Genomic DNA, 56,269 nt, shown 5'->3' with positions numbered 1-56,269 from the left:
TCTGTTGGCTGCAAGTTTATTAACAGGATTGGTCATACCAATATCAACACCCCCCCAAATAACCAATCTTCCCAAAGATTCTCTATCTTTATTGGATTTAGCCGAGGGTTTCCAGGTTTACGAGGGCAAAAGAAATTCTCCACGTCAAATTGCTGTACCTGAATTTAGTAATCAAATTGAAAAGTCCTCACCAGCAAATAAGAGTCTTGTCAAGACTGATAAATCATTACCAGAATTTAGTAGACAAACACCGACGACCGTTGAACAGTCATCAGTAATCAGGAAAAACCTCCCCACCTTAGAGATTCTCTTATCAGAATTTAGACAGCATGGGTTATCAATACCTGTTAAATCATCCTTTAACTTAAATTCCCCAACGACACCAACTAAATCACCTATTTCTGGTAGTCAACTCTACCAGCAAAGATTAGCATCACTTATATCTGGTCAGATTTATACGCGCACTGATAATGATGAAAATTTAGCATTGTCTGGGGAATCAAATAAGGCAGATAAACTGACTTATCAAGACTGGAAAAGCTTATTAGCTTTGGAAGCTAAAGCTATGGCTAAAGGTCAAGGTGCGAATCGGTTGAGTATTTTAGTAGGTGATTCTTTAAGTTTGTGGTTTCCCAAGGACAAACTACCTACGGGTAAATTATGGCTAAATCAAGGTATATCTGGAGATACTTCTGAGGGCGTTTCTAAAAGATTGTCGGCATTTTCTGGCACTAGACCTGATGTAATTTATGTGATGACTGGGATTAACGATTTACGTAAGGGTGCTACTGACAAGTCAATTTTGGTCAATTCCTCGCGGATTATTCATAGCTTACGTCAGAGTCATTCCAGCAGTCAGATTATTGTCCAATCTATTTTACCTGTGCGATCGCAGAAAATCCCTAATAGTCGAATTCGTCATATTAACGCCCAACTGGCTATAATTGCCCAAAAGCAAGGGGCTAATTACCTCAACATTCACAATTGGTTTACGGATATTGATGGCAATTTGCGTCCCGAATTAACTACAGATGGATTACATTTATCTTTAGCAGGATATCAAGTGTGGCAATTTGCACTTGAGCAAATAGAATATAGAGTTGCTCAAATTTACAATTGATATATGCAAATTGAATGTATATTAACGTAAGTTGCTAGTTGAAAATGGGTAAGAGACTTCCAAATAAAAAAATGTCCCAAAACTGATGCAAAAATTCTCTCTCTGTGTACTCTGTGCCTCTGTGGTTCGTTTCTTGGGATAATTTATTTCTTGGAAGTCTCTAAGAGGCAAGAGGGAACAGGCAAGGGGCAAGGGGCAAGGGGCAAGAGGCAGGAGTAGTTGACCAATGACCAATGACCAATCACCTTTTTCCCTGCCTAAATTTAGATAATTAGTAACTTAAGTTATATTATTTCACAGATCAGGGTGTGAGAGCTATCACTAAATATCAAATGGTAGATCGGATAAATGATATCGCTTGGCAAGCTCACCAGGGCAGCGTGGCGGCAATTATTCAAGTTTTGAATGAAAGGCTAGTTGTGTCTGGTGTCAGAACTAGAGCAGTTTTTGCGACTGGTATATTACAACTCTTGTGTGAAGCGGCTACAGTAGAGCAACTAGAGCAATCTGTCCTAGTGCCAAAAATTCAAGAAATTTTGGACTCACTTGCACCACGTCATATTCGCCGAGTTAATATTAATAGTCGAATTGTTCGAGAAGAGCAATTATTATGGTTGGAGGAAATTAACCGCGATACTGATGGTCAGTTACTGTGGTCACGGGAAATTACTGTATACCAACCAAATTTGTTGAAGCGGTTAATTCCAGAGTTAACTGAAGTTTATACCAAATCAAGAAAACCTATTTTAACAAAACCCCAATCTTTGCTGAAGAATCGAAGTCAGGGCAAAATTTCTGTCAAAACTTTATTTGTATGGGTTGCTGGTTTATCTTCAATAATTTTACTGGCTTGGTTGCTAGATTTTCGGTTAAGTAATCCATTAAAGAAGCTGTTGCCATTAGTGGGTTCTCAATCTTCTCAAACGGTCAACCAAAGACCGCCAGAATCATCGAATCGTCCTGTGCGCCGAAGTTTTTCTATCCCATTGGATGATCCGTTTGCCGCATCTGTGAGACTGGCTAACCAGGCGACTGTGACTGGTAAAACGGCTATAACTTCAACTCAGTGGTTGGAATTAGCTGCTACTTGGCAACGGGCTTCTGATTTAATGGGTCAGGTTGCACCTAGCCACAGCCGTTATCAGGAAGCACAGATTAGAACTAAGTTGTATAAAAAGTTTAGTGAGGCTGCCCAGAAAGAAGCTCAGAAGAGTAGATATTAACAATGTCTGATAGCGAAGCGTGGCGTAAGCCATATCAGGATGTGCAGGATTTAAGGATGAACAAGATGTATTTTTCCTGTTCTCGACTCGGAAAAATCTTGATCATGTCTGAATCAGGATGTCCAGGATTTAAGGATGAACAGGATGTATTTTTCCTATTCCTCCTGACTCCTTGGGCGCAGTCCCTGCGCCCCTACCTCCTGACTCCTAGCACTCACGAAAAGACTTTTTGGTGCAACCCCTATTTATCGGCTCATTTCTAACATTCTTTGCATGGGTCGGAGTGCGGCTATGCGGATTTCTTCTGGTAGGGTAATTTCTGGGGTGCGGTTTTTCATGGCTAGATACAGTTTTTCTAGGGTGTTTAGCCGCATAAATGGACATTCGTTACAGTTACAATCACTTTGGGGGGGTGCGGGAATAAAGTGTTTGTCAGGTGCTAGTTTTTGCATCTGGTGAATGATTCCTGGCTCTGTAGCCACGATGAATTCTTGACTAGGGCTGGTTTGACAATAATTGAGTAAGGCGGCTGTAGAGCCAATATAACTGGCATGGCGGAGAACGCTGGTTTCACATTCGGGGTGAGCGATCGCTTCTGCATGAGGATGTGTAATTTTTAACTGGACTAGTTTCTTTTCGGAAAAGGTTTCATGAACAATACAGCTACCTTGCCATAACAGCATTTCCCGTCCTGTTTGTGACCTTACATACCGTCCCAAGTTGCGATCTGGGGCGAAAATAATTGGCTGTTCCTGGGGTATTTGCTGGACAATTTTCACAGCGTTGGAACTGGTACAAATGATATCGCTCATGGCTTTAATTTCCGCCGAGCAGTTAATATAGGAAATTACCAAATGGTCTGGGTGTGAGGCTTTGAAAGCTGCAAATTCCTGGGGAGGACAACTATCTGCTAAAGAACATCCTGCATTAATATCTGGTAATAACACCAATTTATCAGGGTTGAGGATTTTGGCTGTTTCCGCCATGAAGTGAACACCAGCAAAGACAATGACATCGGCTTTGGTATTGGCTGCGGCTTTGGCTAATTGTAAGGAATCGCCAATGAAATCGGCAATATCTTGAATATCAGGATCTTGATAGTAGTGGGCTAATATCACTGCATTTAGTTCTGTTTTTAGATCCGCAATGGCGGCAAATAAATCTAAGGGTAAAATGCCTGATTTTGGTTGAGTAAGTGTAGTTGTAAACACAATTAAAAACTGCTTTTAATTACAAATTATTACGTTGTGAATTTAATTATAGTAGTTTTTACCAAAAAGAGTGAGGGATTGATTCTAGCAATTTATGTCCAAATCCGGTGGAGTTTCATATCCTGGAGATATACGGCTTTTTAAAGTGGCATGACCAGTCAGAAAAATCAATCAAAACCTATCAAAATTGCTGTAATTGGCGATGTTCACGACCAATGGGAAGTAGAGGACGGCATAGCACTCCAGCATCTCGGTGTTGACTTGGCGCTATTTGTCGGTGATTTCGGGAATGAGTCGGTGGAAGTGGTAAAAGCGATCGCCTCCCTAGACCTTCCCAAAGCGGCGGTAATGGGCAACCACGATGCCTGGTACTCGGCGACTGAATGGGGACGCAAAAAATGTCCTTATGACCGCACCAAGGAAGACTGGGTACAGGAACAGCTAGATTTATTAGGATCTGCCCAAGTCGGTTATGGTAAGTTAGATTTTCCGCAGTGGAATTTAACTGTGGTAGGTGGTCGTCCTTTTACCTGGGGAGGACCTGAATGGCGATTTGCCCAAATGTGTCAAGAACGCTATGGTGTCTCTAGTTTGGAGGAATCCGCAGATAAAATTGTTAAGGTAGTAAAAAGTGTTACTTATGATCATATTATTTTTCTAGGACACAATGGACCGAGCGGTTTAGGCGATCGCGCTGAGGACCCTTGTGGCAAAGATTGGCATCCTATCGGTGGTGATTTTGGTGATCCTGATTTAGCGGAAGCAATTTCTCAAAGTCTCAACCTCAAGAAAACTGTTTCCCTAGTCGCTTTTGGTCATATGCACCGCACACTGCGCCATACTAAGAAACTGCAAAGAAAGGCTGTGTTTAGAAGTCCAGAAGGAACTATTTACCTAAACGCTGCCACTGTCCCCCGGATCATTCAACAAGACGGGATGAAGTTACGGAATTTTTCTCTGGTTTCTTTGGAGGATGGTTTGGTAACAAAAGCTTCTCTGGTTTGGGTGGATCAAGACTACCACATCGCTACTGAGGAAGTTTTTTATAATTCTTCAGTTTCAGTAGTGCCAATTCTGTAATTATATGTTATGATATTATTTGTCAGTTTTTGTGTTACACATTTCTGGCAAATAATCTGGAGAGGTGGCAGAGTGGTCGAATGCGTCCGACTTGAAATCGGATGAGGTGAAAGCTTCCGGGAGTTCGAATCTCCCCCTCTCCATTTTTTTAATTTTTATCTCACGCAGAGGCGCAGAGTCACAGAGAAGGGCGCAGGTGTTTGATTTACTATTATTTCAGATACAATTGTTTTGATATATAATTTGCTAATATGTATGATTGGTTGAGTTTACAATTCATGATAGTTTGTATTCTATTGTACATACTTAAACTTAATTAAAATTAAATTTGCCATGAAAATAGAAATTGCTAATTTAGGTTTTATTCAAAAGGCAGAAATTGATTTAAAGCCTTTAACTGTGTTTATTGGTGGTAATGGAACTGGGAAAACTTGGACAGCTTATACTTTAGCATCTATTTTAGGTGAATATGGACGTGAACGGTATCTGCAAGCTTATCTGGATAAAAAGACTCAACAGAGATATCCAATTATAGATAATGCAATTGAGGAATTTTTACAAGAAGGAAATGTTCGGATTAATTTAATAGATTTTGCTGAGGAGTTTCTTGAAACATACATTAATGATGTTTCTGCTTTAGCATATACCTGGATAAATAAATTTCTAGCCACAGAGCGTGTTGATTTTAAAAAGATGAAAGTCAATTTTGATTTACTAGACGCTAAACAAGAAATATTTAATAATATCAAAAATCATATTTCAACATTACCATTTTATTTTAGTTCTCAAAATATAAGTAAAAACACTCTCTATAAACTTAAGGAGTTGGGTGAACCCAGTATTTATTTTTATATAGTTTCAATTTCTGAAGGAAGTATTTTAAAAAAATTGCCTGGAAAAGTATTTGAACGAATATTAATTCAAGAGATTTTTACCATAATCAACGAAGCTTTTTATTCATTTATTTATATATTTCCCACAGAAAGAACTGGTGTTTTACCATTCTTTTCTTCAGCTATAAAAATTCAAGATTATGAAGATGATTTTGATGATGAGAATGGAATCAATATACCTAGAATATTAAGTAGTCCAGTAAAACATTTACAATCTAAACTACAAGAAATATATAGAAAACCATTTTCCGATAGAGAAGAAGAAATACAAATTCATCCACAAATTTCGGAATATATTGGATTAGCAGAAATTTTAGAAAATGATATTTTGGGAGGAAAAGTAAATATTGATAACTCTGATTTTGATCAAGAAATTCTCTATCAACCATCAGAAAATATTAAATTAGAAATGACTGTTTCTTCTTCAATGGTAAAAGAATTAGCTCCTTTAGTTTTGTACTTGCGTCATTTAGCTTTACCAAATGAATTACTGATTATTGATGAACCAGAAATGAATTTACACCCAGCCGCACAAGTAGAAATTACGGAATTTTTAGCAATGTTAGTTCAAGCAGGTTTAAAAGTATTAATTACAACTCATAGCCCTTACATTGTTGATCATCTTTCTAATTTAATGAAAGCCGCTAAATATGAAGATAAAGAAAGTCTCAAAGAACGATTTTATTTAGAGCGAACAGAAGCTTTTATTCCTCAAGAGGAAGTTTCTGTCTATCTATTTGAAGATGGTACAGCTAAAAATATATTACATGAAGACGGTAGGATAGATTGGGGAACATTTGGGAATGTTTCAGATGACATTTCCCATATTTTTCCATAATCACTCTTATAATCTTAAATTCAGGAGTGATTTTAAAATGCCTTTCGATCATTTATTGTTATCATGTTGTTTACTACCAGGGAAAACAAGTCATAAAGAAGATGGTGTGGAGGTAAGTTTACAACCAGCAAGTGGTGAAACAGTTTTATTTTTTCATATAGACGAGAAATCAAACCCTAATTGTAAATTTCGTAAATTATTAGAATTAGATAAAGAAGGAATGAAAATCTGTGATTTAATCGTATTTTATGCAAAAGACAATGAAAGGATTATCTGCTTTGTAGAATTGAAGGGTAAGGATATAAACACAGCAAAAGAGCAGGTTATAAATACATATACATACTTTAATAAATTCTTGAAAAAAACTGATTCATCATTAAGTTTTACTGCAAAAACATATATTTTATCTAAAAGTTCTGTACCTCAAGAACTTGATAAATATAAAAAAGAATTAAAGGATAAGTTTGATGAAGGTAACTATGACATTAGCAAAAATTCAGATTTAGGTGATTTTCTGAGAGGTGCGAAGTATCAACCTAAAGGAAAACGAAAGAAATGATTAGAGAAGATCGAGACAGTTAATTAATACTTTTAAATGCGTATTATATGTAAGTATATGTATTTTCAAAGGTAAAAATCAAAAATTTTCGTGATTATTTACTATAATAGGTATAATCAAAATTATCTCTATTATTTATGACTAATATCACCATCTCCAACATTGATGATGACATCAAATATCAGTTGCAAAAACGAGCCGAAAAACATGGACGTTCCCTAGAAGAAGAAGTGAGAGAAATTCTCCGTCTTGTTCTCATCGAAAATACTAAACATCCCTTAAATCTAGCAACTTTAATTGAACAACGGTTTGCAAATTTGGGCGATTTGGAATTACCAGAAATAGCTAGAGAACCTATCCGCACTGTATCAATATTTGAAGAATGATTATTTTGGATACAAATGTTATCTCAGAATTAATGAAGACTCAAAAGTCGGAAATAGTTCGTGAATGGGTAGCTGAAAAACCTTTGATGAGTATGTTTACCACAACCATTACTCAAGCAGAAATTCTCTATGGTATTGCTTTACTTCCTGAAGGAAAACGACGAAAAGAACTTAGTCAAGCAGCACAACTGATGTTTTCTGAAGATTTCGCTGGACGTGTTCTTGCTTTTGATCAAAATGCTGCTGTAGCATTTGCTCATATTGCATCCCAACGACGACAAAATGGGACTCCTATTTCTCAAGCTGATGCTCAAATTGCTGCTATTTGTTACACTCATAAAGCAACCATAGCAACACGCAATGTTTCTGATTTTGAAGGATGTGGTATTTCTATTATTAATCCTTGGAAATATGAATCAGTATAGATAACTACCTTAATAAGTCGCTTAACTTCTGACTCCTGCTATTTTATTCTTAAAGATGTTTGCTAAGTCTTAACTAATATTAATTAACCCCCAGACTTAAATTATGAATTAGTCTGAGGGCAATTTACAAACAAGAGATGCTCCTAAATCAGTGTATTAACCACAGAAGAAGATGCTATCCCATTTTGGGAATCATTGTTAATTGATTGCTGAGGCTGAATTTCTTCCTGTACACCCCGCATTTTAATTAACTTAATTGCCCGGTTGACGCTTTCTGGCAAAACTACTACCAAACTACCATCAGCAGCCATATCTAAGGCTTTGTTAATAGCTGTGGTTTCATCCAAAATTGATTCAAAGCGGTAATTAGGCTTAACTTGGGTAATACCTTCAACAATCAAATCTGAAGCTGAACCACGAGGTCTACCTCTAGTATCATCATCTTCTTTAACAATGATGTAGTCAAAGATATCTGCTGATAATCTACCTAGAGTAACAAAATCTTCGTCACGGCGATCGCCAGGACCACCAATTACACCAATGCGCTGTCCCGTTGTCCAATTACGGACAAATGACCCCAAAGCCTCGTAACTAGCGGCATTGTGGGCATAATCTACCAAAGCATGGTATTTACCCAAATTAAACAAATTCATCCGTCCTGGGGTCTGACTTACAGAAGCACGAAAGCCTCTTAAACCAGCGCGAATTTGCTCAATGGTGACATCTTGAACAAAAGCTGCCAAACTAGCGGCTAAAGCATTAGCAATCATAAATGGCGCTCTTGCACCCATTGTCAAGGGGATATTTTCTGCCCTTTCGATGCGGTGCGTCCAATCACCTTTGACAATGGACAGATAACCATGTTCATAGACTGCGGCTACTCCACCCTGTTGGATATGTTTCCGTACCAGATCCGAGTCTGGATTCATGGTAAAGTAGGCAATGTTCGCCTTAGTTTTTTCTGCCATAGCAGCAACCCGGTAATCATCGGCATTGAGTACCGCATAACCATCAGGGAAAACAGCTTCAGCAACTACGCTTTTAAGATGGGCTAATTGCTCAATAGTATCTATATCGCCGATGCCTAAATGGTCAGCAGACACATTTAATACTACACCTACATTAGCATTTTCAAAACCCAACCCAGAGCGGAGAATACCACCGCGAGCCGATTCCAATACGGCTACTTCTACGGTCGGGTCTTGAAGGATAACATGGGCGCTTTGAGGTCCTGTATTATCTCCCGATTCTACTAAGAAATCACCGATATAAGTACCATCTGTAGTTGTGTAGCCGACAACCTTACCAGTTTGCTTATAAATATGGGCTAACAGGCGAGTTGTGGTGGTTTTGCCATTCGTACCTGTAACTGAAAGTATAGGAATGCGGCTAGATTGTTCGTTGGGGAACAGCATATCCATGACTGCGCCGGCGACATTGCGGGGGATGCCAATACTAGGGGCAACGTGCATTCGGAAACCAGGGGCAGCATTGACTTCAACAATTACACCGTCTAATTCTCTCAAGGGACGGCTAATATCTGAAGTTACGATATCTATACCAGCCACATCTAAGCCGATAATTCTGACTATCCGTTGTGCTAACCAGCGATTTTCTGGGTGAATTTCGTCTGTGCGATCTACAGCACTACCACCTGTACTTAAGTTGGCTGTAGCTCTTAAGTAACAAATTGCTCCCTGGGGTGGCACACTGTTGATGGTGTACCCTTGTCTATCTAGGAGTTGGTAGCTGGTACGGTCTAGTTCGATTTTAGTCAAGACGTTATCATGTCCGTCACCACGTTTAGGGTCAAGGTTTGTTTCTTCAATTAGTTCTGTAATTGTAGATTTGCCATTACCCACCACATGAGCAGGAATTCTCTCTGCTACAGCAACTACTTTGCCATTAACTACTAATACTCGATGATCTCGTCCTACATAATATCTTTCCACAATCACTGAACGAGAAACTTGTCTAGCCATTTCATAAGCGGCTTCTGCGTCTTCCCAGTTGCGGATATCAATGGTGATCCCTCGTCCATGATTACCGTCTAAAGGCTTAATCACGATGGGATAACCACCAACATATTCAATGGCTTCTTCTAAATCATCAAAGAAATTAATGACTGTACCTCTGGGGACTGGTACGCCGTTGGCATCGAGAATCCGTTTAGTAGCTTCTTTATCACCAGCTAGTTCTACACCAAGAATGCCTGTGTTATTGGTCATTGTGGCTTGAATCCGTTTTTGGTGGATGCCATAGCCCAATTGAATTAAGAATCTAGCTGGTAAAGGCATCCAAGGAATACCTTTTTTCTCCGCTTCTTTAATAATGGCTTCTGTGGAAGGGCCTAGTGAAGCATCACGCCAAAAGTCTTTGAGGTCTTGAACGTCTTGCTCTAGTTCGGCTTTGGGATAACGTCCCCGGTCAATAATACTTTGACATAGCCTGACTGCTGCCCGGGCTGCATAGCGACCCGCTTCTTCATTTAGGTACTCAATCACTACCTGGTAAATTCCAGGTGTGACGGTTTCACGGGTGCGACCGAAACCTACGTGCATTCCCGCTAATTCCTGGAGTTCTAAGGCTACGTGTTCCACTATATGACCCATCATGGTGCCTTCTCGCACCCGCATTAGAAAACCACCACGACAGCCTGGGGAGCAGTAGTGACCCTCTAGACTTGGCAGTGCCTCCACTAGTCCTTCATAAAAGCCAGGTATTTCATTTGAGGGGGTTTCGGCAAGTTTGTCTAAGTCTAGGCGCATAACGATCAGTTTGTGCCGTCGAATGCTCCAGTAATTTGGGCCGCGTAAGGTCTGGATCTTGAGGATTCTCATGGGAATAGGTAGATGGAGATTCGTAACCAAAATTCTAGTTTTTTGCTGGAATTGACCGCTAAATTTGGCATTTGAAGCAGTTTTTCCTTCTTAGATGGAATTGATCTAAACTCTAGAAGAAGAAATCAAGATGCGGTCAAATCAGTGTGACCTGATATGCTCTATATCTTCTATATCGTCAGCTAGAGATGCGATGCACAGCAGGTAAAACAGTACGTTGGTAAAGATGGAAGCGATCTCCGTAACTGAGGATATGTAGTCTTAAATTATGTACTGTCAGGGGTTGGTTAGCACTAACGTTGGGTTCATTAGTGTGGGTAAGTTCGGTAGGATCAACAATAGTGACACTGCCTTTGCCCATAACTTGTAGCCAACCATCGCGTTCAAATACGGCACAGGTATCTTCGTCTATACCAATGCCTAATCTATCTGGGTGAGCGGCGATCGCACTAACAAGTCGTCCCATCCGATTCCGGTTATGGAAATGTTGGTCAACGACAACTTCAGGAATGAATCCTAAGCCTGTTGCCATGTCAACTAGGGAACGATTAGGTGTTTCACCACTACCACCACCTGCGATCATGTGATGTCCCATCACGGCTGCTCCAGCACTTGTTCCTGCCAAAGTCAGTTGTCCGGCTCTCACCCGCTGGCGGATAATTTCCATTGCCGGTGTGTCGGACAGGACTCCACAAAGGCGCAGTTGGTCTCCTCCGGTTAAGAAGACACCACTACAGGCTTCGAGGGATGCTTTAATCTCAGGATTTTCGCATTGTTCCCGTTCCCGAATGTCTAATATTTCAACCTTTTCCGCACCCATTTCTTCAAAAATGCGAACGTACCTACCAGCGATAATGGCAGGCTCACGGGAGGCTGATGGAATTATTGTAATATACGCCTTGTTACCGCCAGCACGAACAAAAAAAGTTCTTAGAATTTCACGTCCATGAACTTTATCTTCTGCGCCTCCGATAACTAGTACGGCGGTTTTAGTAGCTTGGGGTGTCCTCATTTCCAGCGATTTAACTTCTAACTGCGGCATTGTGTTTCTGCTTGAGGGAGTCAACAACTTCAGGTTAATTGAACAAGGTTTGTTGCTTGTTAATTTTCGCCTTTGGCTTTGATGAGAGGACACTGCTTGACGCACACGATGCCTCAATTTTCTCATGTCCGTCGTTCTCATAGCCAGCATCTTGTTTTTTACCTATCTACTTTTTCCAGATGGCTCTCATAGTGCTAAATTAACTATAATTCCCTTCTGGACTTAGGATTTAGTCGGTCTTGACACTCTTACTTCTGAGGCTGGTTGGATGTATCCCGGAAGTTGTTAACTTTGGTGGGATTATTAATTTAAATTTAGTAGTGACAATATTTAAACATAAATTAAGTAATTAGAAAAACTTTTGATCTCACTAGGAAATTAAGGATATTGGTATTTTTCGGCACTGTTGGTAGATTTTTAGTTTTTCTATGACTTACAAAAAAGGCAAGAGGGAACAGGGAACAGGGAACAGGGAACAGGGAACAGGGAACAGGGAACAGGGAACAGGGAACAGGGAACAGGGAACAGGGAACAGGGAACAGGGAACAGGGAACAGGGAACAGGGAACAGGGAACAGGGAACAAGGGAGAAATTTCATGCTCTATTCTTCAATTTCTTCCTCCAAACTCCGAACTCCGAACTCCGAACTCCGAACTCCTGAATCCATGCTAGGTTATCAGTTATGGTATTAGCTAAGTATCTACCCTTAAAATTAGTTCTATCGAATCCGAATTACTGTGCGTTTTGATATAGTTACACTTTTTCCTGACTGTTTTACGTCAATCCTCAATTCTGGTTTGTTGGCTAAGGCTTTAGCTAAACAGATTGCTCAAGTGCATTTAGTTAATCCTAGAGATTTTACTACGGATAAGCACCATAAGGTGGATGATCAACCCTATGGTGGTGGTGTGGGAATGTTGATGAAGCCAGAACCGATTTTTGCGGCTGTGGAGTCTTTGCCGATTCTACCCCGTCGAGATGTGATTTTGATGAGTCCGCAGGGACAACCAATGAACCAGCCCTTGCTGCGCGAATTAGCCACGAATTACGACCAGTTGGTTGTGATCTGTGGTCATTATGAAGGGGTAGATGACAGGGTGCTAAATTTGGTGACTCGGGAGATTTCTTTGGGGGATTTTATCCTGACGGGGGGAGAAATTCCTTCGATGGTTTTGATTAATGGTGTGGTGCGTCTACTTCCGGGAACTGTGGGTAAGGAGGAATCGCTGAAGACGGAAAGTTTTGAAGAATATTTGTTGGATTTTCCGCAGTACACTCGTCCGGCAAATTTTCGTGGTTGGCAAGTCCCAGATGTGCTACTAAGTGGTAATCATGCAGCGATCGCTCGTTGGCGTTTTCAACAACAAATTCAGCGCACAGCTTCCCGTCGTCCCGATTTGCTTAAACTTTGGGAAAAAGAGAGGGAACAGGGAACAGGGAACAGGGAACAGGGAACAGGGGGAGTAGGGGAAGTAGGGGAAGTGGGGGGAGTAGGGGAAGTAGGGGAAGTGGGGGAAGTGGGGGAAGTGGGGGAAGTGGGGGAAGTGGGGGAAGTGGGGGAAGTGGGGGAAGTGGGGGAAGTGGGGGAAGTGGGGGAAGTGGGGGAAGTGGGGGAAGTGGGGGAAGTGGGGGGAGAAAAATATTCTTTTACAACTGACAACTGACAAAGGACAACTAACTATGAACATCAGAATTGGTAATGGCTACGATATACACAGATTGGTGAGCGATCGCAATTTGATTTTAGGCGGTATTCACATTCCCCACGAACTCGGCTTGTTAGGACATAGTGACGCTGATGTGCTTACTCATGCCATCATGGATGCGATGCTGGGAGCCTTATCTTTGGGGGATATTGGTCATTATTTTCCCCCGACAGATCCCCAATGGGCTGGGGCTGATAGTTTAGTATTATTACATCAAGTCCATCAACTAATTCGTGAACAAGGTTGGAAAATTGGCAATATTGATTCTGTCGTTGTCGCTGAACGTCCGAAATTAAAACCGCATATTTCTAAAATGCGAGATAAATTAACAGCAGTTTTAGAAGTAGAACCAAATCAAATTGGTATCAAAGCTACAACTAATGAAAAACTTGGACCAACAGGCAGAGAGGAAGGTATTTGTGCTTATGCTGTAGTTTTGTTGGTAAGTGGTGATTAATCAATTTTTATTTACATCAAGGAGAAAAGAAGATGCAAGTTATCAACTTCCAGTCCCCTCAAAAATATCGTCCTGATATTATGTTTACAAATAAAGATGAAGAAATTATCTTATTAGTAGAGGTAAAAGCTCAAAAACCAGAGACAGAATTAAACAGGCAAAGTGCTATTTATCAATTAAAAACATATTTGCAGAATATCAAGCCAGATATTCCTTTTGGTATGTTAGTGGATTTAGAGGAAATTAATATTTTTGCATTGAATAATGATCAGGAAATAGAAAACCTAATTTCCTTGAGAACTAATGATATACTAAGTAATTATGATCCAGAATTCCCGCATAAAAGAATCTTTGATTTTTATTTAGAAACACTTATTAAATCTTGGCTCAGAGATTTATCATATCATTGGAATTCAGATACACCACCAGCGTATAATGAATTAGCAAAAATTGGTTTATTACCATTGCTAGAAGGTGGACATACTTATATTCAGGAAAATTTAGGTGCTGATACTTTACATTGAAACTAATTTTTTAATGGCAGTTGCAAAAGGAAGAGACCTAGAGGCAGGACAATTGCTGCGGAATCTCTCTCCCTTAATTCGTCTTGCTATACCAGCTATTTGTTATGTAGAAGTTATTAACACGTATAGAATAGATAAGCAAAATCAGTTAAAATTTCAAGCAGAAATGGAGAAACAAATTAATGAAGCAATGCGTGATAAAATTTCTGTTCATGCAGATTTATTTCAGGTGAGTTTAGAAAGAGCATCTATTGAAAATCTACTATTATTAAATGATGTGCAAGATAGGCTATCTGAAGTTATTGAATTGTTGACAGAAAATTCGGAAATGATTAACTTTGATAATAACATAATCAAGGATATTTCTAATAAAATTTTCATAGAAACGGAAACATTACTAATCAAGAATGATCTTATGGATAACTTAATATTACAGTGTATTGTATCTCATGCAAATCAGCATCCTAATAACCAAAAAGTATTTATTAGTGGCAATACAAAAGATTTCGGTAAAAAGGAAGTACAGGAAATTTTAAATAGTGCAACAATAAAATATTTTAGTAATACTAAAAACTTTCTAGGTTGGTTAGAGTCTCAATTATCCTAAAATTAATATCTGGTAAGCAACTATGACATTAACAGAAAAAATATTCAATTCCACAAAACGGTTTTTATTACTAATAACAATCATTGCTTTTACAGCAATAGGAATTACCGCTTGTAACCCAACTAAATTAAAAACCAATGCGGCTCAAGTACCTCAATTAGTAACTAGTATTCTCAGTGATCCGAAAACATTTAATGCTGCGCTGAGTTCCGAATCACCAAATATTTTTGGTTACACCTATGAAGGATTATTAACTCAGAATCCCATTGATGGCAAAATAGAAGGAGCATTAGCTGAATCATGGGAAATATCACCAGATAAAACCAAAATTACCTTTACCATGCGTGAAGGTTTAAAATGGTCAGATGGACAACCATTAACAGTTGATGATGTCGTATTTACCTATAATGATATTTATTTAAATGAAAACATCCCCACAGATACTAGAGATGTTTTAAGAGTCGGGAAAAATCGCAAATTACCAACTGTCAAAAAAATAGATAATAGAAGAGTGGAATTTAGTGTCCCTGAACCATTTAGACCTTTTTTACTGAATACAGGAGCATCTATTTTACCTGCTCATATTTTAGAGAAATCAGTCAAAACAAAAAACAAAGATGGTAAAGTTGAATTTCTGAATAAATGGGGTGTGGATACTCCTCCTGAAGAAATTATTGTTAATGGTCCTTATAAACTGGAAAGATATGATACGAGTCAACGGATAATTTTTCGCCGTAACCCCTATTATTGGCGTAAAGATGCTCAAGGTAAACCCCAACCTTATATTGAACGAATAATTTGGCAAATTGTGGAGTCAACAGATACTTCCTTACTCCAATTTCGTTCCGGTGATTTAGATTCTATTGGTGTTTCCCCTGATTATTTTTCTTTATTAAAAGTTCAGGAAAAACAAGGGAATTTTAAAATATATAATGGGGGTCCTAGTTCTAGCACTTCCTTTATTTCCTTTAACTTAAATAAGGGAAAAAGACAAAATCAACCATTAGTTGATCCAATTAAATCTAAATGGTTTAATAATGTGCAATTTCGCCAAGCGGTAGCCTATGCTATTGATAGACAAACCATGTTAAATAATACTTTTCGTGGTTTAGGTACACCCCAAAATTCTCCTATTTCTGTTCAAAGTCCTTATTTCTTATCACCGGAAAAAGGCTTGAAGGTTTATAACTATAATTCTGAAAAAGCCAAAAAATTGCTACTAAAAGCTGGATTTAAATATAATGAAAAAAATCTTTTAGTAGATGATCAAGGTAACGAGGTGAGATTTGCCTTACTCACTAATGCGGGTAATAAAATTCGGGAGTCAATGGGTTCGCAAATTAAACAAGATTTAAGTAAAATTGGGATTCAAGTAGATTTTACGCCATTGGCTTGGAATACTTTTATAGATAAACTTTCTAACACTTTAGATTGGGATGCTTGTTTAATAGGTTTGACAGGGGGGTTAGAACCAAATGATGGTGCTAATGTGTGGTCTCCTGAAGGGGGACTACATATGTTTAATCAAAAACCACAAGCTGGACAAAAACCGATTGAAGGTTGGGAAGTTGCTGACTGGGAAAAGAAAATTAATGAACTTTATATTCAAGGCGCACAGGAGTTTGATGAGGCTAAATTAAAGGAAATTTATGGCGAAAGTCAACAATTAACACAGGAATATTTACCTTTCATTTATTTGGTTAATTCTTATTCTCTATCAGCAATCAGAAATCGGTTTCAAGGTATCCAATATTCTGCTCTTGGTGGTGCTTTTTGGAATATTCATGAAATTAAAGTTACGAAATAGTTGACTGTTGACTGAATAAGGGAAATCTAAAATCCAAAATCCAAAATTGCATGACACAACCCGAAAATTTGCGATCGCTCTTAGAAGCCGTCGCCAATGGTAAAATAACCCCAGATATAGCCTTCGACTCCCTCAAAGACTTAGCCTATCAATCCGTAGGTGAGTTTGCTAAAATAGATCACCATCGTCAATTAAGAACTGGTTTCCCGGAAGTCATTTGGGGACCAGGTAAAACACCGGAACAAATTGCTCAAATCATGGAAGTCATGCGCCACCGTACTTCCGTAGTTATGGCTACCCGCATTGAACCACAAGTATATTCAGCATTACAACCAAAAGTTAGAGGTATCCAATACTACGAACAAGCCCGAATTTGTGCCATTGTTCCCCCTGTAATTGAAGTCAGATTTCCCGGTAAAATAGGCATTCTTTCCGCTGGTACTGCCGATTTAGCCGTTGCTGAAGAAGCCGCTGTCACTGCGGAACTTTCGGGTTTTTATGTACAGCGCCTCTGGGATGTAGGTGTGGCGGGAATTCATCGGTTATTAAGCAACCGTCATGTATTAGAATCAGCATCGGTATTAATCGTTGTCGCGGGCATGGAAGGGGCTTTGCCCAGTGTTGTAGCGGGTTTGGCAGATTGTCCCGTAATCGCTGTTCCTACCAGTATTGGTTATGGTGCAAGCTTTTCCGGTTTAGCACCTCTATTGACAATGCTTAACTCTTGTGCCGCTGGTATAGGTGTAGTTAATATAGATAATGGCTTTGGTGCAGCAGTCTTAGCTGGGCAAATTTTACGAACTTCAGAAAAATTACGTTTGGCGGCAGAAACATAGTAAAGTATGAAAGTAAAGATTGTGTATAATTGCGGTGGCTTTTGATTTGATTAGTTACTTCAACTCTTAATAATAGGTGATAAACCTTTTGGTGAAAGAATTATGGAACATTTGAATGATTCACTATTGCCACTGCTAGGAAATTTACACGAACATATTACTCTTCTGGCTGATATTGGTAATGTTAGAGACCCAGACCTTCTAGGTCAAGTACAAGCCTCTTGGAATCACTTTGTCAAAACTGGGCAAATTTGGGCATTGTTGATTGGTATAATTGTTGGTTATCTGTTCAAAGGTTTTACTAGTTACGGTTAAAGTGATTTTAGATTTTAGATTTTGGATTAATTATTTAGATACTGAAGACCTTGTAATTTCGCTTATGAAACAACAAGATTTTTAACTCACATCCGGCGTATGATTCAAAATCTAATATCTACAAATTTCTTCCTCTCCCTTCAGATTTATGACCGAAAAACAAACTTGGAGTCAGCGGTTTGAATCCGCGCTACATCCAGCGATCGCTCGTTTTAATGCTAGTATCAGTTTTGACATTGAACTTATCGAATATGATATTACAGGTTCTCAAGCCCATGCCAAAATGTTGGCTCATACAGGTATAATTTCCCACGAAGAAGGGGAAGCACTGTTTAACGGTTTAGAACAAGTGCGTCAAGAATATCGTCAAGGGCAATTCCAACCCGGTGTTGATGCCGAAGATGTCCATTTTGCCGTAGAAAAGCGCCTCACGGAAATTGTCGGAGATGTAGGTAAAAAACTCCACACAGCCCGTTCTCGCAATGACCAAGTAGGTACAGACACTCGATTATACCTCCGTGATCAAATTCAACAAATCCGCCAACAATTACGGAACTGGCAAACAGTCTTAGTTGATATAGCCGAAAAAAATGTTGAAACCTTGATTCCTGGTTATACCCACCTGCAACGCGCCCAACCAGTGAGTTTAGCGCACCATTTACTGGCATACTTTCAAATGGCACAACGGGACTGGGAACGCTTAGAAGACGTTTATAGCCGAGTGAATATCTCCCCCTTGGGTTGTGGTGCTTTAGCGGGAACAACTTTCCCCATTAACCGCCACTATACAGCCAATTTATTACACTTTGACAATGTTTATGCTAACAGCTTGGACGGAGTGAGCGATCGGGACTTCGCCATAGAATTTCTCTGTGCTGCTAGTATTATCATGGTTCACCTCAGCCGTCTTTCCGAAGAAATAATCCTGTGGGCATCAGAAGAATTTCGCTTCATCACCCTCAAAGATAGCTGTGCCACAGGTTCTAGCATTATGCCCCAAAAGAAAAACCCCGACGTACCCGAATTAGTGCGCGGCAAAACCGGGCGAGTATTTGGTCATCTGCAAGCCATGTTAGTAATTATGAAGGGTTTACCCCTGGCTTATAACAAAGACCTCCAGGAAGACAAAGAAGGCATATTTGACAGTGTAAACACAGTCAAAGCCTGTTTAGAAGCAATGACAATTTTACTGCAAGAAGGTTTAGAATTTCGTCATCAGCGATTGGCAACAGCAGTTACAGAAGACTTTGCTAACGCTACCGATGTCGCAGATTATCTCGCCGCCAGGGGTGTACCCTTTCGCGAAGCTTATAACATTGTCGGCAAAGTCGTCAAAACCAGTATTATCGCTGGTAAACTGCTCAAAGATTTACAACTAGAAGAATGGCAACAAATTCATCCCGCATTTGCCGCCGACATTTATGAAGCCATAACCCCACGTCAAGTAGTTGCAGCTCGCAACAGCTATGGAGGTACAGGATTTGAACAAGTCAGACAGGCTATTCTCAATGCCCGGACTCAACTCAGTGTGAAATAAAGGGAACAGGGAACAGGGAACAGGGAACAGGGAACAGGGGGAGAAATTCCATTCTTTCTTCCAACTGACAACTGACAACTGACAACTAACACAAGTAAGGGTGTACTGGTGTACACCCTAAAAATTCAAAATATGAAAGAGTCAAATTTAACCAGCTACATTAATCAGCAGCATCCATTGCTGCTGCGCCTGTTCCTTCTTCCTCTTCACTCTTGGGCGGTCTTTGTTGGAATCTTCTGCCCATTCTACCTGTGGTGGTCCGTTTACGAAACTTTCTGGCGTAGGCCTGGTTTCGTAGCGCCTTTTCTTTTTTCGGGTTACGGCGCTTTGCCATATTCACCTCATTAATAAACAACAAAAAATTGGCATCTAGGCATTACTTAGGCCATATTAGCTACCGATATTATTGATATACTTTTTTAGCCTAGTGCAGCAATCAATACACTTTAAATAGCATACCATTATATCGCACTAAAAAGTCTAATGTCAACTAGAATTTAGCGGCGGTAAACTCCAAATCAGTAGGGGCGCAGGGCCTGCGCCCATCAGTTGGCGCGAACAACCGGATTTATTCACAATTGAATTTTTTATCACTCCTAAGAGGTGCAGTCCCTACGCTAATTAGTTTGCACTAACGACCCTAGAGAATTTATTTTTTTATACTTAATCATAAATAATTCGACAGCGATGCCTACTAGCAAGGCATCGCGGATTTTAGATTTGCGATTGATCTGTAATCTAAAATCTAAAATCCAACCAGCGATTTAATGGTTTACCGCTGCTGCTTCTCGTGCTGCTGCTGCTTGATCTGGATGAATACCCAAGCGTGTTAGGTTAATTCGACCCTTATTGTCAATTTCTCGCACTTTGACAATCACCTCATCACCAACAGCTACCTCATCTTCAACCTTACCAACGCGATAGTCAGCGAGTTGAGAAATGTGAATCATGCCTTCTTTACCGGGCAAGAATTCCACAAAAGCACCAATGGGTATAACCCGTGTCACACGACCAATATAAACATCCCCTTCATGGAGTTTACGAGTCATGCCCTGAACGATGTTCCGCGCTCTCTTAGCTCGGTTTTCATCAACGGCGGAAATGGTGACAGTACCATCATCTTGAATGTCAATTTTTGCACCTGTTTCTTCAGTGATACCCTTAATGGTTTTACCACCAGGTCCAATCACCAGACCAATCATGTCAGGATCAATCTTAATTGTTAACAGACGTGGGGCAAAGGGTGAAGTTTCTTCCCTGGGGGTGTCAATAGTCTGGAGCATTTTTTCCAGAATGTGTAACCGGGCAGGTTTGGCTTGGTTGACAGCTTGGGCAATTACTTCTAAAGACAAACCAGATATTTTCATATCCATTTGCAAAGCTGTAATTCCAGTATCTGTACCAGCAACTTTGAAGTCCATGTCACCCAAAAAGTCTTCAATGCCTTGGATATCGGTGAGGATTCGTACTTCGTCCCCTTCCTTAATCAAGCCCATTGCCGCACCGCTCACAGGTTTGGTAATGGGTACACCTGCATCCATGAGGGATAAACTAGAACCACAAACTGAACCCATTGAAGTTGAACCGTTGGAAGAAAGCACTTCCGAAACTACGCGAATTACGTAGGGGAACTTGTCTTTTGGCGGTAATACAGGTAATAATGCCCGTTCTGCTAATGCACCATGTCCGATTTCCCGTCTACCAGGGGCGCGTAATGGTTTGGTTTCGCCGACGGAGAAGGGAGGGAAGTTATAGTGATGCAGGTAACGTTTAGTTTGTTCTAGTTGCAAGTCGTCGTTAAGATTTTGGGCATCTCCAGGAGTACCAAGGGTACACATTGATAGCACCTGAGTCAGTCCCCGGTTAAATAAACCGCTACCATGTACTCTTTTGGGTATAATCCCAACTCGACAAGAGATAGGACGAACTTCATCAAGCTTACGACCATCAACGCGCACGTTATCTTCGACAATTTGACGACGCATGAAGTATTTGGTAATGCTCTTGAATGTATTACCAAGGGCTTTGGAGTCGGCTGTAGCAGCGATGCGAATGGGGTCTTCTTCTGGTAAGGCTTTGATTTCAGCAGAGATATTATCTTTAACTGCATCTAAAGCAATATCACGATCAGTTTTAGTTAACTCAAATTGCGCCAAGATTTTTTTGATCTCATCACTAGCGCGATCGCGGATATAGTTTTCTAATGTCTTATCTACTTCTGGTGGGGCTTCTTGCACAAGTTTTAGACCTAGTTCATCCAGCAAATCTAACTGAGCTTGAATTAAATCCCGAACCGCTTCGTAGCCAAAATCAATCGCTTCAATAATATCTCGCTCTGGCAATTGATTTGCACCCGCTTCCACCATGATTACCCCATCTGGAGAACCGGCAACGATTAAATCCAAATCTCCCGCTTCAATTTCTGCATAGGTAGGGTTAATAATAAAATCATCACCAACCAAGCCTACTCGCACTGCGGCCATTGGTCCATTAAAAGGAATTTGGGCAATGAGAGTAGCAATTGAAGCGCCTGTGACTGCTAACACATCAGGGGGGACTTGCTCATCCATTGACATAGTTATTGCCACAACTTGCAAATCATCCCGCAACCATGAGGGGAATAAAGGACGAAGTGGACGGTCAATCAGACGACTGGCAAGAATTGCCTTTTCCGGTGGACGACCTTCCCGGCGCATAATCCCCCCTGGAATTCTTCCTGCTGCGTACAATCTTTCTTCGTAATCTACGGTCAGTGGCAAAAAATCAATGCCTTCCCGCGCTGCTGACCTTGTAGCCGTTACTAAAACAGTTGTATCTCCTGATTGTATCAAAACCGACCCACCTGCTTGGGGGGCTAGTAGGCCAACCGTCAGTCGAATATCCCGTCCATCAAAGGATATTGACTTTTCAAATTCTGCCATTCAGTTTTTTTTCCTTCTCTTACGCGATTCTCACTCTGTGGCAATCCTAACATTTATGCAGTCTAGACGGCTTCTGTAATGAACAAACATAAAACAAAATTTTCTCATTTAGCCGTACAACAGGCTTCATATCTGGGTTTGTGATCTCAGTTCTATTTTTGAGAACGATTTAATAATAGTTCATCATCCAATTAAACTGCAAATAACAGTATGATATTTACCTTGTCATTAAAAAGCACAGGAGCAAAAACGCAAAGCAATCCGTATAAATTCTACAAGAGGAACGCGGTAGCGTTGGGAGCTTCGCGTCTTCAGACCGAAGGGGAAAACGCACAGGGGCGAATTGATTGCCTTCAATATTCGTGATACAATCAAATTGTCACTAAAGACGTAAAAAGCTACCGGGGGACTCTCGGAGAGTTACGCTTGTCAGATATGATTTCGCCCGCCAGGGCAAAGGAAATCAGGGCAAGAACCCAAATATTTAAGGAGCCCTGCCTGAAACTGGGATAACTGAGGGATATAGACTGAAACTCTCTATAGAATCTCCGCGTCTTTAGACCGGAGAGTGTCAATTCATCCCCCAAATATCACTTCTAACTCAAGGAGAGCGATATTTATACCCAACACGGCTTAATTATTTGATTCTCCGGGTAGGGGTAAAGCAAAAGCTTAATGGTGTCAACTTAAGCTCAAATCCCTACCACACCTCGTTCCTAGTCTCTGACTAGGAATGCAGTTGATGAGGCTCTGCCTCTAATATCATTGAAGGCAGAGCCTTCTAGGATTCATTCCCGGTGAGAGACTGGGAATGAGATGAATTGAGTTCTTTGCGGGATAGATGTTTTACGTTAAGTTGACACCAATGAATGGGTACTTATTCAGCAAATCCTATGTATGAATTTAGACTTTTCAAACAACCTCTAAATAAATAAACTAGGAGACACTTTAAAATATTCTCCCAAGGCTTTTGCTTGTGCTTTACTAATTGAGCGTTTACCGTTGACAACTTCTGAAACTACACCGCTGCTAGAACCAAGAATGCGTACTAAGTCAGCTTGACGAATTCCGCTAGATTCCATGATATGTAGCAATATTTCATGAGGTGTAGATTCATCCATTGGATAATTTTCTTCCTCATAATCTTCAATTAGTCTGACAAGCAATTTGTGTAAAGCTCGCTCCTCTGGACTACGATTTTTTTTAAAAGTTAGATATTCTGCAACTTTTAAAAACCGTTCATAGTCTTCTTCTGTTTCAATTACTTGAGGAGCGATTTCTGCTAGTAATTGACTATAAGTATTTCTGTCAAAAGTAAGGGTCATTTTTCCATTTATTTTTACTATATTCGGCGTGAGTTAGTAAGTATTTGTAGTACACCGTTTTATCTTCATAATCCATTCCTACAATTAAACGATAATCATTACCTTTGATATTAAAAACAGTAAAATTACCAACAGTTTCAGCATCTCGGTAAAATTTTTGAACATCATTTAAACTTTGCCATTCTGCTTTTTTAACTGTTTTATGCCAATCTTCAATTTGTTTTTTGATATCAGGGTACTTTGCTGCTTCTTCGCGGAGGATGCGAATGTGAATTAAGTGCATAATATATTTTGGAGTTGAAATAATAGTGGTTGGTGTACATAGCTTAACTCCTAGTTAACGTTTGGTTATTCTTGTGTTTGTGGTTGGTTATTCTTGTGTTTGTGTTTGCTTATTTTTGTGCTTGTCACCTGTTTTATCATCTCAAAATGAGAGTAATTTGTCAAGCCCTTTTTAGAGCTTATGCAAAATCTCTCTAAAACCCTCTTTCCTTCGAGTCCTTCGTTCCTTCGTGGTTCATTTTTCTGTAATTAAAAACTCCACAAAGATAAAAAATCCTTGAGGAGATTGAGAGAGTATTAACAGCTTTTACCGAGCCATAAAGAATTAAGCCATAACACACCAAATAGTAAATTTACTAATTATCTGGAAGTTGTTTTTTCAAAGCATCTAATAAAGCCCAACGGCTATCCGTAGGTGGTTCAGAAACAGCAGCATCTAAAATACCTGGACAATTAACATTGCATAATTGACGCTGAGGTAATGCTAAACACATCTGCTGATAGAGCCATTCACCGGGATCAAAATGACCATCAGGTGCTAAAGTTTCCAGTAAATCCTCTACAGCAACTTCCATTTCTAGAGGAAAATCTTCCGTTTGATTAGCAGTTTCATCTAACCAAATAACTTCCTGAGTATCAAGAACCAAACGATGGTTATACTGCTGCAAACAGCGGTTGCAAGTACAGGTAACAATTGTTTCTGCCTGAGATGAAACTTCTAAATAATTACCCTGGTGTTTGACCTGGATAACTCCGCGAACCGGTGTCAATGTTTCTAGTCCAGGCAGAAACTCTTGAACTTGAATTTCCTCTGTCCGCTCCGGGGCTTTAGATAGCTGCGGAATAAAAATAGCGTCCATAGGATTTGTGAAATACCATCAAAATTGATCATTGGTAATGGGTAATGGGTAATGGGTAATTGGTAACTGGTAACTGGTAATTGGTAATATTTTTGTCTGTTCCCTGTTCCCTGTTCCCTGTTCCCCGTTCCCTATTACCTAATTATGGTGTGACTGCTTGACGAACAACTAAATGACGATAAGGTTCTTTGCCGCGACTGAAGGTTTCTAAATCCGAAAATTCCTGCAATAAAGTGTGGATTTGTCGGCGTTCTGAGGAACTGAGAGATTGAAGTTCTACCTCTCTTCCAGAAAAACGGACTTCTGCGGCAGCAGTTTCAGCTAAAGTGCGGATTTCGGCTTCTCGTCTTACCCGATAACCATTCAATTCAATTGTGTAAGCTGTCTGATTTTCTTCTGGTTGATTTAAGTTGAGAACGGAATTTGCTAGATACTGAATACTATCTAGCACCGAACCACCAGCACCAATTAAAATCCTAATTTGTTCTGATGTTAAGTTGGTTTGATCTATTGTTAACCAGTAGCTTTCTCCTGTTGGTGTATCTTGTCCTGAAGATGGCTTAGGTTCTAAATTAGCCCATACTTGAGTAGATACACCAGTTAAAAGTAGCAAATTTTGTAGCCATTGTTCACTACTCTGCATAGAAATGTCGCTCATAATCAACCGGTAGCCTTTTTCTTAGAACTTTTGGGTTCAAATGGCAACGCTTTTACTTCGATGGTTTGGGCTTCTTTTTCTTGTGAATCTACGATTTTCTGAATTTCTTCTGGTAGAGGTTCACGGGAGAGGATATATGTTTGGATAGTTTGGAAAACGTTACCAATTACCATATACATAAGTACCCCAGCCGGCAGAGGAAAGAATAGGAACATCCCAGAAAAGATGACAGGGGTAATTTTATTGACTGTATCTTGCTGAGGGTTGCCACCGCTGGAATTTTGCCCAGACAGCATTTGGCTGACATAAAGGCTGATACCAAAGAAGACAATCATCGCCACAATATCCCAATGGACTGTGTTATCGGGATCAATAGCACCTACTCGACCCAAAGCATCAATAAAGAGAAATCCTTTTTCTGCTGCTAGTCCGGGAATTGTGCCTTGAATGGTCACGTCTCCGGGTTCTAGAGCCTCTACATTGCCTTCGGCATCAATTTTCACCCTCTCTGCGCCTTTGGTGACTTTCCAGGTGGGTGTTAACTGAGCTTCTGGGTGTTCCTTGAGAAGCAAATCAAATGGTTTGCCTTCTACGGTTTGATATTGAATCTTAGTTTTTTCTCCCACTGTTAACTTATCGCCTCCCGGTAAGATCGCAGAAATGGGAGTGTGATCACCGTCAGCAATGTAGATATTTTGTGGAGGAGTGGCAAATGCTTGGGGTTGAATGCGCTCAATCTCTTCTTGGGGGAATATTTGCAGGTTAACGGAATAGTTAACACCAGAAAAAGGCGAACCCCGCAAAGTTGCAAACAGTGCTAGTAATACTGGCATTTGCAACAGTAAAGGTAGACATCCTGCTAAGGGATTACCAAATTCACTTTGGACCTTGAGCATTTCCTCTTGTTGCTTTTGCTGATCATCTTTATAGCGTTCTTTAATTTCTGCCATACGCTTTTGCATCACAGGTTGCACAACTCGCATCCGCCGCATACTGCGGATAGAGCCAGCACTCAGGGGATAGAGTGCAAAGCGGATAATCAATGTTAAGGCTACTATCGCCAACCCATAGCTAGGGACAAAACCATAGAAAAGGTCTATGATTGGCAACATCACGTTGTTCGAGAGAAACCCGATACCAAAATCCATTATTCTGAATTCAACCTGCGGTACTTTGACACTCCCACCCCGGTTGGGAGTGGGATACTCAGTTGATCCTATCCTCTGACTAGAGGCGGTTCTCTTCCAAGCTTTTGCTCTATATTGTAGAGGTTTTTGTTAAGCATTGCTGCGACTATCCACAAGCTATGGAAGTTAAGGATAGCCGCACATGATCTAAAAATGTGAATGTTAACGCTCTGGAAAAATGACCGGGAATTTTAGATTTTAGATTTTAGATTCAAAAAATTTGGTACAAGCCCCGTCCTGAAGGATGGAAAAATACTCGCTGCGCTGCGTACGCTTCGCTAACGTAAATCCCAAATCCAAAATTTTCCAGCTATACACTTTAGGGTGAACTCAATCCAAAATCTAAAATACTCGCTGCGCTGCGTACGCTTCGCTAACGTAAATCCAAAATCAAGTGACTCATTTAGGATTGCTATATTGGGGATTTTTAGCAGCAATTTTTTCATTAATGTAGTCATAGACTCCCCGAAAATTGGGAACAGCCCGCATTTCGATGAGAGTACCATTTTTGAGGGTGACTGCCATATCTCCCCATAGACCGATGGCACGGGGAACTTTGACGACTTTCACCACTTCTGAATAAATTACATCATAGCGATCGCGTCCCATCCAACCACCAGTTACACATATCCTTCGATCTGTGATGCGGAAGCGTAGCCACACTGCTCTGACTATTGCTCCCACAGCTAAGGGTATACCCACTACTGTTAGCCCAATTAGCAGGTTGAAAATCAAATCCCCAATGTGGGGACCACCCTCATAATAAACTTCTTCACGAATACCCATTTAATACCTCAGTTTGTGCCAACAACTGCTCTAATTCTTGCAGAAATTTCTGGGTTTCGCACTCAGATTCTGTTGTTGTTGGTTTCACAATTAATACTAGCCGCCATCCTGGGAGTAATTTAGGCAATAATTGGTGTAATGCTGCTGTTATTTGCCTTTTGATTTTGTTGCGAACAACGGCGCGTTTACTGACTTTTGTACTAATGGCAATACCAATTTTTGTGCTAGGGGGGGCAGTATCCAAAGAAGGTTCTGTCGCAAGAGTAGGTTTTAAAGCTCTCAGTGTGAAATGAGAACTATGTCGCCGAATTCCTTCTCGGAAAACTGCCTGAAAATCCTGACGGGATTTGAGCCGATATGCTTTGGGCAAAGCCACAACAGTTCTTAATTACTGAATTTTATTACCCTAAACGCTCAGACGATGCCGTCCTTTTCTTCTTCTGGCACTAATCACGTTTCTGCCGTCTGGTGTTCGCATTCTGGCGCGGAATCCAGATGTTCTTTTTCTCTTACGGCAAGTGCCGCCCAGTGTTCTTTGCATACGGTTCTCCTCTTAGGCGATTTTCATAAAAAGTCACAATCTGATATTTTACCACTTTACAGGCAATAAAAACATATTTCTGGATGGAGTTGTCAGTTGTCAGTTGTCAGTTGCCCCTTGCCTTTTTAGTTAATACTGATAATCCACGTACCAAGATAACGCAGTAATGGGACATCACCGGGGGAAAGAACTTGACATTTGAAATAGTAAACTCCCCCAAAAGCTGGATTCTGTACATTGGATAAGACTAACTCGACTTTGCGACCGGCGGGAACTGGTTCTTCAGGAAATATTTGAATCACACCACCTTCTTTATCCCATTTGACTTCAGATAGGGGGACTTTTTTACCTTTAACTATGACTTCAACACTTTTGGGATCGAAAGTTCCCTTGTAATAATCAGGATAAGTAATGGTAAATTGAGCTACTGCTAGTTTCATTTGTTTGGCAGGAACTCTGAGTATATAACGATCTGTGTTGCTGGTTTGTCCGCCAAAATCTAACCGAAAGGGTAACTGATTTTCACTTTTGACCCCACTAAAAAGTGTTAAACCATTCTGGGCTAAAGTTATCGCTTGTAAACCCGCTAATAAGCAGCTAGTCACAGCTAAGGCAGAAAGTAGGCGTTTCATAAATTAGGTTTCCTCTAGTTGGTAGTTTGTCACGAAGTATCAGTATTTGTAACTAAACTTTACTACTATATGTTTGACAATTGACGTTGGTGAAAGATAAAAGTGCCTTTTTAGTGAAAACTTCCATTCCTGAAACTAAGATTATAGGACTTACGCGCAGTACCAACCTGCGATGAGACGAATAAACGAAATTGTGTTGTTTTTGGCTTTGGGAATAAATTATTGAGTAGGTGTTTATCGAGTTTGACGCGGCCAACAAGAGATAAAATCTAGATTACACAGTTTTGTATTGCTAAAGGATAATTTTTATTGCTAATTATAAATATTTTAGTACACAAGTATATTTTAAATAAATAAAACTTTCAGGGTGAGATTTTTTCCAAATATAAAATAATCTGAAGAACAATATACAAAATGTAGATATCGGCATAGGATGTGCGATAACTAATTCTACTTATAGCTATTTTGCCAGGATGATATTTGCATATTGTCAAGTTGAGATTGTGAATAAAGCCCAAGGATAGGAAAAACAAAAAGGTTGAAAGTTCTATCTACAAAGGTAATTCATGGTTAATCATCCCGACAGCTTAATTAATAGTCAAGGGATTTATTTCTAGGAGATTTCATGAAAATAGCAGTTGCGAAAGAAATAGAAGTTTGTGAACGGCGTGTAGCTTTAATTCCCGACACCGTAGCCAAATTAGTCAAACAAGGTTTAGAAGTTTGGGTAGAAACAGGTGCGGGAGAAAAAGCATTTTTTAGTGATGCTGACTATGAAGCAGCAGGAGCAAAAATTAGTCATGATTCCGCCCAATTATGGAGTGAAGCAGATATTTTACTCAAAGTTAGCCCACCGCAAACCAGAGAAGACGGCCGAACAGAAATTGAATTACTTAAATCTGGCTCTGTATTAATTAGCTTTCTTAATCCCCTGGGAAATCCCGTAATTGCTCAACAATTAGCAAATCGGCAAATTACCGCTTTGAGTATGGAATTAATCCCCCGTACCACCAGGGCGCAAAGCATGGATGCTTTGTCTTCCCAGGCTTCACTGGCGGGCTATAAAGCCGTATTGATTGCGGCGGCGGCATTACCGAAATATTTCCCCATGTTAACCACCGCTGCGGGGACAATTGCTCCCGCCAAAGTATTTATTATGGGTGCAGGTGTGGCAGGATTGCAAGCGATCGCCACCGCAAGACGACTAGGAGCAGTAGTAGAAGCCTTTGACATCCGCCCAGCCGTTAAAGAAGAAGTGCAAAGCTTAGGAGCAAAATTCGTCGAAGTCAAACTCGAAGAAGAAACCGTTGCAGCCGGTGGTTACGCCAAAGAAATTTCAGAAGACAGTAAAAAGCGTACCCAAGAACTAGTAGCCAGCCACGTCAAAAACTCCGATATTGTCATTACCACCGCCCAAGTACCAGGAAGACAAGCCCCCAGACTGGTGACAGAAGAAATGGTGGCACAAATGAAACCCGGTTCAGTAATAGTAGACTTAGCCGCAGAACAAGGTGGAAACTGCGCTTGTACAGAAGCAGGTAAAGATATTATTTGGAACGGGGTAACAATTATCGGACCAATTAATTTACCCTCATCCATGCCAGTACACGCCAGCCAACTGTATGCAAAGAACGTTACTTCATTAATGCAACTGTTGATTAAAGACAAAGCCTTAGAAATCAACTTCGGTGACGATATCGTTGACGCTGCTTGTGTTACTCATGATGGAGAAATTAGAAACCAACGAGTAAATGACGCTTTGCAAACGGTAGCGGTTTAGTTTACATCAATAAAAATCACGGAATAACGAACCACAGAGGCACAGAGTTCACAGAGAAATACGAGTTTGAGAGAGTTCTTGCGTATCCTATCTTTCTTTCCTTTGCGCCTTTGCGCCTTTGCGTGAGCCTTATTCTTTAATCCAAAAATCACATGACACAAGCATTACTTCCAGCCTTATTTGTCCTCGTCTTAGCCTCTTTTATCGGCTTTGAAGTCATCAACAAAATTCCCCCCACGTTACACACTCCGTTAATGTCCGGTTCAAATGCCATTTCCGGGATTTCCGTAATTGGTGCAATTCTGGCTGCGGGGGAGAAAAACACGAATTTATCGGTAATTCTCGGTTTAATTGCCGTAATTTTGGCAATGGTGAACGTTGTCGGTGGTTTTTTAGTCACTGACAGAATGCTACAAATGTTTAAAAAGAAGGAAGTTAAAGCATGAGCGACTTTTTACCAACTGGGATTCAGCTAACTTACTTAGTCGCTGCATCATTATTTATCCTGGGTTTGAAAAAGCTGGGTTCTCCTGCTAGTGCAAGAAACGGTAATCTTGTCGCTGCGGTGGGAATGCTATTAGCCATTGTCGCCACAATGCTAGATCAGCACGTATTAAATTACGAGATGATTTTGGTAGGCTTGGCTATTGGTTCGGTAATAGGCACTGTTATTGCTTACAAAGTGCAAATGACGGAAATGCCCCAAATGGTGGGGTTACTAAATGGTTTAGGTGGTGCATCTTCCGCACTTATCGCTGTGGCTGAATTTTGGCGGTTATTAGATAGTTCACAACCTATCCCCCTCGATGTCAACATTTCCATGTTATTGGATGTGTTAATTGGTGGTGTGACGTTAACAGGTAGTTTTCTCGCTTTTGCGAAATTGCAAGGTTTAATTAGCGGTACTCCCATTACCTTTCCTTTACAGCAACCTTTTAACCTCTTGCTTTTGGGTTCTTATTTAGCTGGAAGTGCCTATTTAATCAGGACACCAGATAGCCTCCCCGTATTTTTAGCAGTTGTGGCTGTTTCCTTGGTGTTGGGTGTGATGTTCGTCCTCCCCATTGGTGGGGGTGATATGCCGGTGGTAATCTCTCTGTTAAACTCCCTCTCCGGTGTGGCTGCGGCTGCGGCTGGGTTTGTGGTGATGAACAATATGTTAATCATCGCCGGTGCTTTGGTGGGGGCTTCTGGTTTAATCCTGACGGAAATTATGTGTAAGGCTATGAACCGTTCTTTGTTCAGTGTCTTATTTAGTGCTTTTGGTTCTGTCTCTACTGCTAGTGGTGGTGCGGCTGCTGGTGCTAGTGATCAACCTGTTCGCAGTATTGATGCGGAAGAAGGGGCGATGATGTTGGGTTATGCCCGTTCTGTGGTGATTGTCCCAGGTTACGGTATGGCGGTTGCTCAGGCACAGCATAGCGTCCGGGAGTTGGCTGATCAACTGGAACGCATGGGTGTGGATGTGAAATATGCGATACATCCGGTGGCGGGGAGAATGCCGGGACACATGAATGTATTATTGGCGGAAGCTAATGTGGCCTATACGCAGTTGTATGATATGGAGGATATTAATCCCCAGTTTGAACAGGCTGATGTGGCGTTGGTGATTGGTGCTAATGATGTGGTCAATCCGGCGGCGCGTAGTGATAAGAATAGTCCTATTTATGGGATGCCGATTTTGGAGGTTGATCGCGCAAAGCAAACTATTGTGATTAAGCGGGGTATGAGTGCTGGTTTTGCTGGTGTTGATAATGAGTTGTTTTATAAGGCTAAAACGACGATGTTGTTTGGTAGTGCTAAGGATATGGTCGCTAAGTTGGTTAGTGAGGTGAAGCAGCTTTAAGAGAAACGAACCACGAAGACACGAAGAACACGAAGAACACGAAGAAAGAAATAAAGAAGATTAGCTTGCTTTAGAGTTTAAAAAACTGAGGGCAAGCTTTTTTTCTGAAAATTTATAAATAATTAAAGATGTTATATTAAACTTCATCAGAAGAACTAGGGAACAAACTATAATTTAGCTGCTCATCACTTAAATCTTTTTTACAAAGCACGTCCCATGATTTTTTTATTTCAATTGACGCAGAAATTTTTGAGCTAATTCCAGAACTTATCCTATTAATCATTTTTTTAGCCTCTTCTTCAGCCTCTTTTTCATCCAGATTTTTCATTTTTTTTACTTCTTGCAACGCAGAAGTATATATATTCATCGTTGTAGATAATTGTTCATCGAAAGGCATATCCCATTTTTGGATATAAAAACTAATTATTGATCGTAGACATAAAAGTACACCAGCAACTTTTTTTTCTCTTTATCTTTGTAGCTCTCTAGCCAGGTTTTGAAATCATGATAAATCTGAGAAGGATCAGAGATTGAAACTGTATGGAAAGAATTTTCTTCATTTACAAGATTTGGTACATAAGTTATAACTGCTAGTGCAAATTGATTTTGAATATCGAGAGGAAGATTTGTATACCAATTAATGAATGTTTCTAAAGGAGTTGTTTGAGTCATAATATACTTACCAGTGGAATATGCTGTATGAAGTGTTTAAGTAGCAGTGTAGGACAAAGCTGATAAGAGAAACGCAAAATATGAAAATGAAAACCCATTAAAAAATGTAAGTATATTCTATGATGTTGAGCCATCACTACTAATTAACTGTTCTTCATATATTTTAATCACAGAAGATACAGATTCACTTCCTAGTTTTATTAGAGCATGAGTAGCTTGAATTTTAACATCAGGTTCGGCAAGTACATGAATCAGAAATGGTATCGCTTCTTGTGCATTAGATCCCAGGTCTCCTAAAGTATTTATAGCCATAATTCGTCTATTTATATTTTTTGGATTTGAAGAATCTTTAAGTAATTTAATTAATTCTGAAACTACTGCTGATCCAAACTCCTTCAAAAATTTAATAATCTCATTTTTCAGATGTTTAAATTTGTCATTATGATATATTTCTATTAAAATAGGTACTATTTTTTCAATTTTTGCATTCTCTTTTGCAAGGCTTATCGCTGCATAATAATTTAATAACTCATTTTCATCATCCAACATTTTATCCAGAGACTCTAACTCTGAATCACTTAAAGTATTTACGTTAACCTCATCTCCTGATTCTTGAGATTGGTTTTTTTGAATTTTTTTATTATTTTTAAGTTTTTCAAATTTATATTGAAAATCTAAACAGTATTCAATTAAAGCATAGGTAAAATCTAAAATGTGTCGAGCTTCATCTCGATTAAATATTTTGAACTGATGTACTGCATTATTGCCAAATTGATTTAAAGTGGTTGCCCAATCGTATAACATTTGATCTATATATTTTTCATCTAACATTCTTTGAATTTTATCTGATAGGTTGTAAGGTTCTCTAATACGTAAATCTATTACACAGGTTGAGTCGAGGGGGAATATTATTTCCCGCCCCTCTCTGTTAGATCCGTGCGTACCCGTTTCCGTGTACACGGCTCCCGATGTTCTTAGCTTTCGCGTTTGCTCATGTGAATATAATCGTGGCAGCTTTCGTGAATGGCTAGAAGGTTTTTAGTTTTCCAGTTTTGGTGGTTTCCATCAACATGATGTAAATGTACCTTCTCATCACTGAGCATCTTTAGACCACAATGACCACATTTATGGTTTTGCCGTTTAAGGGCTTTAGAGGTATCGTTGTTATAGAGCTTGCTGTTACGTTCGCTCCAATAACTTAAATCTCCGTCGTAGGGTGATTTCTCACCTTTGACATTGATGTGTTTGTTTTCGGAGTAAGGAACTGCTGGGAATGCCTTGTCTAGTAACTGCTTACTGGTATGGCGATTCTGTTTGGTTTCCTTGTTGAATACCCTGAAAGCTCTGTTTTGAATGTGGTATAGCGAGTTGCGCGACCCGTCCATTTTGCAGAAGCGGTGGTAGTTCCTCCAACCTCTAACTACAGGGGCTAATTTTTCAGCCTTTGTGGTAGCACCATAATTCGAGTTGTTGACGATAAATTTTACTTTCTTGCGGAAAGATTTATAATTGCCCCCTGATGGGACGCATCTAAACTTCCCGTTTTTCTGGACTTTAAAATTCCAGCCGAGGAAATCAAATCCATCTGTCGCGGCGGTTAGCTTTGTCTTTTTCTCGCTGACTTTCATTCCCCGCTCTGCTAAAAACTGACTGATTCGGTCAAGTATTTCTGGTGCGTTATCTTTGGGTTTGAGTATGATTACCATATCATCGGCGTACCGTACTGATTGGTGAATTGACTCTATACCGTCTAACGCAATATTGGCTAACAGTGGACTTACCACCCCACCTTGAGGTGTTCCTTGTTCGGGAAATTCTGGATTGACCCCGGCTTTGAGACATCGGAAGATTCCTTGTCTTATGCTTCTAGGAGCTATGAGTCTCTCCATGATGGCGGTGTGGTTTATCCTATCAAAGCATTTTTCAATATCGAGTTCTATGACTCGTTTATCTATTCCATTTACTCGTGAGTTTAGATTGTCGAATAGGTGTTTCTGCGCGTTATGCGCTGACCGTCCCGTTCTAAACCCGTAGCTCCTGGCGTGGAAAGTTGCCTCGTGTGCTGGTTCTAATGCGTATTTTGCTAGGCATTGCCAAGCTCGGTCTGCAATAGTGGGGATTTTCAGCATCCTGATAGTACCGTCCTTTTTGGGGATGGGTATTTCTCTTAGCCCTTGGTGTTTCCAGTTGCTACTTGATGCTTTTAGCAGTTCATTAAGCTCGAAGCGTTCCTTAAAGTTAAGGGACTTTTTGCTGTCAATTCCTGCGGTCTTTTTCCCAGCGTTTAGCTGTGATACTTGACGGATAGCCAGTAATCTCGCTGCGGTTGATTTCAGAATCAGCTTTTGTAGGGACTTAGCTTTGCGCTTGTCGCCAACTTGAACCGCTTTGTACACTCGTTTTTGTAGGCGGAATAAGTTACGGCGAAATTTCTTCCAAGGTAACGTCTTCCAGGATTCACTAGAGTTGTCTCTGTGTCTAATCATGCTCTGCTCCAATTTGTGTATTCTGAACACCTCAAACCAATTACGGTTTGTCCTACCCGAATTGAAGGAGTTCCGCTGCTCGTCCAGCCTACTTATAGGGTTCGACCGCCCTTAGACCCTCAACCCGTTTTTATTCGTTCCCTCGGTTGATTAGTAGTTCCGTTAGGTGTAGCCATTTCAACCATTGGAATCCCTGGACTCTTGCCACTATTAGTTTGAGAATGTGACGGGATTTAACTCCAATGAGGTCAGGTTTTTAAGTTGTGTCCTGCCTATCAATAGGTTGCTTTTTGAGGCTCGATTTCACCGTAGGAACTCCCCGTTAACGCCAAGTGTCACCCCACAACGGATGTCTGATTGCGTCCTGTTCCTAGCTTCGACCTCCCGAAGCCGAGTCGGGTCATCGTAGGCAGGTAGGGAGTCATACCTGAGTCTGGTAGATGGGACTTTCACCCATATCAGACCGAGAGTTCAACCTTTTCCCATAGTTGGATTAGGTTGGTTAGCTTATGTACGGACTGATTACCGTGATTCAGCTAACAACGAATCGCACCAAACATTCAATTGTTTTTCTACACATAATTACTGTTGGCGTGTATAGCTCTAACTTAAAGCACTTTAAAGCATCTTGATATGTTCGCTCAATTTGTGGAGAAAGTCCTTGTAAATCGCTCAAATCCTTGAATGATCTATATAAATATTTTCTCTTAGGAATTATACCAGTCCATATTTCATCACCATTCTGATCATATAGTCCAGTAAATTCCCCTTCATCCTCTGAGTATACTAAATCTTCAATAATATTAACGTTGTTGCAAATGCAGCATACTAAAATCATCCATGTGTATTTCATCTGCTCTACAGACATTTCTTCAGGATTAGCATCAGTATGAATATAAGTTTTATTCGCTATCTCCTTCATTAAAGTTTTGTTACCACAATGCTCACAGCAGAATGCTTTTTCTGTAAGAGGATATTCAATTTCTTGCCAATGACTACTCATTTTGTTACTCTACTGTAATTATATCTTGGTAATAATATTTATGAATTTTATACTAAAGTTGATATGTATTATATTAATTTAGTATTAAAATTATTACCTTATTTAAACCAATATTTATGCGATCGCTCTCTCTTCTTTTCTTCCTTCATGTTCTTCGCGTCTTCGTGGTTCGTTAAGAAAGGATATTGGGAAGTTGAGGGGATGCGATCGCTGTTTGGGGGGTTGAAGGGTGCGATCGCTGTTTGGGGAGTTGAAGGGTGCGATCTCTCTCTCTGTGTCCTCTGCGTCTCTGTGGTTCGTTAAAAAAGGATGTTTGGGAAGTTGGAGGGAGTGCGATCGCTGTTTGGGAAGTTGGAAGGGTGAGATCGCTGTTTGGGGAGTTGAGGGGGTGCGATCGCTATTTGGGAGGTTGGGGGGGTGCGATAGCGAAGCGCTGCTGCAAGCAGTTCGCTGTTTGGGAAGTTGGAGGGGTGCGATAGCGAAGCGCTGCTGCAAGCAGTTCGCTGTTTTGGAAGTTGAGGGGGTGCGATCGCTCTTACTCTGTGTTCTCTGTGTCTCTGTGGTTCGTTAAAAAAGGGTATTGGGAGGTTGAAGGGGTGCGATAGCGTAAGCGCTGACTTGTCAGTTCGCTGTTTGGGAAGTTGGGGGGATGCGATCGCTGTTTGGAGTTGAGGGGGTGCGATAGCGAAGCGCTGCTGCAAGCAGTTCGCTGTTTGGGAGGTTAAAGGGAGTGCGATCTCTCTTTCTCTGTGTCCTCTGTGTCTCTGTGGTTCGTTAAAAAAAGAATGTTTGGGAAGTTGGAGGAAGTGCGATAGCGAAGCGCTGCTGCAAGCAGTTCGCTTTTGGGGAGTTGAAGGGATGCGATAGCGAATCGCTGCTGCAAGCAGTTCGCTGTTTGGGGAGTTGGAAGGATGCGATAGCGAAGCGCTGCTGCAAGCAGTTCGCTGTTTGGGGAGGTTGAGGGAGTGCGATCGCTATATAGCGATAAACTATGATAATTGATCTATACTTGAAGTATGCCCAAACTAGACATTATTCATAACGTTGTTAAAAATGCACTAATCAAAGATGGTTGGATAATTACAGATGATCCTTACTTGATTCAATATAGAAGAACAACACTATATGCTGATCTTGGTGCTGAACGTCCGATAGCAATTGAAAAATCAGGACAAAAACTGGTAGTTGAAGTCAAAAGTTTTATCGGTACATCAAAGATACAAGATTTAAAAGAAGCTCTCGGCCAATATGATATCTATCTTTACCTATTAGAAGAAACTGCACCAGACCGTAAACTCTATATTGCCATTAGTGAAATCGCATATAAAAGTTTCTTCACACAGGATGTTATTCAACTGATTCTTAACCGACATCAACTTCCGCTAATTGTTGTAGATATAGAAACAGAGGAAATTAAACAATGGATAAATTAACAGATTACCCCAAAATCATCAAACAAATTTTAAGGGAATATGTAGAATTATCTCAGAATCATCCACAAAAAGATATAGAAACATTCTTAATTAGCGATGACGAAAAAGGTCATTATATTTGGATGAATCTTGGTTGGCAAAATGGTGAAAGAATTACAGGAATGACTGTTTATGTTCGCTTACATAATTGTAAGTTTTGGATAGAAGAAGATTGGACAGAAGAAGGTATTGCTACTGATTTAATTCGCGTTGGTGTTCCTAAAGAAGATATTGTTTTAGCTTTTCATGAACCGAAAATGCGGGAATATACAAATTTTGCAGTTGCTTAGTTTAGTTATTTCTTGCTTTGCTTGAAACAAAAACAAAACAGCGATATTTGGAATCGCTGTTTAGGGGGTTGAAGGGGTGCGATAGCGAAGCGCTCCGTAGGAATCGCTGTTTGGGAGTTGAGGGTGCGATAGCGAAGCGCTCCGTAGGAATCGCTGTTTGGGAGTTGAAGAGGTGCGATAGCGAAGCGCTCCGTAGGAATCGCTGTTTGGGGATTTGAAGGGGTGCGATATTAGTATTTTACTAATTGCTTTTATCCTCAGTCATTACAACACTTTTAATCTTGCTGAGGATAGGGAATTATCACAGATAATATACTAATGACTTCAGTAACAAATTCAACTGAAACTTTTTCAATAAATTCAGCTTTTCTTGCTTTCCAATCAATGCTTTTAAGATGATCTGCTAAAACAACACCTGTAGTATTTATACCGCTAGGTATAGGAACTTCAAAAGGATAACCTTTTGTACTGTTAGTTATTGGGCAGACTAGAGCAAGACCTAAGTCATTATATATCATAGGAGAAATAATTAAAGCGGGGCGATGACCAGCTTGTTCACGCCCCTCTTGAGGGCTGAAATTTAGCCATACAATGTCGCCGCGCTCCGGCACATATACCTTACTACCAAACTTCGTTACCAATTGCTTCACCCCAGTCACTTTCACCATGAGAATTTAGAGGAGTTATTTTTACTAAGAACTCTTCCAAATTATACCTCTTACATGGTGTTTTTTTCTGCTGGCTAGGATTATTTTCAGAGGTATTAGAAACTATTTGCTCATATTTATCTATTAACTGAGGTAACCGTACACCAACATCAGAATCACTCAATACATTAAGAAGATAACTCTTGAATTGCAAAAACGAATCTTCGTGTTTTTTGCAAACAGCTTGAGAAATGCCAAGTTCAGATAAAGAATATTTTCCTTGAGCCAATAATTCTTGGATATAACCAAACAAAATCAAATCCTGAAGCTTCTCAGGAAGATAGTTCCAGTAATTCTCTACGATTCTGGAGTGAACATAATTAATTTCAGAAACTCTTTCGACAAACTTCTGAAAAGCCATGTCCAAGAATTTTTCTTCAAGCGCGTAACTACGCTTTAATTTATTTTCAGAATCAGGAGCAGGAATACGTTTAGTAAGCTCCTTGATTTGTGAACCTGTAATAACAAGCTGTTCTTGAAGCTCAAACAAAATTATAAATTCTTGAAGAGCCTCAGAGAGCTTATATTTTACCTGATCTATGTTTATGCCTTGACGTTGTGCAATATTTCCAAGAAATTCATAAAATTCAGCATTGGAAGAATCACAGGCTAAACACTGCTCTAAGAATAATTGAGCTTCTTCAAGCCGAAATTCTTCAAAATAACCAGGTTTGATAGCCTCTAGGATACCCATTTGCAACACCTAAGCTTATAAAGCGCATTATATTTTAACTCTACCTTAGCTTCTCTGACGAAAAATAACAAGACCTTTGACTATCAAGATTACTGAATTAACCAGTGCAATTAATAACACTAATTTTGTGAATTAGTTTGGCTTTATAGCTAAGAAACTTCACAGATAGCATATTACTCTGTGAAGGAGTAGCGTAAAAACGTAATTAGATGCGATAGTGAAGCACTCCGTAGGAATCGCTGTTGGGGGAGTTGAGGGGTGCGATAGCGAAGCGCTGCTGCAAGCAGTTCGCTGTTTGGGGAGTTGAGAGGGTGCGATAGCGAAGCGCTGCTGCAAGCAGTTCGCTGTTTGGGGAGTGAGGGGGTGCGATAGCGAAGCGCTGCTGCAAGCAGTTCGCTGTTTGGGGATTTGAGGGGGTGCGATCTCTCTTTCTCTGTGTCCTCTGTGTCTCTGTGGTTCGTTAAAAAAGGATGTTGGGAGGTTGAGGGGATGCGATAGCGAAGCGCTGCTGCAAGCAGTTCGCTGTTTGGGAAGTTGGGGGATGCGATAGCGAAGCGCTGCTGCAAGCAGTTCGCTGTTTGGGGATTTGAGGGGGTGCGATAGCGAAGCGCTGCTGCAAGCAGTTCGCTTTTGGGAGGTTGAGGGAGTGCGATAGCGAAGCGCTCCGCAGGAATCGCTCTTCTAATATGATTAAACAATACTACGTGGATCAACAACTACAATATCCGAAAACCGTTTAAAATCTTCAACATTAAATGTCAATAAATGTGTAATATTATGAGCTACCATAGCCGCAGCTAAACGAGCATCATGTACCTGTTTTCCCATCACTTGATATTTAATAACAGAAATGTTGAATAGCGTAATAAAACTTTACATATTGAAATAAACTTAGCCTATAAGTGCTATTTTTCATCTTATCCAAATAAGTTTTCTAAACCAATGAACATAACTTATTTCCTGACACATATAGGACTGAAGATAACGGAGTTTATCTAATAAAGTTTTGCCAAATTCTTGCGGTATTTCTATTAGTTGCAATATCAAATAAGCGATTAAACAGCACATTATCTGAATTCTAATTCCATTCTCATTCTTTGTCATAAGTCTGTCTAACTTGAGGTGCATTTTTAAGAATTTCCATAACAATTCAATTTGCCATCTTTGTATGTAAATTTCCATAATCTCTTGATTACTAACTTGCTCTTCTCCTTCATTTAATAAGTTTGTTGCTAAACGAAATTCACTCTTAGTTTCTATATCACAAAATGCTACTACTCTAATTTCCACTTCTCTTTCATCTTTGCCAACTTTACAATTACCATTTTCTAGCATTTCTAAAGTGACATTATTTTTAATTCTTAAGACAAAAGCTTTATTTTTTTGTTGTTTTAATTCAGATATTCTTTCGGAGGATGCAAATCCTCTATCCATTATCCCTACTCCTTTTGACGGAATTGCTTCTACTGTTTCTTGTCCATATTTATGGTCATGTCCTTGCCCAAAATGAATCACCATTCCACCAACTTCTGATGTCAAACTATCTAACCCACAAAATAGTTTTACTTGATGATATCCTTGACTCCATAATAATTTACTTGTTAATGTAATAATTGTTGAATCTATAGGAAATAATGCTTGGGTTTCTTCCTTTCCTTTTTTCTTTCTCAGTTGATTGTTTAATTCAGTTATTATCTCCAAAAATACTTGAGTATCTCTCTTTTTACTTGCCTTGGAAAAATTTGATATTTTTAAATCTATCCCTTGATTATTTAGTCTTTGAAATAAATCTCTCATACTCACTATACTTTTATCCATGACATACTGTAACCACACTGATACAAATGAAAATGTGTCCAGAACTGGATAATCTTTTTTGGGCAATGGTTTCAATATTGTTTTGACCACTTCTGGAAAATTCTTTAAGCGCATAATTTGATAATTCTTTATCTAGATTTTTTTAGATTGTATCAAATTATGGTACTTTTTTTTAATCTTTTCCTAACATTCAACACTTCTGATTTAATAACAAGTGATTCCCACTCAGTAAAAATTTGTGGTGTATCCAATTCCAATATAAATATCTTTTTAAGTTTTTCGCTTTCTTCTTCCGCTTGAGTGATAGATAAACCTAACCCATTTTTATCAAGAGGTCTTGTAGCAACAGCCCAAAATTCAATTATATTTTGTGGAATAATACATAAAAAATTACCTTGCTTTTTGAGTGTTAAAATTGCCCTTTGAGTATCAAGGTGCATGGGACTATTTTTTTGTACCAAACGCAGTAAAATATTAGTATCCACCAAATATTTCATAACATTTCATCTTCTCTGGTATAAATACTATCTCGACTAATAGCTGCATCTGAAAGTGGTGGTGCTAGAGTAAAAGCAGGACTATTGATTAAATTCATTAGTGCTGTTTCCCAATCTTCCTCAGTTGTTACTTGAGAAAAAGATTTTTCATCTTGATTTTTCAAACTATCTTCAATCAAAGATTCAAGATAAGATTCAATTGATAAACCTTGTTTAGTAGCTTGGGTAATCAGACGAGCTTCTATTTCTGGTTTCAATTGTAGCTGTATAGTTTTACATTGTTTCATATTCTTCGATGCTAGTTAATTAATATCAAGTAAAACTTATGATTAACTTGATATATTAAGTATATCAGATTTAAGCAGATGTTAATTACACTGTTTTCTTCTTTCTTCCCTTCGCGCTCTTCGTGTCTTCGTGGTTCGTTAAAAAAGGATGTTGGGAAGTTGAGGGAATGCGTAAGCGTTGCGCTGCTGCAAGCAGTTCGCTGTTTGGGAAGTTGGAGGGGTGCGATCGCTATCACAGTTTAAATTTCTCCCCATTCTCTAGCATCAATAAAAAGAGAAAGATGCTTTTTATTACTCGTGGAAATAATTACCTCATTTCCATAATTAGCAACTAAAATAGATTGAGCAGCTAAAATAACATCACCATCTAAAGCTTTATTATCTGCTGTAGATTTACCTTGATTTCTCACTTCAGCCCATAATTCTGCTGCTTTTAACATTACTTCTGTGGTAATAGGAAGATAAATAATTTCTGATTTAAGTTGATGCAGTTTTCTAATTCCTGATAACTTATTTGCTCTTAATAATTCTCGTCTAATTTCATAATCTATAATTTCTGGTAAAATTACCTCATAACCTCTTTCAAAAAGACTATAAAACCATTCTTGACATTGCACAGCTAGAGGATTCGCTTTAGGATTAGTAATTAATCCCACAGGTGCAGAATCTAAAACAATAACCTTACTCATTTTATTTTAAATTAAAATACCATTCATGGATTCAATAATTTCCAAAGTTTCTTGTTGTTCTTGTTGTTCATCTGATTCATTCCATGACTCGAACAATCTTTTAATATTAGTTTTTCTGTGTTCTTTTTTAATTGCGTCACTTTCATTAATTTCATTAATGGCATTTTCCCAGTTTTTCAAAGATGTCTGTTTCATCGTCACACTTTGACGAAATAACCGGACAATTTGTAGTAATTCGGGTATATATTCTTCTGGAGTATGTTCAATTTCTAGTAATAAATCATTGCGGGGTTTTGCTGATGATTTAGCTGTAATGGATTGGTGAATGTTAATCATAAAATACCAGATTTGATTATTTTTACATATTACCAGTATATCGGATCAGAATAAGCAATGTCTGAAATTTATAAAATGTGATAACTACGGTGATCTAAGTGCTTCGCTATCGCTGTTTGGGGAGTTGAAGGGGTGCGATAGCGTAAGCGCGACCTAGGAATCGCTGTTTGGGGAGTTGAGGGAGTGCGATAGCAAAGCGCGACCTAGGAATCGCTATTTGGGAAGTTGAGGGGGTGCGATAGCAAAGCGCGACCTAGGAATCGCTATTTGGGAAGTTGAGGGAGTGCGATAGCGTAAGCGCTGACTTGTCAGTTCGCTGTTTGGGAGTTGAGGGGGTGCGATCGCTCCACTATTGCTCAAAAACTTAAATTTTGTACAATTTGCAAAAAACAGACAAATAATCTATAATGTTATGTAATCCTATAAATTTTGTGAGGCGCTATGTCTGTCATCAGTGCAAGTGAAGCGCGTGCTAATTTTCCCGATATTATGAACCGTGCAGAATATCGTGGAGAAAGAATTTTAATTCAGCGTCATGGTAAAGCTGCGGTAGCGATAATTAGCATTGAAGATTTAAAACTATTAGAAGCAATAGAAGATGCAATAGATTCGGCTAAATTGCGACGTGCAGTAGAAGAAAACGAAGGATTTACCACCATAGAAGAAATAATAGCTAAATATCCCAATGAGTGAACGTTATACATTGAGGATTGCGAAAACTGCGGAAAAAGATTTATTAGACTTACAACCAAAACAATATAAACAAGTTGTATCAAAAATTCTCTCCCTTCAAGGTAATCCTCGTCCTCAAGACTATGCAGCTTTAAAAGGTTATCAAGGTGGTTATCGTATTGATCAGGGTGAATACAGAATTTTGTACACCATTGATGATGATAATAAATTAGTTGATGTTTTTCGGGTTGGTAAACGTAATGATGATGAAGTTTATAAAAACTTGTAACTTTGTCAAGCGATTCCTAGGTCGCGCTTCGCTATCGCTGTTTGGGGAGTTGAGGGAGTGCGATCGCTAGGTATCGCTGTTTACTAAATCTCCCAATCTTCTAATTTTAAATTGTCAATTCTACTAAATTCTCTAGTATTGTGAGTAATTAAAGTTAAATTATTAGCGATCGCAATAGCAGCAATATGTAAATCATTATTTCCTATAGGAGTACCTTTAGCAGCCAATTTACTACGAATTTCACCATAAATTACAGCACATTCATCATCAAAATACAAAGAAACAAAACGGTCTAAAAATTCCTGCTGCTTTTGCAGAGTTTTCGCAGGATTATGAGTTCTCATTGCACCATAAAATAATTCAGCTTTGACAATAGAACAAACTACTATATCTATATCGGATAAATCTTGAAGACGCTGAATAATCTTTTCTGATCTTTGATTAAGATATTGAATACAAACATTACTATCTAATAAATATTTCATCAGTTTGTATTCCTAACAATTAATCATTTCTTCTAAGCTATCATCTAAAGTATCATCAATACCTAAATTATCCAGAATAATTGGATCATCAGCACAACTTCCTGCTGTTTGATTAATAAATTCTTGCCACTCTAATTTATGTTTTTCTGTAGTTATCAAAGTTGTTGGTTTATTGATCAAATTTTGACGAAATAAACGGACAATTTCCAATATTTCTGGTATATATTCTTCTGGAGTTTGGGCAATTTCTAATAATAAATCATTCCAGGGTGTAGTTGAGGATGTTTCTGTGATGAGTTGGTGATTATTAATCATAAAATACTAGATTTGATTATTTTTACACATTATCAGTATATCAGATCAGAATCAGCAAGTGTAACTTACCCAAAGTATAGCTGTTTGGGAAGTTGAGAGAGTGCGATAGCGTAAGCGCTGACTTGTCAGTTCGCTGTTTGGGAGTTGAAGGGAGTGCGATAGCGAAGCGCGACCTAGGAATCGCTTTTGGGGAGGTTGAGGGGGTGCGATAGCGAAGCGCGACCTAGGAATCTCTGTTTGGGGAGTGGAGGGAATGCGATAGCGAAGCGCGACCTAGGAATCGCTGTTTGGGAAGTTGAGGGGATGCGATAGCGAAATTAATCTAAATCTTCCTCAGTCAAACTAGCATCTTTCAAAATACTTCTGAGTGTACCAGTAGGTAAATCACGATTACCATGAACAGGTATAGAAAGAATCACACTCATACCTTCCTTAACATAGATATGATGACTACCTGTAATCCTTTTTAGATTCCATTCATAGCGTTCAACAATCTTACACAGAGATTTACCAGAAACGGATTTCATAAAGATAACTCAATCAACTGTTTTTGTGGTTCAACTTCTTCTTGCTGACTAGCAACTTCTAACCAACCTTGAACAGCATCTTTCAACATTTCTAATAAATGTTCGTAACTTTCACCCCAGGTATGACATCCTGGTAAAGCTGGTACAGAACCACACCATACACCGTCTTCTTCCCAAATAATTGCTTTTATTTTCATAGCCAATTCCTTGAACTAAGGATATTTTACCGCAGGGTGAGTCAGACGTACCAGTTTAATGAAGATGAATAATCGCTTTTGGGGAGTTGAGAGAGTGCGATAGCGAAGCGCTGACTTGTCAGTTCGCTCAACTTAAACCCCAAACCCTAACACCACATCCAAAGCAGTACGAATTTCTTCCCAATATTCAGCTTCTAAAATTCCCACCAAACCTAAAACCCGACGATAATCTACAGAACGAATCTGAGCAACATCAATAAAACGATCTTTATCTAATCCATTAGTTACTGTTGCTTTGATATTGACAATATAGGGAGCTTGCTTACTTCCTGGTCGGAATGGCATCACAATAGTTAATAATCCATATTGATTCATAATATCACTTTGAACTATTAAACAAGCACGGATTTTTTGTGCTTCTGCTCCCACAGTTGGATCAAGATTTACCCAGCGAATTTCACCCCGTTTATAAGTTAAATTACCCTCTGGCATTAATACCATCTCCAGCTACATTATCCCAAGCAGAAATCTCATTTTGATATTCTAAATCTTTCGCATCTTCTTGGAGTGCTGCAATTATTTCTGCTTCCAAAATTTTGCGTCTTTGTTCTGCTAATAGTGCGTTAATATAGGCACTACGATTACCTTTTGCTTGTTGATCAATAAATCTGAGAATGTCTTCTTCCAAAGTAATTGTGACTTTCATCATTATGTATGACTTATTAATCTTACCAATCAATCATACCACTTTTTTAACAATTTGCAAATACTCTGTGTCTGGAGTGGTTCGTAAAAAAAAGGATTCTGGTAAGTTGAAGGGATGCGATAGCGAAGCGCTGCTGCAAGCAGTTCGCTGTTTGGCGAGTTGGAAAGAGTGCGATACCATTATTAATAGCTGCATATTTAGCACTACATTCTATTAAAATAGAAAAGGCACTTTTCATCATTTCCCAAGTATTTTTACCATACTTTTCTAAGTAACGATTGAGATATCCTTGACGAGAGATAAGTAGGTAAACAAAATAAAAATGAGGGGTATTGCGTTTTGTAAAATGGCTGAAACCCAATCAGAATCTCGCATTGAGACAACTTTACATACCGTTATATACCTTTAAATTTTTCTGTTCACCTACTTAACACAAGCATGAACAACTATAGGACAACTAATTATAGTTTGTGTCAAATCTTCCAAAAATTGCTGCTGTTCAACCTTAGATAATTTACCTAACCAAGCAAATCCTTTTTTCTTAGAGCGTATTTCGTTACCATGTAAAGATTGTTCTTGACTAAGATTCCAACGATTTTTAAAATCTAGTACCAATTGATTAATAATTTGTTCATCACTTCTTTTAATTAAAACTCCACCCATAGCAAAAACAGGACATTCATCTTTAGGATTTGGTTTTGCACTACCAGATTCATCAATATATAACAAATTCAATATTATCTTGTTGGTTCATCTAAACCTCCAGGAGACCCACCAAAACTGTACTCAGTTTGGTGATGGGAGGAATGGAGGGTTAATTGTGAAACGTCCCTTGAGTAATTTTGTGCGCCAGCACAAACAATGAAAGGGACAGTTGAGCAATTAACAAATCTTTGATTTTCCATATTCGTAACCGTCCTTTTTGTGAATTGATTTACAGTATTTGTAAGAGATACCTTGAATCAGTCCAGGCACTGTTGAGATATTGAAACTACCGCTAGTCCTCACCGCTACTCGTCCGATATATGCCCCAATCTTTTTACCTTTTGTGACAACAGCTTTCACAATGTCTCCGGTTTGAAAACCATTAACAAATTTGAACCTGGGGACATATCTAGAAGGAAAACCGTACTTGTCAGTTCGGCAAGATTGTCTAGTGCCGTGACCATTAGCTGTAATTAGCAATGGCTTAACACCTTTGATATTGAGAATTGGAGTTGACTGACCAACACAAGCTGCATCAATCCAGTGCGTTTTCTCTAGATTTTGCTGACTTCTATTGAACTTTGTTAACCCTCCTGAACCTGTTTCTACAGGTAATCCGGTTGCTTTGACAACGAATAGTAATGCCAAGCGAGTTGTGTTTACTGCTGCTGCATCAGCCAGTGGTCTTTTAGCTTGCTTCAAGATTTTCTCTAACTTTGAAGGGTCTTTTTTGAGAAAATCTTTGATGTCTTTCGTGCCTTTTTTAGTGTTACATTTTTCACAACTTAAAGTGAGATTTGTAATTGAATTACTACCACCCTTGGCTCGTGGATGAATATGCTCTACTTGAAAAGGAACGTCTTTCACTCCACAGTTTGTATCATAAATTTATGAAAATCTCTATAATAGAATCTCCTTTTCCTTTGCGTGAGGTGAAAAAATCGCTATTTATTTACGGATTTGCGTGATATAAGAAGGGATACAGAAAAATGTGTGCGATCGCTCAAATGAAGACAAATTCCCCAAAACCACATCCAAAGCAGTACGAATTTCTTCCCAATATTCATTTTCTTCTAAAGTAATTGTGACTTTCATCATTATGTATGACTCATTTATCTTACCAGTCAATCATACCACTCTTTTGACATTGCGTGAGGTGAAAAGAGATTTTAGGGGGTTGAGGGAGTGCGATAGCGAAGCACGACCTAGGAATCGCTGTTTGGGAGGTTGAAGGGATGCGATCGCAGCAAAATATTTATTCAAGCAGTAGCAAATACAGTATATTTCCTTTCTTCAGGATCACGAAAAGCTAAAACAATATCAAGATTAGAAATACCTAACTTCATTAGTTTAATAGTACGATTATATCCTATACTCAGGCGATCAATGAAATTAATCTAAATCTTCTTCAGTCAAACCAGCATCTTTCAAAATACTTCCCAGTGTACCCGTAGGTAGATCACGATTACTATCAATAGGTATAGAAAGAATCACACTCATACCTTCCTTAATATAGATATGATGACTACCTGTAATCCTTTTTAGATTCCATCCATAGCGTTCAACAATCTTACACAGAGACTTACCAGAAACCGATTGCGTAAAGATAACTCAATTAACTGTTTTTGTGGTTCAATTTCTTCTTGCTGACTAGCAACTTCTAACCGACCTTGAACAGCATCTTTCAACATTTCTAATAAATGTTCATAACCTAAGTAGGTTGACGTTGAAAATTGTCGTTATAGCAAGGCAAGAGGCAAGAGGCAATAGTAAAGAAGTTTTCAGCGATTTTACGTTTCTTTACACAGTTTGGTTTTATTGTGTTCACCTACTTAGTCAGTGCTTGCGCTATCGCTCAAAACTTAAATTTTGTACAATTTGCAAGAAACAGACAAATAATCTATAATCATATTTGACCCTATAAATTTTGTGAGGCACTATGTCTGTCATTAGTGCAAGTGAAGCGCGGGCTAATTTTCCCGATATTATGAAACTTTTCTGTTTCAAAAATTCTGATTCGTCTAGCTCTGTATAAATCTTTTACCTACTGCTAGGAGGGAACTAGAACAATGCAGTAGAACCGCATAGATTTAATTGTCAAGGTACAGATTACCATTAGGCAGTGAGGTTTTTAGACAGGTTGATTACCTTTCCTGTGGTAATTATGTAACATAAGTCACTGGAGGAAGACAGCCTCTAGTTGGCTTTCATCCCTTACCTAAAGGACAGTTAAGTTTTTCCGCCACGCTCCAAAACTTGCCCTCAATGGTTTTTAGCCTATTTTCTTATAAAAACTTGTAACTTTGTCAAGCGATACCTACAGGGATGCGATAGCGCAAGTGCTGACTTGTCAGTTCGCTCAACTTACAGCAAATTTTAATCAACAGTGCCACAAATAAAAATGGTGAAAACCAGTACCAAACTTCATTCTGCGATTAATTTTTGTGGTGGGTTTGATCTCAAACTGCTGTAAACCCCAAAACTCAAAAACCTACTTAGATGCAAATTTATTTGAGATTTGCTTTAAAGCTAACCACATAAAGGTTGGGATAGTTGTAATGTAGCGATTAAATAGTCTCAATGGTTCTTGAATCAAACGATATAACCACTCACATCCTAAATGACGTATCCAATAAGGCGCTCTTTTATGACTTTCTGCAAAGACAGAAAATGCCCCCCCCAAACCAATCATCACAGCCTGAATTTTGTCTTTGTGTTGGTTCATCCATAACTCTTGTTTTGGACATCCTAAAGCCACTAAAACTATTCCTGCACCACTATCGTGAATCTTTTTGATAATAGCTTCATCCTCTGCGTGTGTGAGTGGACGAAATGGTAAAGGCTCCATCCCAGCAATTTTTACATTTGGAAAGACACGCTCTAACTTGTTTCTTATCTTCTCTAGAGTTACTACATCAGCACCTAAGAAAAAAAGATGAATATCTCTTAGCGGAGCTAATTTACACAAAGATAAAAGAATATCCATACCAGCAACGCGGTTTTGAGAACCTGCACCCATTAGTTTCAACATCCAAACCAACGGCATTCCGTCAGGAGTTGCAATATCCGCACTCTTTAAAACAGAGGAAAACTCTGGATGCCAATAAGCCTCTACGAGCATATGGGTATTAGATACGCAAATAACTTTGCTGACTTTACTCATCGCCCATTCTAATATGATATTTATTTGAACTTCAAAGGGTAAGGCAGTAACAGGAGAGCCAATTATATCAATCCTGGCAGGGGTTATTGAAGTTTCAAATTCCGGAGATGGATGTAAGTATTGAATTTGATTTTTTGTAGTTAGCATCTTTTTATTTATATTGTTGAGTTGTAAAAATCTTAAGATAATGTTTAAAACTCAAAGTTAGTAAACAATCATCTGAGTTGTTTGATAGTAACCTTTCACCCTTTCACATTTCCCCTACCTCCCAACGATAAATAGTAAGGATTGAGGTCATACCAAAATCTCTACAATCATTTCCTGACAAGATTTTCTGGGAATTAAACACAAATTTCTATTCTCAGTAAGAATTACGTAACGCCTATATTTTGATTACTTAGGGCTTGCTGAATAAAGCTAAAACCGTTTATTAATAAAGGTTTCGCGGATTTTTATCACAAAAAAGTGCCAGGTTTTGGCTTATTGTGTCTCAAAATAGGTGCATTTTTCCTTGTCGGGTTTGGAAGATTGAGCATATCCATATAGCTAAAACTGTTCCCTGATCCTTCCTGTTCCCTATCTTCACAAACAACTTTTTCAGCCAACCATAATTATTGGGACTAAAGGTATGTTAATAACCCAAATTCAATTTTGAAACTTGCTCTTCGACTGGGTTTCAAACACCTGAATTCTTACGATAAATAAATGGCTTTGAGCAATTTGTAGGAGGGGGTAAATAATTACGTTTTACAGTAATGTAAACCTAGTATTTGATCTTCATATATCAACAGTAATCGCACCCAAAATAGGAGTAGAAGAGAAATTTAATTGCTCTAATGCTTTGGCTAAAACAGAACGGTTTGTTTTACCTACTCCTATAACCAAAATACTTGCATCTGTATGCCTACTCAGGATATTAGTATCTGCAAAACCTAATAGATGTGATGTGTCATATATGATTAAGTCAAAACTTTGTTTAAATTGTTCTGTCAAGCTTTCCATCTGAGGAGATGACAGTAAACTTGTGGGATTTTGGGAAATTTCTCCAGCAGTTAAGATAAACAAGTTATCCTCTAAGAATAATTTTTCTATATCTTTTGCAGTCGCTTTCTGTGAACCATAATTTTGTTCTCTGGTGCCGCTACTATGTCTGTGTATAACATTCTCAAAATTTAGCCCTTCAGCAATCAGATTGCTTAATCCTTTTGTATTAGGCAAGTCCAATATTTTATGGATACTAGGATTACGTAGATTTGCGTCCACCAATAGCACACGTTTACCCATGACTGCTGCTGTCTGAGCTAGGTAAAAAGCAATTGTCGATTTACCATCTCCAGGAGCCGCTGAAATGACTGCTAGAGAACGGAGAGAACTATCACCTTTGAGCAGAGCAATATTTGTATAAACAGAGCGAAAAGATTCCCAAAACTTTGAGATGTTCTGTTTTTGATCAGGCTGACCATTTTTACCAAACTTAATATGAGGAATATTCCCTAATATAGGAAATTTAATTTTATCTTTAACTTCCTCAAGGTCATAAAAAACGTTGTTGAGCTTATCTATAAGTAAAGCAGATCCCGTGCTTAATAATAAGCCCAAAACTGTTCCTAAAATTAAATTTTGTGTGGTACTTAGTGCAAGATTTTCCGGCTGAATAGGAGGAGTAATTATCTGCCAAGGTACCTGCTTTTGGGCTGAATCTATGCGTAATCTTTCCCGTTCCGTTAAAAAGCGATTAAGGTTATCAACAGCAATTTTTAATTGTCGTTCTAAATCATCTTTTTGACGAATAATAAAGGGAAAGAGTTTAATCTGTTGCCGCAAAGAATTTTCAGCTTGATTAAGAGATTGGATTTCTGTTTTTAATACCTCAATTTGTTTATTTATCTCAAGAAATTTTTGAATTTCTCGCAGACGAGCCGAATTTGGTGTCACTGAATCTAAGGAATTCATCTTTGTGTTTGACAATTTTATTCCCAAAAGTCGCCGTTTTTCTCTGCCTACTAAATCCAGTAAATTTTGTTTTTGAATCAGCAGGGTTTGAATATTTGGACTATTTTCTGTATATTCAGATGATTTTATAGCAATTGTAGCTTCTCTATCTTGGAGTTGGCTTAATAGCTTCTGGTAATCAGGAGACTCACTCAATATGGAAATAGCCTCTGCTTCATCCGTTTCCAGTCTCAACTGTTTTTGTAGAATAGTATAGAGTGTTTTAGTTCTAGCTAATTGCATTTCTGCATTGAGCCGTTTCTGCACAATTTGGTTAAATTGACTAGCAAGTTCCTGTCCTTGAACTTCAGCATTAATCAGTCCATATTTTTGCCGAAAAAGTTGTAGTTGTGACTGAAGAGTTTCCATTCTATTTAGTAGTTGCGGCAATTGTCTTTCAACAAATTTAATTCCCAATTTAGTTTTTGTTCGGCGTTCTTCTAAACTGTATTTTAAGTATGATTCAGATGCTTGATTTAATACAAACAAAACTTTTTTAGGGTTGGGATCTTGGTAACTGACTTCTAAAATTTGGGTATTGGGTAGGAGTTTGATATTAAGTTGAGGTGCGCTGCTACCTGGGTAATACTTTTGCACTTTTTGGGTGATAGGAGACATCAATTTAGGACTTTGTAAAATTTTTAACTGAGTTTCATCTATTTTGTTAGAATCACCTCTGTTATATCTGTCATCTTGGACTACTTTATCTTCAGCGGTTATCGGCTCAGTTAAAAGTTCAAATTTAGAAACATACATTTGAGGCTTATTCAAAGCTAATCCTACACTAACAGATGCAAAAGTGGTTGTTCCGATGGCAATTACAATGATTCTGCGACGAACAACTACCAATAATTTACCTAAGTTTAATCCACCTTCATTACTCTCTTCTGACTGATCTGTGTAGAGGAGAGGCATATATTGATGCTGATGTCCATTTGTTTTCGACAAATTCTCATAAGGATAGTGTTTTCTTATCATCGCCAACCTTCTATATTTTCTATTTTCTGAAGCATCCACTTTTGGAACAAATATAATCCTCGTAATCTAAAAGCCCTACGATATGGTTCATTGAAAGAAGTCTATCTGCCAAAAGGGAAAGTAAATACTCTCATATTTAAGGAATATTTTTGCGATCTTTGTCTACATGATCTTCTGTTTATATAGCGTATCCTCAACAAAACTGTTCTCCCAAAAGAGCCGTACCCAAATCAAATAGGAGTTCTATATTTTTGTTTTGTTGAATTATAAAACCATAATTATCATAGTTTTGAGCAATAATTGTGAAAATTATGTAAAATAAATATAAACTTAGGAAATAGATATTTACTTTTAAATTTTATTATATTTTGATTTGGTGTAATGCTTTACTTCTCAGTTATAATACATCCCTCTATAAGCATAAAATTTTCCCCACAACCCAAGATTATATTATTAAATATATATGTCTAGCGATAGAGATGTATACTTTTCTAATCATTGTATAGTGTTGCCAGAATTCTTGATTAACTTGGCAAACACTAATACTGAAACTCCATACCTTTTGAATTAACTGATAGATTTTAAACAGATATTATCCCATATCTGATTAAGATAATTCTTGAGAATATACTATCTAAAAAGTGTGAAAAAGTTTCACAAGGTATCATTGTTGTCCTAAAGTTTTTTGGAAAAAAGGTAAAAATGGCTATAAATAACCATGTTAAATTAGGTAAAGACGTTAAAATTTTTCATCCGCACCTTGTTAATCTTTACGGTTGTGAAGTTGGAGATGAAACCAAGATTGGCTGCTTTGTTGAAATCCAGAAAAATGTCATAGTCGGAGCTAAATGCAAAGTTTCATCACATACATTTATTTGCGAAGGCGTAATCATTGATGACGAAGTGTTTATTGGTCACGGAGTGATGTTTACCAATGACATTTACCCTCGCGCAACGAATGAAGATAGCAGCCTAAAAACTGAAGCTGATTGGTGTGTAATTAGGACTTATGTGAAACGCCGTGCCTCTATTGGTAGTAATGCCACAATCCTTGCAGGAGTCACAATTGGCGAAAATGCCATAATTGGGGCTGGAGCAGTAGTCACTTATGATGTTCCTGATTACGCAACTGTGGTTGGAGTCCCTGCAAGAGTCATAGGTGGTATTCCTAATACAGGTAAGTTGCCAATAGTAGCTCATTCAGATCAACCTGGTAATACTTCGGCTTTTAAAGCAATTTCCAATAGGTTTTAGAGAACTCCACAAAAAGAAATGCCCAATGTCATTCTGTTCGCGCAGCGTGCCAGAGGCATTACGAAACGAAGTGTAGTGAAGAATCTCAAGAGATGCTTCGTTTCGCTATGGCTAACGCCACGCTCCGCGAACGCTACACTCAGCATGACAAAACAGGATCATTTATTTTTTGGCTTACAAAAGAAGGGAACAGGGAACAGGGAACAGGGAACAGGGAACAGGGAGCAAATAAGAAACTTTAGTTCTGAGTTTAAAGCTCAGTCAAAAAAAGGATGTTTTTAAAAGATGCGTAGCACGAAAAAAACAGTGTCATTATTTCAATCTCATGTTTTTAAACATGAGTTTTTCCTGTTCCCTGTTGCCCGTTCCCTGTTCCCTCTGAATCTTAAACAATATCTTTAGCAAATTCAGAGCTTAATAAATTTTGCCAATTTGTCTACAATGGACTATGCAACAATGTTATTTTACAACATATTCTACCTTTGAAATTTCTACAAAAAATCAAATATTCTGGCAACAAACTATCTGATTTTTTGCTTTTTCGAGCTAGAAATTCAAGGAATAGCATGGTTTTATCATCACATTAATCTTCAAAATCATCGAAATAATTTCAAAAAGATTATTTTCAAGAAACGGTGCAAATTTCTAGTTAATTACTTTGTTTTTTCATTGTTTTCTAGTGATTAATTTTTGTAAAATTCACTCTTTATATAGTGGGGATATAATGACAAATACTCATGCTCATTCTGAAATGGCTTTGGATAAAAATATTTATTCAAATAGGCTGAATATCTCTACTAATCAGCAAGTCCAGGCAATTAATACAATCAAAATTGGTGTTATCGGCTATGGCTATTGGGGTCCGAATTTAGTCCGCAGTTTTGCTGATATTCCAGGAGCAGAAGTCATAGCAGTTAGTGATTTTCAAGTAAATAGACTAGCAAAGGTGCAATCTCGGTATCCAGCCGTCAAGTTAACGACAAATAGCCAGGACCTGTTTGCAGATCCAAATATTGATGCAATTGCGATCGCTACACCAGTTTCTACCCATTACAATTTAGCCTTAGCTGCATTGCAAGCAGGGAAACACGTATTAGTAGAAAAACCCATGACTGTTTCCTCCCAACAGGCAATGAGACTGATAGATGAGGCAGAAAGACGCAATTTGGTGTTGATGGTAGATCACACCTTTGTGTATACAGGTGCAGTGCGAAAAATGCAGGAACTGGTAGCGGCAAAGGCTATCGGCGATATCTATTATTATGATTCCGTGCGTGTCAACTTGGGATTATTCCAGCATGATGTGAATGTAATCTGGGATTTGGCAGTTCATGACCTCTCAATTATGGACTATGTATTGCCGTCGAAGCCTTATGCCGTATCTGCTACAGGCATGAGTCACATTTCTAGCGAACCAGAAAACATTGCCTACTTAACCTTATTTTTTGATCATAATTTGATTGCACATATTCATGTCAATTGGCTCGCACCAGTAAAAGTACGGCGGACAATACTGGGTGGTAGTCAAAAAATGGTCTGCTATGACGATTTAGAACCGAGTGAAAAGATTAAGGTGTACGACAAAGGAATTACTGTGAATGACAGTCCTGAGAACGTTTACCAAATGCTGGTCGGCTATCGCACCGGTGATATGTGGTCTCCCAAGTTGGATATGACAGAAGCTTTACAAACCGAGGCATTACATTTTATTGATTGTATTCGCCAAGGGAATCGCCCTATCACAGATGGAGAAGCAGGATTGCGGGTAGTGAGAATTCTGGAAGCTGCTACCCAATCCATCAAGCAGCAGG

General features: G+C 38.9%; 66 protein-coding genes, 1 tRNA gene and 2 pseudogenes (2 of these 69 running past the window's edge). 27 read left to right on the top strand and 42 right to left on the bottom strand.

The features are described from left to right. From AA650_RS09235 to AA650_RS27760, 3 genes are all read left to right on the top strand, one after another. On the top strand, positions 1-1,120 hold the 3' portion of the coding sequence (locus AA650_RS09235) for an SGNH/GDSL hydrolase family protein (RefSeq protein WP_053538786.1). 14 nt of this gene lie to the left of the window's left edge; 1,120 of the gene's 1,134 nt are visible here — the last part of the coding sequence; its start codon lies beyond the left edge, outside the window; the stop codon is at positions 1,118-1,120. 332 nt (positions 1,121-1,452) lie between these two features. Continuing rightward, a complete protein-coding gene (locus AA650_RS09230; protein ID WP_053538785.1) occupies positions 1,453-2,343 on the top strand; it encodes a hypothetical protein in 891 nt (296 codons plus the stop codon). Positions 2,344-2,345: 2 nt separating this feature from the next. Then, positions 2,346-2,606 (top strand): hypothetical protein, encoded by a 261-nt coding sequence (locus tag AA650_RS27760; protein WP_199924413.1) that lies wholly within the window; start codon positions 2,346-2,348, stop codon positions 2,604-2,606. Here AA650_RS27760 and nadA read toward each other — a convergent pair. After that, entirely contained in the window at positions 2,589-3,554 is a 966-nt protein-coding gene (gene nadA, locus AA650_RS09225; RefSeq protein ID WP_053538784.1) for a quinolinate synthase NadA, read from the bottom strand. The two genes, AA650_RS27760 and nadA, sit on opposite strands and share 18 nt — an antisense overlap. Positions 3,555-3,704: 150 nt before the next feature. Here nadA and AA650_RS09220 point away from each other — a divergent pair, with 150 nt between their 5' ends. The 6 genes from AA650_RS09220 (at position 3,705) to AA650_RS09195 (ending at position 7,735) form a co-directional block, all read left to right on the top strand. After that, entirely contained in the window at positions 3,705-4,634 is a 930-nt protein-coding gene (locus AA650_RS09220) for a TIGR04168 family protein (protein ID WP_053538783.1), read from the top strand. A gap of 58 nt (positions 4,635-4,692) precedes the next feature. Further along, positions 4,693-4,777: transfer RNA gene (locus AA650_RS09215), tRNA-Ser, on the top strand. Between the two features lie 190 nt (positions 4,778-4,967). After that, positions 4,968-6,365 (top strand): AAA family ATPase, encoded by a 1,398-nt coding sequence (locus tag AA650_RS09210; protein WP_053538782.1) that lies wholly within the window; start codon positions 4,968-4,970, stop codon positions 6,363-6,365. Positions 6,366-6,402: 37 nt separating this feature from the next. After that, on the top strand, positions 6,403-6,924 hold the full coding sequence (locus tag AA650_RS09205) for a hypothetical protein (RefSeq protein ID WP_168636335.1): 522 nt from the start codon (positions 6,403-6,405) through the stop codon (positions 6,922-6,924). A 137-nt stretch (positions 6,925-7,061) separates the two neighbouring features. Further along, positions 7,062-7,310 carry a FitA-like ribbon-helix-helix domain-containing protein gene (locus tag AA650_RS09200; protein ID WP_053538780.1) on the top strand — a complete coding sequence of 83 codons (249 nt, stop codon included), beginning with the start codon at positions 7,062-7,064 and terminating at the stop codon, positions 7,308-7,310. Beyond that, on the top strand, positions 7,307-7,735 hold the full coding sequence (locus tag AA650_RS09195) for a type II toxin-antitoxin system VapC family toxin (protein WP_053538779.1): 429 nt from the start codon (positions 7,307-7,309) through the stop codon (positions 7,733-7,735). Before AA650_RS09200 ends, AA650_RS09195 begins: the two co-directional genes overlap by 4 nt. Before the next feature lie 143 nt (positions 7,736-7,878). Here AA650_RS09195 and cphA read toward each other — a convergent pair whose 3' ends face one another. Both cphA and AA650_RS09185 read right to left on the bottom strand, forming a co-directional pair. Then, positions 7,879-10,575, bottom strand: a complete 2,697-nt coding sequence (gene cphA / locus AA650_RS09190; protein WP_081424191.1) for a cyanophycin synthetase — start codon at positions 10,573-10,575, stop codon at positions 7,879-7,881. A gap of 178 nt (positions 10,576-10,753) precedes the next feature. Next, a complete protein-coding gene (locus AA650_RS09185) occupies positions 10,754-11,617 on the bottom strand; it encodes a cyanophycinase (RefSeq protein WP_027401350.1) in 864 nt (287 codons plus the stop codon). A 428-nt stretch (positions 11,618-12,045) separates the two neighbouring features. Between AA650_RS09185 and AA650_RS09180 the strand changes: the two genes are divergently transcribed. The 9 genes and pseudogenes from AA650_RS09180 (at position 12,046) to argH (ending at position 19,406) form a co-directional block, all read left to right on the top strand. Next, positions 12,046-12,309 carry a hypothetical protein gene (locus AA650_RS09180; protein ID WP_053538777.1) on the top strand — a complete coding sequence of 88 codons (264 nt, stop codon included), beginning with the start codon at positions 12,046-12,048 and terminating at the stop codon, positions 12,307-12,309. Positions 12,310-12,354: 45 nt separating this feature from the next. After that, a pseudogene (trmD, locus tag AA650_RS09175) lies at positions 12,355-13,080 on the top strand (tRNA (guanosine(37)-N1)-methyltransferase TrmD); the annotation flags it as partial. A gap of 217 nt (positions 13,081-13,297) precedes the next feature. Further along, on the top strand, positions 13,298-13,780 hold the full coding sequence (gene ispF / locus AA650_RS09170; protein WP_053538776.1) for a 2-C-methyl-D-erythritol 2,4-cyclodiphosphate synthase: 483 nt from the start codon (positions 13,298-13,300) through the stop codon (positions 13,778-13,780). Between the two features lie 32 nt (positions 13,781-13,812). Continuing rightward, on the top strand, positions 13,813-14,304 hold the full coding sequence (locus AA650_RS09165) for a type I restriction enzyme HsdR N-terminal domain-containing protein (RefSeq protein WP_053538775.1): 492 nt from the start codon (positions 13,813-13,815) through the stop codon (positions 14,302-14,304). Positions 14,305-14,317: 13 nt separating this feature from the next. Continuing rightward, positions 14,318-14,911, top strand: a complete 594-nt coding sequence (locus AA650_RS09160; protein WP_199308517.1) for a PIN domain-containing protein — start codon at positions 14,318-14,320, stop codon at positions 14,909-14,911. Positions 14,912-14,933: 22 nt separating this feature from the next. Continuing rightward, positions 14,934-16,718 carry an ABC transporter substrate-binding protein gene (locus tag AA650_RS09155; protein WP_053538773.1) on the top strand — a complete coding sequence of 595 codons (1,785 nt, stop codon included), beginning with the start codon at positions 14,934-14,936 and terminating at the stop codon, positions 16,716-16,718. A gap of 50 nt (positions 16,719-16,768) precedes the next feature. Next, the gene (gene larB, locus AA650_RS09150) at positions 16,769-17,554 is read left to right on the top strand and encodes a nickel pincer cofactor biosynthesis protein LarB (protein WP_053538772.1); all 786 of its coding nucleotides are present in this window, start codon (positions 16,769-16,771) and stop codon (positions 17,552-17,554) included. A 102-nt stretch (positions 17,555-17,656) separates the two neighbouring features. After that, positions 17,657-17,869 carry a hypothetical protein gene (locus AA650_RS09145; RefSeq protein ID WP_039199529.1) on the top strand — a complete coding sequence of 71 codons (213 nt, stop codon included), beginning with the start codon at positions 17,657-17,659 and terminating at the stop codon, positions 17,867-17,869. A 148-nt stretch (positions 17,870-18,017) separates the two neighbouring features. Beyond that, positions 18,018-19,406: an argininosuccinate lyase gene (gene argH, locus AA650_RS09140; protein WP_053538771.1), complete on the top strand. Its 1,389-nt coding sequence runs from the start codon at positions 18,018-18,020 to the stop codon at positions 19,404-19,406. 160 nt (positions 19,407-19,566) lie between these two features. Here the strand turns inward: argH and AA650_RS27755 are convergent, their stop codons facing one another. The 11 genes from AA650_RS27755 to AA650_RS09095 form a co-directional block, all read right to left on the bottom strand. After that, on the bottom strand, positions 19,567-19,740 hold the full coding sequence (locus AA650_RS27755; protein ID WP_168465616.1) for a hypothetical protein: 174 nt from the start codon (positions 19,738-19,740) through the stop codon (positions 19,567-19,569). A gap of 430 nt (positions 19,741-20,170) precedes the next feature. After that, positions 20,171-22,327, bottom strand: a complete 2,157-nt coding sequence (locus tag AA650_RS09135) for a polyribonucleotide nucleotidyltransferase (protein WP_053538770.1) — start codon at positions 22,325-22,327, stop codon at positions 20,171-20,173. A 923-nt stretch (positions 22,328-23,250) separates the two neighbouring features. Beyond that, positions 23,251-23,652 carry a helix-turn-helix domain-containing protein gene (locus AA650_RS09130; protein WP_053538769.1) on the bottom strand — a complete coding sequence of 134 codons (402 nt, stop codon included), beginning with the start codon at positions 23,650-23,652 and terminating at the stop codon, positions 23,251-23,253. After that, complete coding sequence (locus AA650_RS09125; protein WP_053538768.1) at positions 23,636-23,935, bottom strand: type II toxin-antitoxin system HigB family toxin; 300 nt, start codon at positions 23,933-23,935, stop codon at positions 23,636-23,638. The genes AA650_RS09130 and AA650_RS09125 overlap by 17 nt, the downstream gene beginning before the upstream one ends. Before the next feature lie 355 nt (positions 23,936-24,290). Further along, the gene (locus AA650_RS09120) at positions 24,291-24,794 is read right to left on the bottom strand and encodes a YceD family protein (protein ID WP_053538767.1); all 504 of its coding nucleotides are present in this window, start codon (positions 24,792-24,794) and stop codon (positions 24,291-24,293) included. Positions 24,795-24,936: 142 nt separating this feature from the next. Further along, entirely contained in the window at positions 24,937-25,452 is a 516-nt protein-coding gene (locus AA650_RS09115) for a Jag family protein (RefSeq protein WP_053538766.1), read from the bottom strand. A gap of 2 nt (positions 25,453-25,454) precedes the next feature. Then, positions 25,455-26,600 (bottom strand): membrane protein insertase YidC, encoded by a 1,146-nt coding sequence (gene yidC, locus AA650_RS09110; RefSeq protein WP_027401335.1) that lies wholly within the window; start codon positions 26,598-26,600, stop codon positions 25,455-25,457. A 438-nt stretch (positions 26,601-27,038) separates the two neighbouring features. Then, positions 27,039-27,425, bottom strand: coding sequence for a PH domain-containing protein (locus AA650_RS09105; protein WP_039199518.1), 387 nt, complete (start codon positions 27,423-27,425; stop codon positions 27,039-27,041). Beyond that, positions 27,412-27,801, bottom strand: coding sequence for a ribonuclease P protein component (gene rnpA / locus AA650_RS09100; RefSeq protein WP_053538765.1), 390 nt, complete (start codon positions 27,799-27,801; stop codon positions 27,412-27,414). The genes AA650_RS09105 and rnpA overlap by 14 nt, the downstream gene beginning before the upstream one ends. A 30-nt stretch (positions 27,802-27,831) precedes the next feature. Then, complete coding sequence (gene rpmH / locus AA650_RS26295; protein WP_015209090.1) at positions 27,832-27,966, bottom strand: 50S ribosomal protein L34; 135 nt, start codon at positions 27,964-27,966, stop codon at positions 27,832-27,834. 125 nt (positions 27,967-28,091) lie between these two features. After that, complete coding sequence (locus AA650_RS09095) at positions 28,092-28,598, bottom strand: DUF2808 domain-containing protein (RefSeq protein WP_053538764.1); 507 nt, start codon at positions 28,596-28,598, stop codon at positions 28,092-28,094. Positions 28,599-29,223: 625 nt separating this feature from the next. Here AA650_RS09095 and AA650_RS09090 point away from each other — a divergent pair. The 3 genes from AA650_RS09090 (at position 29,224) to AA650_RS09080 (ending at position 32,224) form a co-directional block, all read left to right on the top strand. Further along, the gene (locus AA650_RS09090) at positions 29,224-30,378 is read left to right on the top strand and encodes a Re/Si-specific NAD(P)(+) transhydrogenase subunit alpha (protein ID WP_053538763.1); all 1,155 of its coding nucleotides are present in this window, start codon (positions 29,224-29,226) and stop codon (positions 30,376-30,378) included. A gap of 152 nt (positions 30,379-30,530) precedes the next feature. Next, on the top strand, positions 30,531-30,824 hold the full coding sequence (locus AA650_RS09085) for an NAD(P) transhydrogenase subunit alpha (RefSeq protein ID WP_015081070.1): 294 nt from the start codon (positions 30,531-30,533) through the stop codon (positions 30,822-30,824). Next, positions 30,821-32,224 carry an NAD(P)(+) transhydrogenase (Re/Si-specific) subunit beta gene (locus AA650_RS09080; RefSeq protein WP_053538762.1) on the top strand — a complete coding sequence of 468 codons (1,404 nt, stop codon included), beginning with the start codon at positions 30,821-30,823 and terminating at the stop codon, positions 32,222-32,224. The genes AA650_RS09085 and AA650_RS09080 overlap by 4 nt, the downstream gene beginning before the upstream one ends. A gap of 136 nt (positions 32,225-32,360) precedes the next feature. Here the strand turns inward: AA650_RS09080 and AA650_RS09075 are convergent, their stop codons facing one another. From AA650_RS09075 to AA650_RS27750, 6 genes are all read right to left on the bottom strand, one after another. After that, positions 32,361-32,621, bottom strand: coding sequence for a hypothetical protein (locus AA650_RS09075; RefSeq protein ID WP_053538761.1), 261 nt, complete (start codon positions 32,619-32,621; stop codon positions 32,361-32,363). Between the two features lie 26 nt (positions 32,622-32,647). Beyond that, positions 32,648-32,896, bottom strand: a complete 249-nt coding sequence (locus tag AA650_RS09070; RefSeq protein WP_053538760.1) for a hypothetical protein — start codon at positions 32,894-32,896, stop codon at positions 32,648-32,650. A 117-nt stretch (positions 32,897-33,013) separates the two neighbouring features. Further along, a complete protein-coding gene (locus AA650_RS09065; RefSeq protein ID WP_199924412.1) occupies positions 33,014-33,856 on the bottom strand; it encodes a DUF4145 domain-containing protein in 843 nt (280 codons plus the stop codon). Between the two features lie 14 nt (positions 33,857-33,870). Then, positions 33,871-35,382, bottom strand: coding sequence for a group II intron reverse transcriptase/maturase (locus tag AA650_RS09060; protein WP_053537830.1), 1,512 nt, complete (start codon positions 35,380-35,382; stop codon positions 33,871-33,873). A gap of 532 nt (positions 35,383-35,914) precedes the next feature. After that, positions 35,915-36,385: a hypothetical protein gene (locus tag AA650_RS09055; RefSeq protein WP_053538758.1), complete on the bottom strand. Its 471-nt coding sequence runs from the start codon at positions 36,383-36,385 to the stop codon at positions 35,915-35,917. Between the two features lie 114 nt (positions 36,386-36,499). Continuing rightward, the gene (locus AA650_RS27750) at positions 36,500-36,880 is read right to left on the bottom strand and encodes a hypothetical protein (protein WP_199924411.1); all 381 of its coding nucleotides are present in this window, start codon (positions 36,878-36,880) and stop codon (positions 36,500-36,502) included. Between the two features lie 521 nt (positions 36,881-37,401). Here AA650_RS27750 and AA650_RS09045 point away from each other — a divergent pair. Both AA650_RS09045 and AA650_RS09040 read left to right on the top strand, forming a co-directional pair. Further along, the gene (locus AA650_RS09045) at positions 37,402-37,818 is read left to right on the top strand and encodes a XisH family protein (RefSeq protein WP_053538756.1); all 417 of its coding nucleotides are present in this window, start codon (positions 37,402-37,404) and stop codon (positions 37,816-37,818) included. Beyond that, positions 37,806-38,147 carry a XisI protein gene (locus tag AA650_RS09040; protein ID WP_053538755.1) on the top strand — a complete coding sequence of 114 codons (342 nt, stop codon included), beginning with the start codon at positions 37,806-37,808 and terminating at the stop codon, positions 38,145-38,147. Before AA650_RS09045 ends, AA650_RS09040 begins: the two co-directional genes overlap by 13 nt. 275 nt (positions 38,148-38,422) lie before the next feature. Here the strand turns inward: AA650_RS09040 and mazF are convergent, their stop codons facing one another. From mazF to AA650_RS09000, 8 genes are all read right to left on the bottom strand, one after another. Continuing rightward, the gene (gene mazF / locus AA650_RS09035) at positions 38,423-38,815 is read right to left on the bottom strand and encodes an endoribonuclease MazF (protein ID WP_051155201.1); all 393 of its coding nucleotides are present in this window, start codon (positions 38,813-38,815) and stop codon (positions 38,423-38,425) included. Further along, entirely contained in the window at positions 38,769-39,548 is a 780-nt protein-coding gene (locus AA650_RS09030) for an AbrB/MazE/SpoVT family DNA-binding domain-containing protein (protein WP_015081076.1), read from the bottom strand. The genes mazF and AA650_RS09030 overlap by 47 nt, the downstream gene beginning before the upstream one ends. Before the next feature lie 690 nt (positions 39,549-40,238). Next, positions 40,239-40,376 carry a hypothetical protein gene (locus tag AA650_RS09025; protein ID WP_199924410.1) on the bottom strand — a complete coding sequence of 46 codons (138 nt, stop codon included), beginning with the start codon at positions 40,374-40,376 and terminating at the stop codon, positions 40,239-40,241. 84 nt (positions 40,377-40,460) lie between these two features. Beyond that, positions 40,461-41,480 (bottom strand): transposase, encoded by a 1,020-nt coding sequence (locus AA650_RS09020; protein WP_053537527.1) that lies wholly within the window; start codon positions 41,478-41,480, stop codon positions 40,461-40,463. Positions 41,481-41,518: 38 nt separating this feature from the next. Continuing rightward, positions 41,519-41,863 carry a type II toxin-antitoxin system VapC family toxin gene (locus AA650_RS09015; protein WP_053538753.1) on the bottom strand — a complete coding sequence of 115 codons (345 nt, stop codon included), beginning with the start codon at positions 41,861-41,863 and terminating at the stop codon, positions 41,519-41,521. After that, entirely contained in the window at positions 41,860-42,150 is a 291-nt protein-coding gene (locus AA650_RS09010) for a hypothetical protein (protein WP_053538752.1), read from the bottom strand. Before AA650_RS09010 ends, AA650_RS09015 begins: the two co-directional genes overlap by 4 nt. A gap of 239 nt (positions 42,151-42,389) precedes the next feature. Next, positions 42,390-42,839: a hypothetical protein gene (locus tag AA650_RS09005; RefSeq protein ID WP_053538751.1), complete on the bottom strand. Its 450-nt coding sequence runs from the start codon at positions 42,837-42,839 to the stop codon at positions 42,390-42,392. Positions 42,840-42,845: 6 nt separating this feature from the next. Next, positions 42,846-43,175 (bottom strand): hypothetical protein, encoded by a 330-nt coding sequence (locus AA650_RS09000; RefSeq protein ID WP_053538750.1) that lies wholly within the window; start codon positions 43,173-43,175, stop codon positions 42,846-42,848. A gap of 441 nt (positions 43,176-43,616) precedes the next feature. On the opposite strand from AA650_RS09000, the gene AA650_RS08995 reads away from it, so the two are divergent. Together AA650_RS08995 and AA650_RS08990 are read left to right on the top strand one after the other, a co-directional pair. Further along, the gene (locus tag AA650_RS08995; RefSeq protein WP_053538749.1) at positions 43,617-43,868 is read left to right on the top strand and encodes a type II toxin-antitoxin system Phd/YefM family antitoxin; all 252 of its coding nucleotides are present in this window, start codon (positions 43,617-43,619) and stop codon (positions 43,866-43,868) included. Continuing rightward, positions 43,861-44,136 (top strand): type II toxin-antitoxin system RelE family toxin, encoded by a 276-nt coding sequence (locus AA650_RS08990; RefSeq protein WP_028082686.1) that lies wholly within the window; start codon positions 43,861-43,863, stop codon positions 44,134-44,136. Before AA650_RS08995 ends, AA650_RS08990 begins: the two co-directional genes overlap by 8 nt. A gap of 83 nt (positions 44,137-44,219) precedes the next feature. Here AA650_RS08990 and vapC read toward each other — a convergent pair whose 3' ends face one another. The 14 genes and pseudogenes from vapC to AA650_RS08935 all read right to left on the bottom strand — a co-directional run bounded on the left by vapC (position 44,220) and on the right by AA650_RS08935 (position 53,204). Further along, complete coding sequence (vapC, locus tag AA650_RS08985) at positions 44,220-44,621, bottom strand: type II toxin-antitoxin system tRNA(fMet)-specific endonuclease VapC (RefSeq protein WP_053538748.1); 402 nt, start codon at positions 44,619-44,621, stop codon at positions 44,220-44,222. A gap of 12 nt (positions 44,622-44,633) precedes the next feature. After that, positions 44,634-44,936, bottom strand: coding sequence for a hypothetical protein (locus AA650_RS08980; protein WP_053538747.1), 303 nt, complete (start codon positions 44,934-44,936; stop codon positions 44,634-44,636). A gap of 317 nt (positions 44,937-45,253) precedes the next feature. Further along, a complete protein-coding gene (locus AA650_RS08975) occupies positions 45,254-45,463 on the bottom strand; it encodes a type II toxin-antitoxin system HicA family toxin (RefSeq protein WP_053538746.1) in 210 nt (69 codons plus the stop codon). After that, on the bottom strand, positions 45,460-45,660 hold the full coding sequence (locus tag AA650_RS08970) for a type II toxin-antitoxin system HicB family antitoxin (RefSeq protein ID WP_006278807.1): 201 nt from the start codon (positions 45,658-45,660) through the stop codon (positions 45,460-45,462). The genes AA650_RS08975 and AA650_RS08970 overlap by 4 nt, the downstream gene beginning before the upstream one ends. 132 nt (positions 45,661-45,792) lie before the next feature. After that, positions 45,793-46,152 (bottom strand): type II toxin-antitoxin system PemK/MazF family toxin, encoded by a 360-nt coding sequence (locus AA650_RS08965; protein WP_028082683.1) that lies wholly within the window; start codon positions 46,150-46,152, stop codon positions 45,793-45,795. After that, positions 46,139-46,369: a type II toxin-antitoxin system MazE family antitoxin gene (gene mazE / locus AA650_RS08960; protein WP_015083417.1), complete on the bottom strand. Its 231-nt coding sequence runs from the start codon at positions 46,367-46,369 to the stop codon at positions 46,139-46,141. Before mazE ends, AA650_RS08965 begins: the two co-directional genes overlap by 14 nt. A gap of 420 nt (positions 46,370-46,789) precedes the next feature. Beyond that, on the bottom strand, positions 46,790-47,095 hold the full coding sequence (locus AA650_RS08955; RefSeq protein ID WP_233455506.1) for a DUF3800 domain-containing protein: 306 nt from the start codon (positions 47,093-47,095) through the stop codon (positions 46,790-46,792). Positions 47,096-47,248: 153 nt separating this feature from the next. Further along, positions 47,249-47,944, bottom strand: a pseudogene (locus tag AA650_RS08950) (HNH endonuclease); the annotation flags it as partial. Positions 47,945-48,019: 75 nt separating this feature from the next. Further along, positions 48,020-48,169, bottom strand: coding sequence for a hypothetical protein (locus AA650_RS27745; RefSeq protein WP_168636354.1), 150 nt, complete (start codon positions 48,167-48,169; stop codon positions 48,020-48,022). Positions 48,170-48,330: 161 nt separating this feature from the next. After that, positions 48,331-48,417, bottom strand: a complete 87-nt coding sequence (locus tag AA650_RS26290) for an element excision factor XisI family protein (protein WP_233455526.1) — start codon at positions 48,415-48,417, stop codon at positions 48,331-48,333. 46 nt (positions 48,418-48,463) lie between these two features. Beyond that, positions 48,464-48,607, bottom strand: a complete 144-nt coding sequence (locus tag AA650_RS08945) for a type II toxin-antitoxin system HicA family toxin (RefSeq protein ID WP_234413394.1) — start codon at positions 48,605-48,607, stop codon at positions 48,464-48,466. 5 nt (positions 48,608-48,612) lie between these two features. Further along, positions 48,613-48,762: a hypothetical protein gene (locus tag AA650_RS27740; protein WP_168636355.1), complete on the bottom strand. Its 150-nt coding sequence runs from the start codon at positions 48,760-48,762 to the stop codon at positions 48,613-48,615. An 800-nt stretch (positions 48,763-49,562) separates the two neighbouring features. Then, on the bottom strand, positions 49,563-50,381 hold the full coding sequence (locus tag AA650_RS08940) for a WecB/TagA/CpsF family glycosyltransferase (protein WP_053538743.1): 819 nt from the start codon (positions 50,379-50,381) through the stop codon (positions 49,563-49,565). A gap of 630 nt (positions 50,382-51,011) precedes the next feature. Further along, entirely contained in the window at positions 51,012-53,204 is a 2,193-nt protein-coding gene (locus AA650_RS08935) for a GumC family protein (RefSeq protein ID WP_053538742.1), read from the bottom strand. Positions 53,205-53,906: 702 nt separating this feature from the next. Here AA650_RS08935 and AA650_RS08930 point away from each other — a divergent pair. After that, entirely contained in the window at positions 53,907-54,458 is a 552-nt protein-coding gene (locus AA650_RS08930; RefSeq protein WP_053538741.1) for an acyltransferase, read from the top strand. 724 nt (positions 54,459-55,182) lie between these two features. Continuing rightward, positions 55,183-56,269, top strand: partial view of a Gfo/Idh/MocA family protein gene (locus AA650_RS08920; RefSeq protein WP_234413349.1) — the 5' portion only. 41 nt of this gene lie beyond the right edge of the window; the window shows 1,087 of its 1,128 coding nt (coding positions 1-1,087); the start codon lies at positions 55,183-55,185; the stop codon falls past the right edge of the window.

This window comes from Anabaena sp. WA102 (assembly GCF_001277295.1).
GTDB classification, from domain to species: domain Bacteria; phylum Cyanobacteriota; class Cyanobacteriia; order Cyanobacteriales; family Nostocaceae; genus Dolichospermum; species Dolichospermum heterosporum.
The sequence above is the reverse complement of the archived record's forward strand: the minus strand, read 5'-3'. Positions and strand labels throughout refer to the sequence as shown.

Excerpts from the sequence above, each read along its gene's own strand:
- AA650_RS09155 (WP_053538773.1), top strand. The coding sequence starts at position 14,934 with ATGACATTAACAGAAAAAATATTCAATTCCACAAAACGGTTTTTATTA.
- AA650_RS09090 (WP_053538763.1), top strand. The coding sequence starts at position 29,224 with ATGAAAATAGCAGTTGCGAAAGAAATAGAAGTTTGTGAACGGCGTGTA.
- cphA (WP_081424191.1), bottom strand. The coding sequence starts at position 10,575 with ATGAGAATCCTCAAGATCCAGACCTTACGCGGCCCAAATTACTGGAGC.
- larB (WP_053538772.1), top strand. The coding sequence starts at position 16,769 with ATGACACAACCCGAAAATTTGCGATCGCTCTTAGAAGCCGTCGCCAAT.
- AA650_RS09115 (WP_053538766.1), bottom strand. The coding sequence starts at position 25,452 with ATGAGCGACATTTCTATGCAGAGTAGTGAACAATGGCTACAAAATTTG.
- vapC (WP_053538748.1), bottom strand. The coding sequence starts at position 44,621 with ATGAAATATTTATTAGATAGTAATGTTTGTATTCAATATCTTAATCAA.
- AA650_RS09180 (WP_053538777.1), top strand. The coding sequence starts at position 12,046 with ATGACTTACAAAAAAGGCAAGAGGGAACAGGGAACAGGGAACAGGGAA.
- AA650_RS08990 (WP_028082686.1), top strand. The coding sequence starts at position 43,861 with ATGAGTGAACGTTATACATTGAGGATTGCGAAAACTGCGGAAAAAGAT.
- AA650_RS08970 (WP_006278807.1), bottom strand. The coding sequence starts at position 45,660 with ATGAAAATAAAAGCAATTATTTGGGAAGAAGACGGTGTATGGTGTGGT.
- AA650_RS09125 (WP_053538768.1), bottom strand. The coding sequence starts at position 23,935 with ATGCACTTAATTCACATTCGCATCCTCCGCGAAGAAGCAGCAAAGTAC.
- AA650_RS09070 (WP_053538760.1), bottom strand. The coding sequence starts at position 32,896 with ATGACTCAAACAACTCCTTTAGAAACATTCATTAATTGGTATACAAAT.
- AA650_RS09010 (WP_053538752.1), bottom strand. The coding sequence starts at position 42,150 with ATGAAACAATGTAAAACTATACAGCTACAATTGAAACCAGAAATAGAA.
- AA650_RS09085 (WP_015081070.1), top strand. The coding sequence starts at position 30,531 with ATGACACAAGCATTACTTCCAGCCTTATTTGTCCTCGTCTTAGCCTCT.
- AA650_RS08995 (WP_053538749.1), top strand. The coding sequence starts at position 43,617 with ATGTCTGTCATCAGTGCAAGTGAAGCGCGTGCTAATTTTCCCGATATT.
- AA650_RS09205 (WP_168636335.1), top strand. The coding sequence starts at position 6,403 with ATGCCTTTCGATCATTTATTGTTATCATGTTGTTTACTACCAGGGAAA.
- AA650_RS09200 (WP_053538780.1), top strand. The coding sequence starts at position 7,062 with ATGACTAATATCACCATCTCCAACATTGATGATGACATCAAATATCAG.
- AA650_RS08930 (WP_053538741.1), top strand. The coding sequence starts at position 53,907 with ATGGCTATAAATAACCATGTTAAATTAGGTAAAGACGTTAAAATTTTT.
- AA650_RS09120 (WP_053538767.1), bottom strand. The coding sequence starts at position 24,794 with ATGGACGCTATTTTTATTCCGCAGCTATCTAAAGCCCCGGAGCGGACA.
- argH (WP_053538771.1), top strand. The coding sequence starts at position 18,018 with ATGACCGAAAAACAAACTTGGAGTCAGCGGTTTGAATCCGCGCTACAT.
- AA650_RS26290 (WP_233455526.1), bottom strand. The coding sequence starts at position 48,417 with ATGAAGTTAGGTATTTCTAATCTTGATATTGTTTTAGCTTTTCGTGAT.
- AA650_RS09075 (WP_053538761.1), bottom strand. The coding sequence starts at position 32,621 with ATGCCTTTCGATGAACAATTATCTACAACGATGAATATATATACTTCT.
- AA650_RS09080 (WP_053538762.1), top strand. The coding sequence starts at position 30,821 with ATGAGCGACTTTTTACCAACTGGGATTCAGCTAACTTACTTAGTCGCT.
- AA650_RS09165 (WP_053538775.1), top strand. The coding sequence starts at position 13,813 with ATGCAAGTTATCAACTTCCAGTCCCCTCAAAAATATCGTCCTGATATT.
- AA650_RS09135 (WP_053538770.1), bottom strand. The coding sequence starts at position 22,327 with ATGGCAGAATTTGAAAAGTCAATATCCTTTGATGGACGGGATATTCGA.
- mazF (WP_051155201.1), bottom strand. The coding sequence starts at position 38,815 with ATGGTGAAAGTGACTGGGGTGAAGCAATTGGTAACGAAGTTTGGTAGT.
- AA650_RS09005 (WP_053538751.1), bottom strand. The coding sequence starts at position 42,839 with ATGAGTAAGGTTATTGTTTTAGATTCTGCACCTGTGGGATTAATTACT.
- AA650_RS08965 (WP_028082683.1), bottom strand. The coding sequence starts at position 46,152 with ATGCCAGAGGGTAATTTAACTTATAAACGGGGTGAAATTCGCTGGGTA.
- AA650_RS27760 (WP_199924413.1), top strand. The coding sequence starts at position 2,346 with ATGTCTGATAGCGAAGCGTGGCGTAAGCCATATCAGGATGTGCAGGAT.
- rpmH (WP_015209090.1), bottom strand. The coding sequence starts at position 27,966 with ATGCAAAGAACACTGGGCGGCACTTGCCGTAAGAGAAAAAGAACATCT.
- AA650_RS27740 (WP_168636355.1), bottom strand. The coding sequence starts at position 48,762 with ATGTTGAAAGATGCTGTTCAAGGTCGGTTAGAAGTTGCTAGTCAGCAA.
- AA650_RS08975 (WP_053538746.1), bottom strand. The coding sequence starts at position 45,463 with ATGAAATCCGTTTCTGGTAAATCTCTGTGTAAGATTGTTGAACGCTAT.
- AA650_RS08940 (WP_053538743.1), bottom strand. The coding sequence starts at position 50,381 with ATGCTAACTACAAAAAATCAAATTCAATACTTACATCCATCTCCGGAA.
- AA650_RS09195 (WP_053538779.1), top strand. The coding sequence starts at position 7,307 with ATGATTATTTTGGATACAAATGTTATCTCAGAATTAATGAAGACTCAA.
- AA650_RS09030 (WP_015081076.1), bottom strand. The coding sequence starts at position 39,548 with ATGGGTATCCTAGAGGCTATCAAACCTGGTTATTTTGAAGAATTTCGG.
- AA650_RS09055 (WP_053538758.1), bottom strand. The coding sequence starts at position 36,385 with ATGAGTAGTCATTGGCAAGAAATTGAATATCCTCTTACAGAAAAAGCA.
- AA650_RS09025 (WP_199924410.1), bottom strand. The coding sequence starts at position 40,376 with ATGGGAAAACAGGTACATGATGCTCGTTTAGCTGCGGCTATGGTAGCT.
- AA650_RS09045 (WP_053538756.1), top strand. The coding sequence starts at position 37,402 with ATGCCCAAACTAGACATTATTCATAACGTTGTTAAAAATGCACTAATC.
- AA650_RS09060 (WP_053537830.1), bottom strand. The coding sequence starts at position 35,382 with ATGATTAGACACAGAGACAACTCTAGTGAATCCTGGAAGACGTTACCT.
- AA650_RS08935 (WP_053538742.1), bottom strand. The coding sequence starts at position 53,204 with ATGATAAGAAAACACTATCCTTATGAGAATTTGTCGAAAACAAATGGA.
- AA650_RS09185 (WP_027401350.1), bottom strand. The coding sequence starts at position 11,617 with ATGCCGCAGTTAGAAGTTAAATCGCTGGAAATGAGGACACCCCAAGCT.
- AA650_RS09220 (WP_053538783.1), top strand. The coding sequence starts at position 3,705 with ATGACCAGTCAGAAAAATCAATCAAAACCTATCAAAATTGCTGTAATT.
- AA650_RS09015 (WP_053538753.1), bottom strand. The coding sequence starts at position 41,863 with ATGAAATATTTGGTGGATACTAATATTTTACTGCGTTTGGTACAAAAA.
- AA650_RS27755 (WP_168465616.1), bottom strand. The coding sequence starts at position 19,740 with ATGGCAAAGCGCCGTAACCCGAAAAAAGAAAAGGCGCTACGAAACCAG.
- AA650_RS09210 (WP_053538782.1), top strand. The coding sequence starts at position 4,968 with ATGAAAATAGAAATTGCTAATTTAGGTTTTATTCAAAAGGCAGAAATT.
- yidC (WP_027401335.1), bottom strand. The coding sequence starts at position 26,600 with ATGGATTTTGGTATCGGGTTTCTCTCGAACAACGTGATGTTGCCAATC.
- AA650_RS09020 (WP_053537527.1), bottom strand. The coding sequence starts at position 41,480 with ATGCGCTTAAAGAATTTTCCAGAAGTGGTCAAAACAATATTGAAACCA.
- AA650_RS09000 (WP_053538750.1), bottom strand. The coding sequence starts at position 43,175 with ATGATTAACATTCACCAATCCATTACAGCTAAATCATCAGCAAAACCC.
- AA650_RS08980 (WP_053538747.1), bottom strand. The coding sequence starts at position 44,936 with ATGATTAATAATCACCAACTCATCACAGAAACATCCTCAACTACACCC.
- ispF (WP_053538776.1), top strand. The coding sequence starts at position 13,298 with ATGAACATCAGAATTGGTAATGGCTACGATATACACAGATTGGTGAGC.
- AA650_RS09145 (WP_039199529.1), top strand. The coding sequence starts at position 17,657 with ATGGAACATTTGAATGATTCACTATTGCCACTGCTAGGAAATTTACAC.
- AA650_RS09040 (WP_053538755.1), top strand. The coding sequence starts at position 37,806 with ATGGATAAATTAACAGATTACCCCAAAATCATCAAACAAATTTTAAGG.
- AA650_RS09095 (WP_053538764.1), bottom strand. The coding sequence starts at position 28,598 with ATGAAACGCCTACTTTCTGCCTTAGCTGTGACTAGCTGCTTATTAGCG.
- AA650_RS09130 (WP_053538769.1), bottom strand. The coding sequence starts at position 23,652 with ATGACCCTTACTTTTGACAGAAATACTTATAGTCAATTACTAGCAGAA.
- AA650_RS27745 (WP_168636354.1), bottom strand. The coding sequence starts at position 48,169 with ATGATGAAAGTCACAATTACTTTAGAAGAAAATGAATATTGGGAAGAA.
- AA650_RS09105 (WP_039199518.1), bottom strand. The coding sequence starts at position 27,425 with ATGGGTATTCGTGAAGAAGTTTATTATGAGGGTGGTCCCCACATTGGG.
- mazE (WP_015083417.1), bottom strand. The coding sequence starts at position 46,369 with ATGATGAAAGTCACAATTACTTTGGAAGAAGACATTCTCAGATTTATT.
- AA650_RS09160 (WP_199308517.1), top strand. The coding sequence starts at position 14,318 with ATGGCAGTTGCAAAAGGAAGAGACCTAGAGGCAGGACAATTGCTGCGG.
- AA650_RS09230 (WP_053538785.1), top strand. The coding sequence starts at position 1,453 with ATGGTAGATCGGATAAATGATATCGCTTGGCAAGCTCACCAGGGCAGC.